This is a genomic window from Streptomyces sp. NPDC002536 (genome assembly GCF_053594995.1).
In genome coordinates this window covers 1-56215 of the sequence record NZ_JBSFWU010000026.1, presented here as the reverse complement: position 1 = coordinate 56215, position 56215 = coordinate 1, and the positions used below count along the sequence as shown (strand labels likewise).

The window sequence follows — 56215 nt, the reverse complement described above, 5'->3', positions numbered from 1 at the left end:
CAGCAGCGATCTTGCCTAGATAGTCATCGATCTCTTTCCCGAGAACTCCGGCCCCGAGCCGCTCCACGACCGTCCGGTGGTTCTCAAGCTTCAGGTGCACCACGTCGGAGATATCGACCCCGTCGATGAGGTTCATCGAATGCGTCGCCACCACCACGTTGACGTCGCGGATGTCGCTCTGCGCCCGAATCAACTGCATGATCTTGCGCTGATGCGTGTAGTCGAGGTGAGTGTCCGGCTCGTCGTACACCACGATCGTCTGCACGGACGGCGGCTCGAGCGGCTCTCCCTCACCTGGACCGACGGTAGGGGCGGTGTCTTCCTCCGCTGCCAGGAGCTCCTGGGTCCACTCCCAGATTGCCAGTGATATACGGCGGTTGCTGCCTAGTCCAGTGCGATCCAGCCCCACCGCTTCCCCAGCCCGGCGGGCGATGCGCAGCGGCGCACCCTTGAAGCCCTGCTGGAAAGACACGTCAGGATCGACGGAGACCTTCTGCAAATCCGGGCAGCGCGTCTGGATGTGATCACACAGAGACTTCGCATCGAGGCGGAGTCGATCCTGGACCTCGTTCTCGATGGCCGAGAGCCTGCCCTTGAGCTCGGGATCAGCCATGTGGCTGGCAAAGCGGTCGACTAGCGCAGTCCTGACAGCATCATCAGGCTTGGCGGCCTTGCCGTCGAAGGGGAGATACCGCGGCATGCGCTTGCCGAGACCAGATGGCGCCAAAACCCAGCCCTCCGAGCTAGCATGCTCCCGCCCGTGCGCGCGCAGAGCTCCGAGTAGGTCCAGCTTGCGTGTGGAGAGAGGGGAAAGCCCCAGCTCCCTCACGAGGGCTCTCGCGTCCGACACCTGATACTGCGACAGATCACGCAGCCGCTCGTCATCCGGAACGGCTTCCCAGATCTCCAGTCGAGACACGAGGTCCTCGCCAGCAGAACGGCGCAGCCGAATCTGTTCGGGAAGGTCGAACTCGTCCTGCTCCCAGGTGTCCAGGGTGAACCATCCGACGACACTTGTTTCCGCGCACCGTAACGGCGGAGTGGACTCGTCACCCCCGACGACATTCACATAGGTTCGATCGTCGAGTGTTAGTTCGTGCTTGCCGAGCAGGAAGGCGAGAGCGCCTAGTACAGCGCTCTTGCCCCCGTCGTTGTGGCCCGCGAGGATCGTAGGCTTCCCGACTGGGATGTCTGCAATCTCGGTCAACGAACGGAAGCCGCTCACGCCAAAGCTGTTCAGGTGCACTACGCGACCGCTCCAACTTCTGCGCCGGCACTCCCCTCGCGCGACCGCAGCCCACGCCGTCAGAGAGCTCTGGCGCCTCTTCCAACCCCAGACCGTTCATCCTAGAGCGTCCATCGCAGCGTCACCCTCAGTCCCCTCAATCTCCGACTACGCCCTACGAACAGACACGCCCTAAGGACCAGGGTTCTCAGGCATGCCTCGGCTCGCAGCGGAACATGACCATGCGCAGCCTGCCCCGGTGATCAGGTCGCAGTGGTCGCAGCGACTGGTGGTCATGGGCGGGTGTCCTCCGAAAGGGCAAGGATCGTCCGCGCATTCCGGTGGAGAGCGATCGCCTCTCGGCACCACGGGGGTACGCGGAGTCGTGGGAGCACCGAGACCGGGAACCAGTGGAGCATGATGCCCTCGGTGAGGGGGAGGGCGTGGGCGTCTCCGTCCCAGTGGCCGGTGTAGATGGCGATCGGGCCCTTGCCGAGGTGTTCGGCGTTCCTCTGCTGGACGGTGGTGAACTCCGCGAGTGGGATGGCGAGTCCGGTCTCCTCGGTTACCTCGCGTGCGACGGTGTCGGCCAGTGATTCGCCGGGTTCGGGACGTCCACCGACAGGTGTCCAGTAGCCGGGCCAGCAGATGCCTTCGATGTCGTCGCGGAGGTGGAGCAGGTATTCGCCCCGGCTATTCGTGATCAGCACGGATACCCCCGTACCGGACTTGGTCGCTTCCGCTTCGAGATCGGGGCGCCGGTGGTGGCCGAGGCACGGGCCGAGTCGGTGTCGGTCTCGGCAAGTTCGTCCAGAGTCTGGAACATCGTGGCCAGAGAAGACTGTCCGAAGCGCTCGCCGTCCGCGATGGAGTTGCTGATGTGCACGACCGGAACGAAGTCGATCCGCAGGTCCAGGCGGTTGAGGGTTGTGCCGTCGGCGCGCTCGCGGAAGTGGCCTTGTCGATGCTGAAGGCGCGCGAAAAGAACAGGCCCGGCGGGTAGTTGGCGTGCTCCAGCGCCGCCGCGTGGGTGGCGACCTGTGGGTGGACGTGCACGCGCAGGTGTGCGGTGGCCTGGCGGTCGATGCGTTCGAAGGCGTCGGCCTGATCGGTGAGCGCGCTGAGGACCGCGTCGACGTCCGCGCCGGTGGCGTCCTGGTGCTCGTCGCGGCGGCCGAGGCCGAGCCGGGCTTTGCGGTCGAGCAGGGTGCTGAGGAATCAGCGGGTTGGGCCCGAGCGGCGTGCAGGCTTCACCACGGGCCGTAGGTGCACCAAGGGCGCCCGAAGCACGCTCCCTGCGCACCCGCGAGGTACGCACGCACCCGAGTGGGAACGAGAGTAACCCGGTGCGATGTCTTTCGTGCACCGCACACCCAGCCCGGTACCACGATGATGGTTGTCATCCACTTCAAGATCCTCACTGGATTTCCAGGAGGGCCCGCGTGGCCGACGCATTCACTACCGCCAACGGAGACACACGCGCATGAGCACCACCACGGGCTGTCTGTTCGCGGACGAGACCATGGCCCATCCCCACCGCATTTACGCTCAACTCCGTGAGACGGGCCCGGTCCACCGCACGACCACACCGGGCGGCGCCCCGGTCTGGTTCGTCACCCGCTACCAGGATGTGCGTGCGGCGCTGGCGGACCCACGGCTGTCCCTCGACAAGGCCAACGCCACGACTGACAGCAGCTATCAGCCCTCGATGCCGTCCGAGCTGGATGCCCATCTGCTGAACATGGACCCGCCCGACCACACCCGCCTGCGCCGGCTGGTGTCGAAGGCGTTCACGCCACGCCGTATCGAGGGTCTGCGCGAGCGCATACAGGCCCACACCGACGAACTTCTGGATGCCGCCGCCGGCCCACCGGTCGATCTGATGGAGGCACTGACCTACCCGCTGCCCATGGCCGTCATCTGCGAACTGCTCGGCATCCCTGCCGATGCCCGGCGTGACTTCCGGGCCTGGACCAACACCCTGGTGGCACCGGAAGCGGACGCCGCGGTGGCTTCGAGAGCGGCTCTGAAGCAGATGCACCGGTTCCTCGCCGACATCATCGCGGCCAAACGGGCCGAGCCGAGCGACGACTTCCTCTCCGCAATGATCGAAGCCCGCGACGCACACGACCGGCTCACCGAGCCGGAACTGATCGCCATGGCCTTCCTCACTCTCTACGCGGGCTACGACAATGCGGTGAACCTCATTGGGACCGCCACCCTCGCCCTGCTCACCCACCCTGAACAGATGGCAGCAGTCCGCGACGGCCGGATCTCCATCCGCGCAGTGCTCGAAGAGACCATGCGCTGGAACTCGCCTTTCCCGCTGGCCGTACGCCGCTTCGCCCTGGAAGAACTCACCATCGCCGGAGTCCGTATCCCCGCCGGCGCACGCGTGTGGCTCTCCCTCCTCTCCGCAAACCGCGACAGCGAACAGTTCACGAACCCGGATGCCTTCGACAGCACCCGCACACCCGCACACCTCGGCTACGGCCACGGCATCCACTACTGCCTCGGCGCACCCCTCGCACGACTTGAAGCCGAAATCGCCCTTTCCAGCGTGCTGCGCCGCTTCCCGAAGCTCGCCCTGGCAGCAGCCGCAGACCAGTTGACATGGGTCCCGTCGTTCCAAAAACGTGGCCTGCAGGCATTGCCCGTCACCTGGTGAACGCCGGCCCGGCGCCGTCCCTGCCGACGGCAGGATCATGGAGGCGTGTCTGGAGAGTCGCGCAAGTCCGTAACGACCAGTGCAGCGGCCGGTCCTGAGGGGTACGCCTCGTGCTAGCTCAGAGAGTAGGTCTGCGACGGCCCGGAGCCCGCCGGGCGTTCGTGGAGGTAGACGACTGTCAGCCGGGAGAAATACGGCGCCTTTCCGGGCCGGTGCACCGGCCGGTACACCTCCACGCGCACCCGGAACGTATGGAAGCGGCCCCGGGCGCAGTCCGGTGTGCAGTCGTTGGCGACCTGCTTGCCCGCGCCGTGCGCGGTGCGGGCGGTCCAGTCTGCCCAACGCAGCCCGCGCAGGTCGTTGTTGCCGTCCCCGCATGCCAGCATGTATTCGCGTGGCGCGACCTGGTCGTGGCGCAGGCAGTCGACCAGGACCGGAGTCCTGTGCAATCCGGGATCGTCGGCGGTACGCGAGGGGGCGACGTCGGAAGCGGAGGCGGGTGTTGCCGCGGTGACGAGGAGAGCGGCAGCGGATACGGAGACGCTGAGCAAATGATGGCTGGAGGACATGAGCGGTGTCCCTTCGGGCTTCGAGCAGGGCTGGGTGGCTCTGTCAGCTAGACCGTCCACGCGCCCGGCCAGTTGCCTGATTCCAGGCCAAATCACCTGCACCAGGGGAGTGGTACGGCGGGATGCCGGGGAAGGCCGCGGCGTGTGTCGGCCCGAGCGTTTTTTCGGGTCGTACACGACCGTTTTTCAGCCGGATTGGGTCGATGCGCCGTTCGCGTGGTTGGGGTGCGTTGTCCTTGCCCGAGGTGTTCCTCAACCCCGGTGGTGACGCTGTGGCCGTTGGCACGGGCACGCTGCCGGACGACGCCGTGGTCTGCAGCTGCCACATCGGGTCGCACGCCTGGGGGAAACCACCCGCCACACCCCGTACCGGGGGTGTAGCCAGCTACACCCCCGGTACGGAACCTCGTGTCATTGAGCCGCTCTCATCCCGGCTGATGGGATGTGATCATGAACGCCACGGACTTTGCTGTTGAACTTCGATCGGTTCGCCGGACCTACCGGCGCGGACCCGAGCCGGTCGTCGGCCTGGACGAGGTGAGTGTCGGCTTCCCCTTCGGCACCTTCACCGCCGTCATGGGCCCCTCCGGGTCCGGCAAGTCGACCCTGCTGCGGTCGGCCGCCGGTCTGGAGGCGATCGACCAGGGCGAGGTGAGGGTCGACGGCACCGTCCTGGGTGGTCTGCGCGACAACGAGCTGACGGTGCTGCGCCGGGAGAAGATCGGCTTCGTCTTCCAGTCCTTCAACCTGCTCCCCGCCCTGACAGCAGCACAGAACGTGGCGCTCCCGGCGAAGCTGGCGGGCCGTCACCCCTCGCCGTCCGAGGTGACCGCCGCCCTGTCCGTGGTCGGCCTCGCCGACCGGGCCGGACACCGGCCGGGCGAGCTCTCCGGCGGTCAGCAGCAGCGCGTCGCCATCGCCCGTGCGCTGATCACCCGCCCGGCGGTGCTGCTGGCCGACGAACCGACCGGCGCGCTGGACACCAAGAGCGGCCGCGAGGTCCTCGCCCTGCTGCGCACCATGGCCGACGACGCCGGCCGGGCCGTGGTCATGGTCACCCACGACCCGGTCGCCGCCTCCTACGCCGACCGCGTGGTCTTCCTCCGGGACGGCCGGCTGGCCGGCTCGCTGGAGCGGCCCACCGCCGAGCAGGTTGCCGCCCGGATGACCGCGCTGGAGGCCGTCGCATGCTGAGCCTCGCCCTCGCCACCATCAAGCTGCGCTGGGCCTCGTTCGTCGGCAGCTTCGTCGCGCTGGCCTGCGGCGTCGCCCTGATGGCCACTTCCATCCTGGTCATGAGCGCCACCTCCGGCGTCCCCGATCAGGGCCGCCAGCGCTTCTCGCAGGCCCCGGTCCTGGTGACCGCCAACCGGACCCTCGACTTCACGCAGGACGACGGGGACGTCTCCCCGACCCCGGTCGCCCTTCAGCAGGGCCTGCCGGCCGAGCTGATCGCCGCCGTGGCCAGGACCGGCCGGACGGTCGAGGACCGCACCTTCTACGCCCAGCTCGCGGACGGCCCGCACGACCAGGTCGGACGCGCCTGGTCCAGCGCCGCCCTCGGCGGCTACCGGCTGGCCGCCGGCTCGTCGCCGACCGCCGACAACCAGGTCGTCATCGGCGGCGGCAGCCCCGACCAGGTCGGCCGGCGCGTCCAGTTCGTCACCGCCGACGGCCTCCACACCGCGACCGTCTCCGGTGTCACCGAGGCGGAGCCGTTCGAGCACGCCGTCTTCTTCACCGACGCGCAGGCCGCCCGGTTCAGCCCCGCCGTCGGTGTGCTGGCCGCCTTCGGCGACGCCGACTCGGTCCGCCAGGCCGTGGACGCCGTCGGCGGCGCGAGCGTCGCCCGGGTGCTCACCGGCACCGAGCGCAGCCAGCTGGATCCGCACCACATCGACGTCGCCGGCCAGTTGGAGAACGTGCAGACCCCGCTCGGCCTCTCCGCCGCGGTCTCCGGCGGCACGGCCGTGTTCGTGGTCGCGGGCACCTTCGCGCTGTCGATCGCCCAGCGCCGCCGCGAGCTCGCCCTGCTCCGCCTGATCGGTGCCACCCGCAAGCAGCTGCGCACCCTGGTCAATCGGGAGGCCCTGCTGGTCGGCCTGCTGGCCTCCGTCGCGGGCTGCGTGCTCGGTGCGGCCGGGGCGCCGCTGGCCGGCCGGTGGCTGATCGACCACGCCATGGTGCCGGCCGACTTCACCGTCCCGATCAGCTGGTGGGGGCTGCTCGTCGCGGCCCTGATCGGACTGCTGACCGCGATGGCCGGCGTGGTGCTCTCCTCGTTCAAGGCCGGCCTGGTCAGCCCCGGCGAGGCGCTGATGGAGGCCGACGTCGAGCGGCGCTCGCGGTTCGCGCTGGCGGTCCGCTGGATCAGCGGCTTGCTCGTGCTCGGCGGCGGCATCGGGGCGCTCATGCTGGTGGCCCGGACCTGGCCCGACGCCGCGGCCAGCGCCGCGGACTCGCTCGGTCTGCTGCTGGCCATCGTCGGCGGCTGCGTGCTGCTGGCGGGCGTGCTGGCCACCCCGGTGATCCGGCTGTTGACGGTGCTGCCCGGCCTCTCGGCCCGGTTGCGCGGTCGCCCCGCCGAGGACGGCGGCGGCATCGTCTGGGCCACCGCCCGGCAGAGCTCGCTGACGGCCTTCCGGCGCACCGCCGCCACCACCACCCCGGTGGTGCTGGTCATCGCCTTCGTCGGCTGCCTGCTCGGCAGCATCGACACCATCAACCGCTCGAAGGTCACCGAGGTCCGCAACCAGCTGGCCGCGGCCGACTTCGTCGTCGCACCGGCCGGCACGCCCGGGCTGAGCCAGGCCGTGGTGGACCGGGTCCGGGCTGTCCCCGGCGTGCAGAGCCTGGTGATCACCCCGACCCTGGTGATGGCCGATCAGGATGGCCAGGCCCTGGTGTCCTTCAGCGCCGCCGCGGTGGATGCCGCCGCGCTGGCCGGGGTCGACCGGCTCCCGGTCGTCTCGGGCTCGCTGGCCGGCCTCGGCCCGGACTCGATCGTGCTCAGCCGCACCTGGCCCGGCTCGCCCCGGGCCGGACAGCAGGTCTCGGTCCTGCTGGCCGACGGCACCCCCCGGACCCTGCGGGTCGCCGCCGTCCTCGGCACCGGCGCCGAGGCCACCCAGGCCTGGGTCACCGCACCCAACGCCGTCACCGGCGGTGTCGGCGGCCGGACCCTGGCGAGCCAGATCCACCTGCGGCTGCTGCCCGGCACCGACCGGCAGCAGGCCACCACCGCCCTCCAGACGGCCGTGCACGGGCTGGGCGCCCGGCTCGCCACCCCGCAGGAGACCTGGTCGGCGGCCACCGACAGCAATGAGAAGGCCTCCCGGAACGCCCTGTTGATGATCCTCGGCCTGGCCATCTGCTACGCGGCCATCGCTCTGGCCAACTCGCTCGTGATGACCGTCACCGACCGCAAACGGGAGCTGTCCCTGCTCCGCCTGGCCGGCGCCACCAAGGCCCAGGTGCTGCGCACCGTCGCCATCGAGACGCTGATGTGCGTGGCGGCCGGGACGGTCCTCGGCCTGCTCGGCACGGCGATCAGCATCGGCGGCTCCTGGACGGCCCTGACCCACCTGGTCGGCCCGACACCCGCCGTCGTGCCCTGGGGCGTGATGGGCGTGCTCGCCGCCTGCTGTGCGGCCATCGCGCTCACCGCGGCCGTGCTGCCGGCCGCACTCGCCCTGCGGGGCCGGGACGGCCAGAACATCCTGCGCGGGGCCGCCGGGGAGGCCTGACCCGCCATGCCTGCCGTCCGCTCTCGGGTGCCACGTGCATGGCCGTGGGGAATGATCTCCAGGACGGCGGGAACGATCACCCGCCAAGCGGACGTCACTGCAGGACAACGGGTGGTGTCGGTTGACCGACGCCACCAAGGATGCGGCACGGTCGGTCATCGCGGGCACCGCTTGACCGGCCTTGCCGGCATTCAGCACGTCCAAGGCTGGCACTTTAGGCGGCTACGAGATCTATCCGCCGACGAACGTGACGGTCTCGTCGAGCGGCGCCCGGCCCGTACGGACGTAGCCCACTGTGCGGTCCTCGAAACCGATCGACATGCCGCAGAAGAGAATGAGCCCGTCCGGGGGTGACAGGATCTCCGCAACGGTCCTGCGATACACCGACCACGCCATCTGCGGGCAACTGTCCAGCCCTTCGGCGCGCAGCAGCAGCATGACCGTCTGCAGATACATGCCGACGTCGGACCACTGAGGCCGGCCCAAGTCGCGGTCGATGTAGCAGAACAGGGCGGCGGGCGCACCGAAACAGTCCCAGTTCGCCGCAGCGGCCCGCTGGCGCGCCTCCCAGTCCTCGCGCTCGATACCGAGTGCGCTGTAGCGCTCGTGGCCGAAGGCGGATCGGCGCTCGTGGTACGGAGACTTCAGTGCGGGCGGGTACATCTCGTACTCCCGCTCGTCCCAGGGGTCGCATGCGGCCACCCGCTCGCCGGCGCGCTTCTTGAGCTCGGCCAGCGGCTCACCGGTCACCACGTAGGAGCGCCACGGCTGGAGGTTCGATCCGGACGGCGCCCAGGCCGCAGCCGACAGCACCCGCTCCAGCACCCGTCGCGGGACGGGCCGGTCGGTGAACCCGCGCACCGCCCGTCGGCTCGTGACCGCCTCATAGACATCCACGATCAGCTACCTCCCTCGGTCATCTACCGCTCACGACTGCTCCTGGACGCGCAGGAGGCGGGGATGTGGGGATGTCAGGAGAGCCAGTCGGCGTAGTGGGTGGGGGCGAGGCGGGCGTTCTTGTCGGTGAGGACGTCGCCCTTGACGACGGCGAACATGCCGGCGGTGGGGTCGGTGACGACGGTACGGCTGTCGCCCTTGCGGGACAGAGTGATCCGGCCCAGCTCGTCCAGGGGGAAGACCTCGGGTCCTGCGATGTTGCGGATGCCGTTCAGCGGAGCCCCGGCGGCGACCTCCGCCACCGCGTCGGCCACGTCCTGGGAAGCGATGGGCTGGATGGGCGTGGCGGGCAGCCGGACGGTGTCGGCATCGGCGGTCCAGGACAGGACCGCGTCCATGAAGTCCATGAACTGCGTGGCCCGCACGATCGAGTAGGGGATCGGCCCGGCCGCGAGGATCTTCTCCTGGAGCGCCTTGGCGCGGTAGTAGTCCAGCTCCGGCACCTGGTCCACGCCGACGATCGAGAGGATGACGAGGTGGCCGACGCCGCCCTTCCGGGCCGCGGCCAGGAGGTTGTCCATCGAGGTCCGGAAGAAGGCGAGCGAGGCCTCGTCGAAGGTCGGGGAGTTGGTCAGGTTGACGACGGTGTCGGTTCCCGCCACCGCCTCGTCCAGCCCCTGGCCGCCGATGATGTCGACTCCGGTGGACTTCGAGTGCGGTACGGCCTCGTGTCCGGCGGCGTTCAGGTTCTTGACGACCTGCGAACCGATCAGTCCGGTACCGCCGATGACTGCGATCTTCATGACGTGCCTTTCACCGGGATTACTACGCAATATGGCATATACAACGCCATGTGGGTGGGGCATGAACGGCTCGCTGATCGTCCTGGTACGCGGTCGCATGCGAGAGCAACCGACTCAAGCGCCATCGGGCGGTCGCCACCCGGTTCGACACCATCCGGTTGGCCGCCCGAGACTTCCCCGGACGGCCAACCAGGCAGGTCACCGAGTTCTCCAACATGCCCTGGCTATGGCGGGTGCACCGGCACTCGGCGCGCTGGTGTGCATAGCGGGTCAGATCGCGACGAGCTAACAGCACATGCAGGTCACGGCGTTGACCGTCGGACAGTGCGACACGCAGCACCTTCGGCATGGCGTCCCTCCCACAGGACGCCATGCCCCACGATCAGTGTCCGCGCACAGGGTGAACTCGTACGCCGACAATCAGCCTCACGGCTCCGTCAGCTGAGGAAGGTCCACAGTTGGTTGGTCTGGCCGTTGTCCAGGTAGACGCCGGCCCAGCGGCCGTCGCCGGTCAGGTTGCGCAGCACGTCCAGATCCCAGCGGGAGTAGACGTTCACCAGGTGCACGGAGCCGTTCGGCCCGGGTACAAGCTGCCAGTCCTGGGTGGGCTGTCCCGCGCAGTCGTACTGGTCGACCCAGTCACCCGCGGATGCGCTGGTGCCGTTGTGGACGTCCAGGCACTTGCCGGACTCCTCGTTGACGACGGTGAAGGTGCCAGGGCCGCTGGCATCGAGGTGCCAGTGCTGGTTGGCACCGCCGTTGGCGGTGTAGGTGACCACATGGGCGACATTGTCCCGGGAGGCGCCCTCGACATCGAGCAGCCGGTTGCCGTTGCTGACGCTGGCGATGGTGGACGACTGACGGTTCGCCAGTTCCCACTCCTGGTTGGTCAGACGGTTGCAGTCGTAGATGCCGACCGCCGCGCCGTCGCCGGTGGCTCCGCCCAGGACGTCGAGGCAGCTGCTGGAGTGGTAGCCGTTCACCAGCATCCCGGTGGCCGAGTCGTCCGGCGACGGCTTAAAGATCCACTGCTGGGTGGCCTGGCCCGCGCAGGTGTACTCGTCGACCGTGTCCCGGCTCTGCGCGGTGCCGTTGTGGACGTCGAGGCACTTGCCGGTCTGCTCGTTGACCACCGCGAAAGCCGGCAGGTTGAACAGGGGCACCAGGCGCCACGTCTGCTCAGGACCCGCGGCGGGCACCGCCGCCCGCCCACCGGTGCGGCTGGAGGCGCGGTAGGTGATCAGGTCCGTCTGGTCGGTGGGGGAGCCGCCCGGGACCGCGAGGCGGCGCTCGTCATTGCTGACGCTGCGCAGCTCGACCGCCCCGGCCGCGGCCCGCAGCGGAAGCGGCAGCAGGCCCACCGGGGCGTGGTCACTGCTCATCGCGTTCAGCCGCTGCCCCTCGTACAGCGCGCCCGCGGCCAGGGCCCGACCGGTGAAGAAGTAGTCCGCCTCCGACGGAGTGCCGTTGGCGGTGTAGAAGCCGACGGTGGGCTGGCCACTGCGGTACTGCACGGCCCCGGCCGGCGCCGCGACCGGCCGCACATCGGGATCCCGGTTCCAGTCCCCCATGGCCAGCCAGTCAGTGCCGGGCGCCGCGGCCTGGATGGCCTGGAGTGTGGACTCCGCGTTGTTCGGCTGCCCGCCCCGCGAGTCCGCGTGCGCGGTCCAGAACGTCGCGTTGCCGAACCGCACCCCGAACGTCGGCCGCGCCCCGGCGGTCGGGGCGTACACGATCTGCTGGGTCCGCCACCGGGTGACGATGCCCAGGTTGACCCGGTTGCCGCCGAAGTCCGTCCGCAGATAGTAGATGTAGACGATGTCAGGGGCGTGCTGGGTGCCCCGGTTCCATCGGTAGACCTCCACGTTCTGTGGGCCACCGGTGGCGATCGTCTGGATGTGCGTTCCCGGCACCACCTGCCCGGGGCCGGCCTCCTGGATCCCGATCATGTTGTAGCCCTGGCCCAGGAGCTGCGGCAGGTCCTCGGTCCACTTGTTGGTGTTGCCGCCGGTGCCCGCACCCTGCAGGTTGTAGGTGGCGGCCTGGACGTCCTCCAGGGTGTTCGGCGGCGGGGGCGCCGCACTCGCCGACGTGGCCGCCCCGAGCGTCAGCCCGGCGATAGCCAGGGCCATCGCCACCGCGCCCGCTACGAGCCGGACCAGCCCGGCCCATGACCAGGCCCGCCCGCCCCCCTTCCCTCTGCACTGCCTCCGGTCAATGGATAACCGCATCCCGTCCTCCGTTCGCCAGGGCCGCCACACCGCGGCCGACAGGGACACAGAATCTCCCGGACTGCTGCGCGTTACACCGGCGACGGGGGTGCCGGTAAGAGCCCCGTAATAGATCCCGCTGGCTCATGTCCACGCCTGACCGGACCCGGTGAATTGCGCCGCCGGTCCTTCCCGGCCCGACCTGGCCGAGGACTCGTGCACGAGAAGGATCAGCAAGCGACTTCGCCGTAATCGCCTAGACGATACTGAAAGGTCTTCAGTGACGCCGCGGCCGCAGCGTCACACGGGAGCCAGTTGCGGCACGTCGCCGGGCGCTGGGGGCCAATCTGCGGGTGGCGATCGAAGAAGTCGGCAGGCTCCGGATTGGGCCTAGTACTACAGCCGGTGGTTTCACGGTGAGTGAGCTCGGGCTGCTCGGGTGCGGTAGTGGCCGGCGCGGGCTCGGGTTTGGTGGTGGGTGCGCCAGCGATGCCAGTGCATGATCAGCCACGTGCCGGCAGCACGGACGGGAGCGAGGACGAGCCGGTCGTACAGGCGCCCGCAGGTTCTCCCGCGACGCCGGACGCGCGAGCACATCGCCCACCGAGGCGCACCGCACCTCCAACTCCCCGTCCAGCACACGGATATCGGCCTCGCTCAGCTCGCCCGCCCCAGCCGTCCCCGGCGGCATCCCCAGTCCCACGAACGGCTCAGCGAGCCCACCGCCATCACGTCACGTGAACAACCAGCTGTAATACTAGGGGTTTCCGTAAACGGAATGGGTTCTGCTGGAAGCGGGCGGGCAGGCGCACGGCGGCGCCCTGCCGCCACACCGGCGGCCGGTGCCCGCCGCCCCTCCGACGCCTCCAGCCCCCCGCGCGAATCCCTGGATCCTCTACGAAGGGCAGGTTCGTCATGCTGAGAAAAGTGCAGTCGATCGGCAAGGCCATCCAGGCCGTCACGACGTCCGATCCGGACACCCGCGTCAGACGGCTCTACGAACTAGCCGACCCCGAGAGGCAGTTCGCGCACCGCACCACCCGCTACATCAACATCGGCTACTGGGAGGACGGCACCAGGGACCCGGACCGGGCCGGCGAGGCCCTCGCCCTCAAGCTCGCCGACATCGCCGGCTTCAAGCCGGTCCACACCGTCCTCGATGTCGGATTCGGCTACGGGGAACAGGACTTCGCCTGGTTACGGGGAAACAGGATCCACAAAGTCCACGGACTGGAGGTGACACCTCGCCACGTCGACGGTGCCCGCGCACAGGCCGAGTCGGAAGGCTTTCAGGAACGGGCGGAGTTCCTCGTCGGCAGCGCCACCGAACTCCCCTTCGAGGACGGCATCTTCGACCGCGTCGTCGCCCTCGACTCCGCCCTGCACTTCCACCCCCGCAGCACCTTCCTCAAGGAGGCGCTGCGCGTCCTGAAACCCGGCGGCGTCCTGGCCGCCATCGACACCATTCCGCTGAGCGGCGACACCCCCCGCGACACCTTCAGGACCAAGCGCCTCAGCCTGTACAGGTTCAGCGTGCCCGACGCCAACTGGTACGACCAGCAGGCCTACGCCCGGCAGCTCCTCGAAGCCGGTTTCGCCGACCCGGACGTGACCTCGATCCGCGACCGGACGTGGGAGGGCTGGTACCGCTACTGGACGGGCCTGGTCGGCGACCCGGAAGCCCTGAAGGAACTGCACCCGGAGGCCGCCCGGGAATTCGTCAAGGAGTGGAGCGAACAGGAGCTGATCCGGCAAGAGGTCGACCTGCTCGACTCCGTCGCCGTCGTCGCCCGTAAACCGTAACGGCGCCGCCCGCGGACCGGCACAGACAACCGTCCCCCGGCCGCCGGGCCGGGGGACGGTCACCCTCTCCGATGGTCTGGTGGGCCGGGGGCATGGCGCGTGGCGATCTGACGGATGATGAGTGGGCCCTGGTCGAGCCGCACCTCCCGCCGCTGGGGGAGATCGCGGAAAGGGTGGCGGTGCTGGGGCGGGTGGCGCGGCGGTCGGGGTGGCCGAGTGATTCCGGAGTGGGGGGCGTTCGGGGGCCCGCCCGTGTGCGGGTGGGCCCCCGAACGGGTGGGCGGTGGTTATGGCCGCCAGATCACAGCGGTGCGCGTGGAGCTTCCCGGTGTCGGGAAGGTGATCCGGACGCCGACGGCCACGCCGGAGTTGTTGATGGACGTGGCGTAGGAGTTGCTGCCGTCCGGTGTCACGTTCAGTTCGGTCAGGCTCCCGTCGGCCTCGTAGCGGAGGGCGAAGCGGTGCAGAGTATCCATCGAGTTCTTGGCCCCGGTGTGCCCGACGGAGACACCGGCGTCGTTGACGGCGACGGCAGTGGTGTACTCGTAGGCGGAGCCGATCGCCGTGGCGGTGCCGTCGGGGCTCCAACTCGTGGCGGTGTAGTCGATGTTGTCCGCTCCGAGCTGTCGACCGACGACGGTGCCCGAAGCGTTGATGGCGTTCGCACTGGAGTGCGGGCCCAGGTCCGTGACGGTGCCGTTGGCGCCCCAGGTCACGGAGCGCGACTGGTAGATCGTGCCACCGGTCGGCACGGCCCCCTGCGCGAGCACGGTGCCGGCGTCGTTGATCTGGACGACCCATGCGGTGGAGTAGGCCGAGGTCGGGTCGAGCGGGACGGGAGTGCCGTCCGGGTTCCACTTCACGGGGTGGTAGGCGTTGTAGTCCGAGAAGGACACACCGGCGACTGTGCCCGAGCTGTTGACCGAGAGGGCGAAGGTGAGGGTGTCACCCTTGAGCGGAGCGAGCTGGACGGCCTGGCCGTCCGGGCGCCACTTCACTGCGTGGTAGGTCCCGCCGAGCGCGGACTCTCCCACCGCGATACCGGTGCGGCTCATCGCGCGGAAGTCGGCGCTGGTGTCGCCGGGCAGCGGCTGCAGTTGGGTGACCGTGCCGTCGGGCGCCCAGCGCACCGGGCGGGTCCCCGACCAGCCGGCGGCGGTGCCGTCGTCGCTGACGGCCTCGACGTAGCCCGTCGGGTCCCCGGGCAGCAGCGGGGGGAGCGTCGTGGGGGTGAGGTCCGCATTCCAACGGACCGGAGACATCCGGTTGTTGGGACCGTCGGTGTAGCCGACGATCACCCCGTTGTCGTTGATCGCGGCGGCATGGCTCGAGGTGGCGCCGGGCGGGAGGGGCAGGTCGGCGGCCACGTTGGCCGCCGCGCCGGTGCCGGCCGACGCGCTGCCGGCCGTGGCCAGCGTGAGGGTACAGACGGTGGCCAGGGCGATGGTGGCGGCGCCCGCGGACCGCAGGGCTCTTATGCCTATGCTCATGACGTGCGTTCCTCGTCTCGTGGACTTCATCGGAATGGCACTGTGGTGATGCTGTGTCATGTTTCGCGTGGAGAGATCCTGTGCGCCACACTGTTCGATGCACAGGAACTTCACTCAACCTTCACGAAGTTCTGCGCGGGCGCAGCGGAATCCGGGTGCCTGTGCGGGATCCGTCGGTGAAGTACGCATGACGCCCGATGACCCCTGGAGCGTCTTCGTACGTTCGGATCTTTAGGTTGATTGGAGGCTGCGGATCCACAGGATCGCCCCGCGCAGAGGGAGTCCGGCGAGGTAGCTCTCGGACGTCTTGTGGTAGCGGGTGGCCGGCCCGCGTCACTCTGGCGATGACGGCGTCCTGGTCCCGGCGCAGTGGATATTCGGACGGTGCACCCGCTCCGGCGCGTCGCCGCAGTCCAGGAACGCGATCACCTCGTCTGGGGTCCAGCCCGCGTCCGCCTCCGATGGCCCGCACGGCTGAGGCCCCCAGGCAATCGGGCCTGCCCAGCGGTGAGTTCGCGCCTCTCACTACCCGCCCCACTCCTCAGCCGTCAGTCGTACGACGCCAGGGTCGCGTCACCGCGATGGCCGTGAGCGCGGCGAGGCCGGTCAGGCAGAGCCAGGCGAAGGTGTCGCCGATCCGGTCGTAGATCGTGGTGGTGCCGTGCGTGGGCACGTAGGCCACCATCGTCTGCTGATCCGTCGTGAAGTAGTCGGTGGTGGCGAGGACATGGCCCTTGTTGTCGTAGGAGGTCGAAACTCCCCGCGCGTCCTGCCGCACCAGTGAATAGCCGCCCTCGATGGCTCGCAGACTCGCCTTCGAGGTGTGTGCGCCGCCGTACTCCTTCCAGTCGGCAGAGGGGACGAGCATGATGTCGGCCCGCGTCCGCATCATGGCGGGGAAGTCGGCGTCGTAGCAGATGACATTGGTGATGCGGCCGTACGGGGTGTCCGCGACGGGCACCCGGCCGTCACCGGGTGTGTACTTCTCCGAGCCGGGGATGGGGTGCGCCTTCTGGTAGGTCCACAGCACCTTCCCGTACGGATCGATGAGCAGCGCCTCGTCGCGGCCGTAGGCGGGGCCGGTCGTGCTGTAGACGCGGACGCCGATCTCCAGGTAGATCCCGGACCGGCGGGCCTGTTCCTTTGCGGCCGCGATGGCGGCAGGTGCGTGGGACTCCTGGGTCCTGACGGCCTCCTCGGGCCAGATCACGATCTTCGCTCCGGCGGTTGCCTCGCGCCGGGTGGCGGCCAGTAAGTCGTTCTCGACGGCGGTCATCGCGGGTTCCACCTCCGGGGCGGGCGAAGCGGCGATGTCTGCCGGCCCTCCGTCGATCTGCCTGAGCACCGTCTGGAGGGAGTCGGTCACGGTTCTGCTGGGGCTCACCCCGGCGATCCGCACGGTCGTGCCCGTCGACGGGTCGAAGACGAGGCGGGCACCGCCGGTGAGTACGACGGTCAGCAGTACCGTCCCGTAGACCAGGCCGCTGCGCCATGCGGGCCGCTCCCAGATCCGGTTGACCGTGCTCGCGAAGTAGCCGATCAGGAATGCGATCCCCCACGGCCCGGTGACCGAGACGACCTGCAGAAGCGGAAGGTCGCCGTACTGCGTGACGGCCAGGCAGCCGTACGCCGTTCCGAGCGGGGTCACGATCGTGATCAGGAACTCGGCAGCGGCGAAAGCCGCAGGGAAGGCGAGAGCCGCCACGGCCGGGCGTAACCGGTCGACCAGCAATCTGTCGGCCAGGAACGGCAGTGTCTGCAGGGCGGTGAGAGCGATCGCGATCACGACAGCGGCGGGGCTGAAGCCGAGCTCCGACTCCTGGATCCAGAAGACCGCCGCGGCGATGTGCGCCAGCCAGATCCACAGCGTTCCGGACCACACGCGGCTGAGGCGGGCGAAGCGCACCAGGAGTACGGGGAAGATCCAGGCCGCCGCCGCGATGTCCCAGCGGCTGCCCACCGCGAACAGCATCGTGCCCGTGCCGAGCATCAGCAGTCCATACCGGGACTTCGCTGACATCCCTTGCTTCTTCGGGGAGTTGGTCGTGGATGTTTCGCCCTGGGGAGGCCGCGCGATCGAGGTGGCGAGGGGATTCGCCGGCGGGAGGTTCGTCTCGAACAGTGCAGGAGTCTGGGCAGCGCGGAGGCAGCCGGTTACGGCCAAGGGCCCTGGGTGCCGAGGCACTTCACACCGTGGCGGTCGGCTGCCCAGGCACCGTCGTCGAGTACGAGCCCGCTGACTGTCCGTATGTACTCCTTCCGCTTTGTTCGGCCGGGCGGCTATCGGGATGGGTAGGGGCTTACTTGGATTCGACTCGTCCTACCGGGTCGGGGCCGGTCGTCAGCGCCTCGCACGCCGTCTGCCAGGTGGGGGCGCCGGGATGAAGCTGGGTGTGGAGGTAGGCCGCGGTGAGCCGGGCGAGGGCGGCGACTCGTTCGGGGTTCTCGTCCGTGGTCTCGGCGGCGTCGTATCCGGCGATCCCGCCGAGTCCGTGTTCCGCGTCGAACAGGGTGAGCAGGGTCTTGGGGCCGGGGGCGAGGGTGTAGGGGTCGGCGTGCCAGTTGGGCCCCATGTCGGTGAAGTGCCGGGAGTCGTCCTTGTCGCCGGCGACGACCAGTGCGGGGGCGGTCATGGTGGAGAAGCCGACGGCTCCGATGATCGGCCACTGCTCGGCCATGGGCCCGTTGAGGACTTCGCCGCCCCTGCCGGGCGCGGCGAGCAGAACGCCCGCCTTGATCCGTGGCTCGACGAGGTGGACCACGTCGCCGGTGTCGGGGTCGGTGAGCCCGGCGCCCAGCAGGAGGGCGGCGGTGAAGCCGCCGAGCGAGTGTCCGGCGAGGGCGACCTTGGTGTGGTCGATGCGTCCCGCGAGCTGGGGCACGGTGTGCTCGATCGCGTCGAGCCGGTCGAGGATGTGGGTCATGTCCTCGGCGCGGGAGCGCCAGAAGTCGGGTGCGCCGGGTGCGCCGGCGACCAGGTGGCTCAGGGTCCGGGAGGTGAGGTGGGTGGGCTGGACGACGACGAATCCGTGGGCGGCCCAGAAGTTGGCGAGCGGCGCGTAGCCGTTGAGCGAGGAGAGGTTGTTCGAGGGGCCGTGACCGTGGGAGAGGAGGATGACGGGAAGGCTGGTTCCGGTCGCGGGTGCAGAGACGCGCACCTGGAGGTCCACGGGACGTCCGGGCACGGGGAGGACCACGGGGCTGAAGGACAGGACCGGGACGGGCGTGCCCAAGGCGTCGGCGCTGGTGGCAGTGGATGTGCTCACGATGTGACTTCCCTTTCGGTGGCACCTGCCGTCCGCTGGTCTCCTGGGACCGGCGAAGGGCAAGGCGGTCAGGAGCGGCCGTTTCGGCTAACCTGAAACGGAGCATCGCTCCATTTAGTATCCGGAGCAGTGTTCCGTTTTGTCAATCGGTCGGGAAGGACTATGTGATGGCCACCGAGAGCCCCGCAGGGGGGACGTCGTCCCGAGGCAAGCGGGCCGACGCCCAGCGCAACCGGCAGACGGTGCTCGCTGCCGCCGCCGAGGTGTTCGTCTCCTCCGGCGTCGACGCGCCGATCCGCCAGATCGCGGCCCGGGCAGGCGTCGGGATGGCCACGATCTACCGTCACTTCCCGACCCGGGCGGATCTCGTCACCGCCGTCTACCAGCACCAGATCGAGGCATGTGCCGAGGCCGGCCCGACCCTGCTGGCCACGGCCGGCTCCCCGTTCGACGCGTTGTGCCAGTGGATCGACCTCTTCGTCGACTTCCTGGTCACCAAGCACGGACTCGCCGACGCCCTGCAGTCCGACAACGACCGCTTCGCCGCGCTGCACGCCTACTTCCTCGACCGCCTGCTGCCCGTCTGCGCCCAACTGCTCGACGCTGCGGCCGAGTCCGGCGACATCATGCCCGGCACGCAGCCGTACGAGCTGATGCGCGGCATCGGCAACCTCTGTATCGGACGTGACAACGACCCCCGCTACGACCCCCGACGCCTGATCGCCCTCCTCCTCCAGGGACTCCAGCGACCTCACGCGTCCTGATGCCGACGAGCGACATCGCGACCGGGCCCCTTCGCGACTTCCACGCGATCCGAGCGACCGCCTCTCGACAATCGGAGATGCTGGCAGGCAGCAGAGGTCCTGAGCTGGTGCTGCCGCTTCTCGGGTTCTGGCACAGCTTCCGTGCTCGATGACGCTACGTGGCCGGTAATCGTCGGCGGAGCGACCACCCTGCTGTAGGCGCGGCATGATGCGATCATGCGGAATCAGCCTGTGCTCGTTTTGATGGAGATTGTGGCTTTTGCTCCACCTCGGTGAGGTTTGCTGAGCGGCGCCTACAGCCTCGTTGCGAGACCATTCCTTGGCAGTTCGCGGACTTGGAAGCCCTTGGCGTCACCTCAACACGAGCCGAGCACGAAGTGCTGTGGGTGACTCCCAGGGGCGTTGTGTATGGAGGCGCCCAGGCTGTTGCGAAGGCACTGTTGAGCGCAGGCGGAGGGTGGGCGCTGGCGGGTGCGTTGCTCATGTTGCCTCCCATGCGGTGGGCTGCCCACGGTGTGTATCGACTCGTCGCAAACAATCGTCACCGCATGCCAGGAGGCACCGCGGCATGCGCTTTGCCCGACCGGCGAGCGGTTGGCCTGTAGCCGAACCTCCCAGCACCGTCAGGACAGCAGGACACGTTTGCGGAGCAGGGCGAAACTTGCACGGCCGAACATCTGGCGCTTGAGCATCTTAAAAGTTACGTGGAATCTGCTGGGGTGATCATGTCTCCCCGGTGCAACCACGGACTTGGGAGATGGCTTGAGCGGCACGACGGTGTTGACGGAGAAGTGGCCGGTGCTCGGCCGGCACGAGCAGGCGGCGGCCTGGCTGACGGTTTGGACGGTTCTCGGACGTGCACCTCGCACGATCGACGCCTACGGCCGGGGACTGGCCGAGTACCTGCTGATGTGCGAACGGGAGGATGTCGACCCGGTCACCGCCAACCGTGCACATATCGCCGTCTACGTACGGGAGTTGACCTCGCGGCCGCATCGCCGGGGTGCGAATGTGATCTCGATCGACTCAGGGGCGGGGCTGGCGAATGCGACGATCCAGCAGCGGCTGGTGCCGGTTCGCCTGTTCTACGACTTCCTCATGGAAGAGGGGATGCGGGAATCCAACCCCGTCGGCCGGGGGCGCTACACCCCCGGCCGACGGAATGGCGGTCAGCAGCGCGGTCTGGTGCCCCGGCTGACGAAGCTGCCGTGGATTCCCGGGGAACAGCAGTGGCTGCGCGTCCTGGAGGTCGCCAAGCACGAGCCGGTACGCAACCGCGTGATGCTTGCCCTGGCCTACGACGCTGCCCTGCGCCGTGAGGAACTGTGCTCGCTGCGGACGGACGACGTCGATCCGGCCCACCGCACGCTGCGGATACGGGCGGAAACGACGAAGAACCGGCTGGAGCGGGTGGTGCCCTACTCAGCATCAACCGGGGTGCTGCTGTCGGACTACCTGACTCACCGCGCGCGGATCAGCCGGGCCCGAGGGCCGCTGTTCCTGTCGGAGTCGCGGCGCAATCACGCCCAGCCGCTGAGCCTGTGGACCTGGTCGAAGGTAGTCCGCAAGCTCGCGCTGGCCTCCGGCGTCGAGCGGTTCTCCACGCATACCACCCGGCACCTGTGTCTGACCGATCTGGCTCGCATGGGCTGGGAGTTGCACGCGATCGCGTCCTTCGCCGGACACCGGCACACCGACTCCACCCTTCAGTACATCCACCTCTCCGGCCGGGACCTGGCCAACAAGCTGGCCCGCGGCATGGACCACATTCATGCCTGGCGAATACAGATGCTCACCGCCCCGGCCGGCGCGACGGTGGAGGTGTCGCGGTGACCGCACCCTCGCTGGCCGTCATACCCGAAGACACCGACGGCCGCTGGTCCTGGCCGGTCGTCCCGGACCGTTACGACACGACCGTCACGGTCCGCCCTGCTGAGGCACGTGCCATCCTCGAACTCGGCGTGCGCAATCTGCGCCGGCTGCAGCACCACGACCCGGCCGCACCTGGCTGGCGCGTGATCGCACGGCTGCTGGGACCGCTCGAGGCGGTCAACGCGACACTCGACTCGCCGCCCACTCCGCACCGCCGACGGGCCATGCTCGACGTGATGGCCCTTCTGCTGACCCACAGCGCGGAGGCAGGCCGGACCTACTGGGGCTGGACCACGCAGGAATGGACCCGTCTGCTCGGCCGCACCCAGGCCGAGTTCCGGCAGCACGCGCCCGCCTGGGCCGGGGACGAAGTCCGCCCCTACCTCGCGGCGCACGCCTACCTGCTCGGTTCCTTCAACGAGTTCCACCAGCTCGGCAGCTTCCAACGCCTCACGCTGTCCTGGCGGATCTTCGGACGCGACCGCGTCACCAGCGAGATCGCCCAGGCCCGCACGGTCCTTGGTGCCTGGGGCTATCAGCTGGGCCAGGACGACGACACCCTGCTGCCGTCGGTCGCCTGCCAGCTGTTTCTGCTCAACCGCAGCCCGCGCCTGGAGGACATGGACACCGCGCTGTTCGACAGGGTCCGACGCGAACGGCTGTTGGAGGGCGCCCGGCTGAATACCTTGCACGCTCTGCAGCGGGCAGTTGCCGAGCTCGGATTCTGCGATCCACCACTGCAGAGCACCGGCCGTCACTCGGCGAGGGCCACCGGCGGCGCCAAGATCTGGGAACGGTGGGCCGACCGCTGGCACGACACCTCCACCCTCACCCCGCGCGTCCGCGGCAGCATCCGCTCCACCCTCCTGCGGGTCGGCCGGTGGATCGCCGCCGAACAGCCCGAGGCCGCCGATCCCACCAACTGGACACGGCAGACCTGCGCGACCTGGATCGCCGCACTGGACCGGATGAAGGTCGGCGACTACGTCCAGCGCACGGTCGGCCTCAAGGACCGGCTCGGCAAGCCGCTGGAGGCGCCCACCAAGGCCGGACAGATCACTGCTCTGCGGACATTCTTCCGGGACTGCCAGGAATGGGAGTGGCTGCCCCGCCGCTTCGACCCACTACGCGCTCTGGCCATCCCTCGCAGCATCACCGCCCTCCTCGGCCCCGACCCACGGGTGATCGCCGACGAGGTCTGGGCGAAGCTGCTGTGGGCCGGACTCAACCTCGACCCCGCGGATCTTCCGCAGACCCGGTCCGGGCACTTCTACCCCTTCGAACTGGTCCGCGCGGTCACGCTGACCTGGCTGTTCTCCGGTCAACGCAGCAACGAGATCGCCCGGCTGAGACTGGGCTGCATCCGCTGGCAGCACGACGGTTCCCCCATCGCCGGCGACTCGCAGCAGGTGCTGGCCCGCGACGCGGTCTGCCTGCTCGACGTCCCGACCCACAAGACCGGCACCGCCTTCACCAAACCGGTCGACCCGATCCTCGGCCAGGCCATCGACGCCTGGCAGGCCGTCCGCCCGGACCAGCCGAAGTTCACCGACCGCCGCACCGGCGAGCACGTCGAGCTCCTGTTCGCCGTCCGCGCCCGCCGCGTCTCCACCAGCTACATCAACAACACGATCATCCCGATGCTCTGCCGCAAGGCCGGAGTCCCGGACGCCGACGTCCGCGGGAACATCACCAGCCACCGAGCCCGGTCCACCATCGCCAGCCAGCTCTACAACGCCAAGGAACCGATGACACTGTTCGAGCTGCAAGCCTGGCTCGGACACCGATCACCGCAATCCACCCAGTACTACGCGAAGATCACCCCGAACACTCTGTCCAAGGCATACTCCGAGGCGGGCTACTTCGAGCGGAACGTCCGCACGATCGAGGTCTTGGTCGACCGGGACGCGGTCGCCTCCGGCGCCGCCGCGGCCGGCGAACCGTGGCAGCACTACGACCTCGGGCACGGCTACTGCGCCTACACCTTCTTCGAGCAGTGCCAGCACCGCATGGCCTGCGCACGCTGCGACTTCTACACCCCAAAGGACTCCACAAAAGCCCAACTGCTGGAGGCCAAGGGCAACTTGCAGAAGATGGCCGTCTCGATCCCACTCACCGAGGATGAGCAGGCAGCCGTCACCGACGGCCAGAGCGCGCTCGACCGCCTCCTCGAGAGACTCGCCGACACCCCCACCCCGGCCCGGACCAACACCCCGACAGCTCGACGTCCCGGCCGGCGCCACCCTCCTGCCGATCCTCGGCGTCCGCCAGGGCAAAGCACAGCAAGCTTGACAATTCTGATTCCACAGAATGACGCGGCAGACGTTGCCTTCGACCGGTCCGGAGTTCCAGTCGGTGGTCAGTCCTGCAGTCACGGCGTCGAAGTCGTTGCGCAGGCTGGCGGCGAAGGTGCTGATGCCGGGCACGTGGGCTTCGATGGCCTCGTTGATCCAGTCCGGCAGGCGGGTGCCGCTGAGAGTGGTGAGCATCTCCTGACCAGGCCGCTAGTACGCCCTACTCCGGTGCCTGGAAGCCGCCGATCTTCTGCTCGAGCAGTTCGGCTAGCCGCAGCGGAGTGCGGTCCTCGAACATCGGGCCGATGAGCTGCACTCCCACCGGCAGACCCTCGGGGGACCGGCCCGCTGGTATGGCGGTGGCGGGTAGGCCGGGCATGGTGGCTAGACCGGCCCAGACGAGCTGGTCGAAGTACGGGTACTCGACGCCGTCGATGTCGATCCGGCGCTCCCTCGGATCGGGGTTGTGGTCGTGCGGGAACGCGGGAGTCGGCGTGATCGGACACACCACGGCACCGAACTCGGCGAAGAGCTGCCGCCAGCCGTGACGGTGGAGCTCGCGATGGCTGTTCGCCTCGATCCAGTCGCGGTGGCTCAACACCATCCCGCGCAGCAGCGCCGCATCCAGACTCTGGTCGTCTGCGCTCAATCCGGCGGCGCGGGCCCGCAGCTGCTCGTAGGAGTCGACGGGAAAACGTGCGACAGAGCCCGAAAACAGCAACTGCCTATAAAGCATGGCGGCTTCGGTCAGATCGGGCAGCAGCGGACTGTGCCGTTCGACGCGGGCGCCGCCGTCGGCAAGCGCGTCGGCCACCCGGTTCACGCCCGCCCGCACAGCGGACCCGGTCGGAATGAGCGGATGCTCGTCAAGGACCAAGACCCGGAAGTCGCCGAGCCGCTCGTGGCGCGCGGGCGGCAGCGTCACGTCGTACGCTACACCGTGCGTCAGCGGGTCCGGTCCGGCCATGACGTCGAGCAGGAGCGTGAGGTCGCGGGCAGTGCGCGCCATCGGACCGACGACGGCGAGGTCGAGGTCGACCGGCAATGGCGGTGCCGGCGGCGCGACCATGCCGCGGGTTGCCGCCAGTCCGAGTGTCGGCTTGTGCGCATAGATGCCGCAGAAATGCGCGGGGGTGCGCAGCGAACCGGCGAGGTCGGAGCCGATGGACAGTGCGCCGAACCCGGACGCCAGGGCCGCCGCTGATCCGCCCGAGGACCCACCCGACGTGCGACCGTGATTCCACGGATTGTTAGTGGTGCCGTAGATCTCGTTGAAGCTCTGGATATCTTGCAGCCCCAAGGGCACATTGGTCTTACCCAGCACCACCGCGCCCGCGGCCTTGAGCCGCGATACCTGTACCGCGTCCTCGGCCGGCACATAGTCCCGGTGTTGCGGCATGCCCCAGGTCGTGGGCAGCCCAGCCATGTTGTAGGACTCTTTGACCGTCACCGGAATACCGAGCAGCGGCCGGTCCTCGCCTCGGGCGCGCGCCTGGTCGGCACGGCGCGCGGCGGCCCGCGCACGGTCGAAGTCCGGCACACAGATCGCGTTGATCGCCGTGTCGTCGCGCTCGATACGGGCAATCGCCTCGTCGGTCAGTTCCGCCGAGGTCACTTCACCGGTACGCAAGGCGGCCGCGAGTCCTTCGGCCGTCTGAAAGTTCCACTCCATGAATCCGACCGTACCGACCTCTGGAACAGGCCATGAAATGCCGCTTCGTGCAAGGGGATGGACGTCTCAATACTCGCCATGTCCCTCTCCGGCCACAGAAAATTCGCCCGACCGCTGGCCATCGCGACGCGCGGCGGGATTGGTGCCGGCCTGGGAGTTCAGGAGACCTTCATCGGACACCCGCGCGTACTTCGCGAGGCTGCGAACCGACGTACGCCCGGACAGCTTCATCAGCACCGGCGTGGACGCGCCCTTCTCCGCAGGAGCGTCGTCGCGGGCACCTTCGCGACGCAGATCGCCAGGTGTGTTGGATTGGACACCGTTGCCCGTGACCCGGATCACGCCCGTTGGGGTAGCTCAACTACAGCTCCCGATCACGGTTGTTCGCGGTGCTGGGTGGCTCACCCGGGCTGTCCCGGCGGCGGCTTCGCGAAGCCGGATGATCTCTTCATGCTGGGCGGCGAGCCGGGCCAGGGCCTGGCCGTTGACGGCCCAGGTCCAGCGGTCGTGAGAGCCTTGGCTACCGTCGACCCTGTAGGGGCCGCACTGGTGCCAGTTGTGTTTTCCGTCGTCGGACCAGTCGAGCCATACATGGCTGTTCTTCGGCGCATGCCATATGTGGGCCCAGTAGACCTTCCCGTACCCGCTGCGGCTTCCGTACTCGAGGCTGGTCCAGGCGTTGCTGCCGATGGCGCTGGAGTCCTTGCTGTGCCGGTTCGTGGTCTGGTTGACGTTGATGGCGGGCCCGCAGCTGTGGTTGATCACCCTGTCGGGCCTCGCCGGTGCCGCCTGTGCGGGGCCGGCAGCCACCATCAGGCCCGCAGCACACGCCAGCGTTGCCACCACGGCGGCGCTCTTACGTTTACCGATGCGTGCCGTTCTCATAGCGCATCCCCTTCCGGAGACGGTGGTTGAGGTGCAGGCCAACGACATTAGGAGTTCTGTGCCGGAGCGACGACCACCACCGGGTTGAACATGCGGTCAACCCGGTGCACTACATCGCCGCCCCCGTCAATCCGGTGCAGCAGCCCGCCGCCGCAGTCGAAGAGGGGTGCAGTTCCTGTCGAGGGAAAGTCGTGATCAAGCGGTGAGACTGTAGTCTGCTGCGGCCTCCAACTCCTCGAACAGCGAGCTCATCCGCCGCCCCCCTGCACCGTCACGGCAGAGATGAGCAGCTTCGCCGACAGCCCCGGTCAGCGTTCTCCCAGCTCAGCTTTCCCTCCAGAAGAGCCACACCGCTCTCGCTTCGACTTGCGCCCGGCTCCCTTCGCCCGGTGCTGCTTGCCACCCCGCTGCCGGTCAAGCGCCGGCTCGCGCCGGGCCCCCAACGCGGCGACAACTCTTCGAGCAACTCGCCGGGGTGCGCGCGAGAGACCCCGGACAAGGCGGGATGGGAGCTGGCCGCACGGGCCAGGCAAGCGTTACAGCCCACCCACCCTGTGCAGGCCTTCTCGCGTCACGGCCCCATCAGCACCTGGACCGTTCATCCCAAGGTCGCTAATCCGCTTCTTGGTCCCAGGGCGGCAGTTCGGTGGTTGCAGGCAGCCCGATGTGGTCGCGCAGTTCGTGTCTGCCCAGATCCGTGAGGGCGAGGGCACGGGTGGTGCCGATCCGGGTCAGCCACCCCGCGGCCAGGGCGTGCCCGCAGACAGCGGCGCCGACGGCCCCGCCCAGGTGCGGGCGCCGTTCGGTCCAGTCCAGGCAGGCGCGTACCAGCGGTCTGCGGAAGGCGTCGGGCAGTGCGATGCCCAGGTCGTTGAGCCAGGTTGCCCCCTTGACGGTGAGCGACGGATCGCTTCCCCACTCCAGCAGGCCGCGGTCGGCCATCGAGTTGGTGACAGCCAGGCCCAGTTCCCCGGCCAGGTGGTCGTAGCACAGGCGCGCGCGGGCCAGGGCCCGCTGTCGCCCCGAGCCCGACAGCGAACGCGGTCTGGGGGAGTGGTGTGGCGCGAGCGCGGCGAGGCTCTCGATCAGGGCCATCACGCGCGGATCGGCCATCCGCAGGTAACGGTGGCGTCCGTGCCGTTCCTCGACGAGGAGTCCGCCGCGTACGAGCACGTTCAGATGCTCGGTCGCGGACGAGGCTGCGACACCGGCGTGGCGGGCCAGTTCTGTGGCCGTCCAGGCCCGGCCGTCCAGCAGGGCCAGGCAGAAGTCCGCCCTGGTGCCGTCTGCCAGCAGCCTGGCCACGACGGCCAGGTCCACACCGACGTCCCGGCTCTCGCGCTGATGGTCCATGTCTCCGATTGTCGTCGATCTCGATTCGGGCTCGGCCGAATCGTCCGCGCCCTACTGTCCCGTACCAGCCGAGGCCACCGCGCTCTCCGCCCGCATCCCTTCCGTCAATCGCCCTGGGAACCTCATGCCTGCCACCGACAGCACGCCACCGAACCCCTGGCCCGGCATCGGCCTCACGGCCACCGACGCCCCGAAGCCCACCGACGTATCGCTCATCTCCGACGCCCTGGACCGGTTCAACATCGACACGACAGCCATCGACGACCGCCGCCCGCTGGCCGTCCTGGTGCGTGACTCCCCGACCCGCCAGGTGATCGGCGGTCTGACCGGTCGCACCTCACTCGGGCTGTTCTTCCTCGATCTGTTCTTCCTGCCACGCGAGCTGCGCGGTGGCGGTCTGGGCAGCGAGATCCTGCGCCGTGCCGAGAACGAAGCCCGCGCACGTGGCTGCCGCATGGCTGTGCTGTACACGATCAGCTTCCAGGCTCCCGGGTTCTACGCGAAACACGGCTGGCGACGCCTGGGCGAAGTCCCGTGCGACCCGCCGGGCACCAGCAGGGTCTTCATGACAAAGGACCTCGACCCGCCGACAGCCCCCTGAATCCGCCGCGCCGCACCGGGGCAGTTATGCCGGACCAAGACCCTCCGGCCGTCGCCTCGGTCAGTCGCGCCGGGAACAGCCAGGCCATCGCAGCCAACCCCCACCGAGACAGTCACCGGCCCATCTTCGTGATCCTTGAAAGAAACTCTTCATGGTTTCCACTCTCCGGTCGGACCCGCCGCATCAGCGCACCAGCGCCGGTGCCAAGGGCTGGGTGCACCAGGCAGCAGGCGGACTCCCCGCTTCCTTCTGGTATCTGTGGACCGCAACGCTGATCAAGCGGCGTACTGCGCAGGCTGCGCGAGGGCGGAGCAATACCCACCGCCCGGGGCCGCGCGGCGAGCGCGGCACAAGCACTGGAGAGCCTTGCCGTACGCGACCGGGTCCAGGCGTACGAGGAGTTGGTCGACCACACGGCCTCGTCCCCGGCGAGGTCGCCCTGGCCTGGCTGCTCACCCGGCCCGGCATCACCGGCCCCGCCATAGGGCCCGGCAGCCTCGGCCGGTTGGAGTCCGCCGTACGTGCCGTGCAGTTGCGGCTGCCGGAAGGGTTGCTGACGTCGTTGGAGGAGATCTTCCCCGGTCCTGGCCCGTCCCCGGAAGCATTTCGCTTGGTGAGCAGAAACAGAGGCGGGCGCGGGCGAAACTCCAACGGGGGCGCCGCCCGCCCCCCGCTGATCATTGACGGCTCAGTGGCCGCTGCAGCCAGCCTGAATGACGAGGGTGCGGTACGGACTGCCGCCGGGGCTCTCGATGGGCAACGTGCCGCACGATGCTCATGGCCCCGGGTGGCGGTACGCCCTATACGCCCCGTCCGAGGGTGGACCGCTTGCCGCCTTCACGCACGAAGGCATCGGGCAGGAATGAAGTGGGCCTGGTGTGCGAGGTGAGTCATGATCGGTGGCTGTGACCTTCGTTTTCCCACCTCGTCTGACCGGCTCGGCCCAATCGGTGCGTGCAGCGGTCCGCCGGCGCGGCCTACCCACTGCCCATCTCACCTCGTTCACCGTGCCTGCCGGGTTGCGCGCCGAGCACCTGCATGCGGGACCGAGCTTCGCGGACGTCGTCGCGCCGGTGTGCGGCATTGCACTGCTGGAGGCCCCGACGGACTGGCTGGCCCGGCTTCCCCGTCAGTACACCCGGCGTGATGTGCTGTTCATGCCGATCGGGGAAGCGTACGGCCTGCGGCGTCCGGCGTTCATCAAGTCCCCCAGCGACAAGGGGATCCGGGCGATGGTCTACGCAGACGGCTCCCGCCTGCCAGGGCCGGATGCCGTGGATCCGGCCACACCGGTGCTGGTCAGCGACGTGGTGGTGTTCACGGTCGAGTACCGGTTGTACGTCCTGGACGGCATCGTCTGCACGGGGAGCCGGTACGCGCGGGGAGGCGAGCTGGCCCTCGGCCCGTTGTCGGACGAGGCAGTCGCATTCGGTCGGGAGGTGCTGGCCGGTCTCGGCTCGACGTTCCCGAGCGCGATCGTTGTGGACGTGGGCATGGTTGACGGGCACTGGGCGGTGATCGAGGCGAACGCCGCGTGGGCAAGCGGCCTGTACACCTCCGACCCGGACCGGGCTCTCGATGTCATCCTCCGCGCTGCCGGCCCCACCGGCGCCCTCGTCTCGCGCGACCTACCGTTTGTACGCCCCTGCGGTCAGACCGAGGCGGAGGGCAGCCGGTGACCGGGCCGGGAGAACTGCCGCACCAGCAGTACGCCCAGGCCGTCGCCGGGCGATGCGCTCAGGTCGGACGTCTTTGGCGTGGATCTGGGCAAATTCCGGGTGGCGACCTACCAGGATGTCAGCGGCCTGAGTTTCGGGCAGGGCGGTGACGTGGCGAAGTCACTCACCCCGACAGGGGAACTCGTTGAGAGGAAGGTGCCTGGCGCACAGCCGAACCTCTCGATCTCGCTCCTTGACGGCAAGAAGGCTGCGGTTGCGCGTGTCAACCTGGTGAATGCCTGGGCCTCATTGCGGGAAGCACCGGACCTTGATGAGGATCGCTTTCAAAGAGCGCCATCAACCTGACCGCAGGCAATGCCGACGCGGCGATCGAGAAGGTCTACGAAGACATGACCATCGATAACTGATCACCGGCCTCCGGTCCGATCTCCCCGCCCAGGTCAGCCGATGTGTGTGATCAATCCTCAGCGGCAACCGATCAAGGTCCGCCGTCACGGGGCACCGGTCGTGTGGTCTGCCTCACCTGTGACCAGGTGGATCACCCGGCAGAGAGTTGTTCAGTAGTGACGCCTGCGGGCGCTGACGTCGCTGGCCAACTCGAAGTTGGCACGCGATGTTTCGACCGGCCAGTCTCCGGCTCTGCTCCCGACCGAGCGGCAAGACCTCGACCAATGCCGCTGTCTATTGGCACTCTCCGGGACGATTCAAGACGATGCAGCCGAGATAGCCGACGACCCGAATCGGCTCACCAACGAGGAAGTCGAGCACTCCATAGGTCCTGGCGTCGGCTGTCGGAGAGGCGCCTGCCTGCGCCTCGGCAGGGGCGGCGAGTGCGAGGCTGCCGAAGGCAAGGAGGGTGCCTGCTCCAGCAGTGGCGACGACGCGCTTGACGCTCTTCATGGCTACCTCTCCGAAGGGGACAGGGCTGCGCGGTCGCTCAGGAAGACCGTCCCGGCGGCCGTTCATCAGCCGGGAGGCTTCCCGGCCCATCGGGCCGATAAGCTGTCTTCCCCCCAGAGTGAAGGCGCATGGCAGTGCCATACGTTGCCAACGGCTTCATGGGCGCCAGGTGGTGCTGACCACGGCCTGCGCGCGTCGACCACGGCGCCTGGAAGAAGCTGGTCGAGGACCCGAGCAGCACCTTTGAACCGAAGGCTACAACCGGCTGGCCAGACTGGATTACTCACAGCGAGGATGCGGGACAGCTTCTGAACTTGACTTTTATCTACGACTGTTACTCAGAGCGACGAGGGTGGTTTCGCGTCTTACGGTCCTGCCCACGTCGTAGCGGGGTGCCCGGTGTCTGTTCTTGACGCCGGGTGACTGGGCGCATCACCCGGCGGGGTTGGGTACCTGACGGTGACGCCACACGTCATGGAGATCCCAGTAGTAGGGCGAGTCCTGGTCGGTGTTGTCGACACCGCGCAGTACCTCGTCGCCTCGTGGGTCGTCGCGCAGGGCCAGCCGGACCGCTGCCGCGACCCGTACGGCTTCGTCCTCATCGTGAAGGCACACGGCAAGAGCGTCCGAAGCGACCAATGCGTCCGTGGGGGCGTCGCCGAGTGCTTTGCAGGACCTCACGCGCACCGCGGCGTCCGCGTCCCGGGTGCATGCGACGGCGGCGGTCAGTGCCTGGGGGTTCCCTGTTCTGATCGGCCACTGCAGGCCGGAGACCGCCCATCGGCGGACCTCGGCGTCGTGGTGCCGGGTGAGCGCGGGCAGCGTCCGCGTGGCCCGGGGATCGAGGGCGTCGGACAGTCCGGCGGTGAGCTCCCGCATCACCCGTGGGTCCTCCTCCCGTGCCGCCCAGGGAAGGAGGTGGTCGACGATCGGCCGGACGAAGGATTCGTCGTCGCTCATGTCGAAGAGGACGCCCAGGCGAAGTACCAGCGCGCCAAAGTACCGCTCCAGTGGGTCCGGACGGTCCCGCAGGGCACCCGCCGCGTCCCAGACGGAGGGGTCCTCTCGCTGTCGGAGCGTATGCGTGGTGGCCCACCACACCTCGTGGTTGACGTCCGGCTCTGCCAGGGCGCGCTTCATCAGCTCGGCGAAGGACGGCGTGACCCCGTATTTGGACTCCAGGTCGGTGAGGATCGCGGCGTGACCGGTGCGGACCGTCAGACCCCCGAGCGACAGTTCCTCGCAGACCGTCCCGGAATCCTTCCGCACTGTTCTGCGCCCGGCCGGCGCCGACGATCCGCTGCGGCGGCGGAGTTCGGTCTCGGCACCCGTGGTGTGCCAGTACCGGGCCAGTTCCAGGGCATCGCGTCCCTCGGCGTCCTTGGGCCACAGGTGTGCCCCGCGGTTGGTGAGCGCGGCCGCGATGGAGTGGTCGCCGAGGTCGATCGCACGCAGCAGGGGAGTACGGCCGTCGGAGGCGGTGCAGTTCAGCCAGGCCGACGGCATCAGCACTTCGGTGACCGGCAGGTCGAAGGCATCCACCGCCAGGCACAGTGCGGGCGTGCCGTGCTCGTCGACAGTGTTGGGGTCGGTCCCCGCTTCCAGCAAGGTCTCGACGGTCTTCGCGTCACCCCTGCGTACGGCCGCGATGAGTGGCTTCTCGCCCATGGAATCCCTCCCCATGCCATGCCGCACCGCTGCCCCGGCGGGCAGCGTTCGCAGCCCTTCGGACCGCTCCGTGCTGGCCCTCAACCTGATTTTCGAACAGGCGATCCTAACGCGAGGGGAGGCGGTGGCCGGGCAGCATAGGGCCTGTTGTGAAAGTGCCGACGGGCCGGACGAGGTGCTATCCAGGTCCGGCCCGTCCGCTCGTCTCTACAGGTCGAGCTGGTACCGCAGTGTCGTGTGCGTGGGCAGGTAGCCGAGGCTGTCGCTGATGTGTCTCATGTGCGTGTTGCTGTCGGCGGTGTCGGTCAGGAGGCCGCCGAGGTCCGGGTAGTGCCCGTGGGCCTGCCGGATCGACTCGGCCTTCATCCAGCGGCCGAGGCCGTGTCCACGGTGCTCGGGCAGTACGCCGGTGCCGTAGTGCTCTGCGTCACCGGTGCCGCTGCCGGGGACGACGAGTTCGGTGAACCCGGCGATCGAGTCGTCGGAGGTGTCGATGGCGACGACGGTGTGCAGCAGGTCGCCGCGCTGTTCGACGGCCTTGGCCGCGGCCCGGACCCGGTCCACGTCCCAGATCGTGATGCCGTGGTCGGTGTCGTCCATGGGCATGTCGTCCATGGCGCGACGTGAGTCGGCGAACGTCTGGGCGAGATCGTCGGGGACGGTTCCCTGCCAGGACGCCAGCCGGTAGCCGGGATGCGGACGTTCGATGATCTCGGCGAGGGCGGTGGTGTCCACGTCGGCCAGTGGCAAGCGGGCGAACCTCAGGGTGAGGACCTTGCGGAAGCCGTGGGCCGGCAGGAAGTGGTCGCCGGGCGATCCGGCCCCGGCCTGCGCGACGACGCAGCGCCGGTTGTTCTCCCGAGCGGCGGCCACGGCGGCGTCGAGGAGCCGGGTGCCGACGCCCTTGCGGTGCTCCACGGGATGGACGTGGAGGGTCAGTTCCGCCAGGTGCGCTTGTCCGCCATCGAACAGGCGGAGAAAGGCCGTCCCGACAGGGTTGGCATCGGCGTCGGACGCCAGCCATGCGAGACGCCGGCTGTGTGCTCCGTGAGCGGGGTCGGTCAGTGGGGTGATGCGAAGCGACAAGGTGTTGTCTCCGTCGTGAGGAAGTGCCAAAGGTCAGTACGCGGGCTCAACTGCTGGGCACTCCTGCGCATGTGCTCCACACCTCCTCGTCGACGTGCCGGTCCGGAACGAGATGGACGGCTGGGAGAACTTAACTGGCCCATCAGCTCCGTGGCAAAGGATTAACTGCAGGCTGCTGCGACCGTGGTCACAGCCACTCGTTGATGGCTGCGACCAGCACGGTTGCCTCATAGCGAACGGCGGCTTGTCGTACCTTGTGGCCACGGCCCGGTGGCGTTTTAGACGATTGATGCCGCACTCCACAGCGTGCCGCTCGCAGTAATCGGTCTTGTCGAACGACGGAGGCCGGCCACCGCGGGCGCCAAGCCTCTTACGGTTTCGGATCTGATCCTTCTTCTCCGGGATCGTGCACAGGATCCCGCGTCGGCGCAGGTAGGGGGGGCAGCAGAAACGACGCAGCCTGCCTGGCCCCGCTCACCGTGGCTGAGGTCAGGCGCCTGCTGGCAGCTGATGGCCCCTGGCCCACACATCGCCGCACCGACGCACTGATCTGGTCCCACTGGCGCAGACGCCACCAGGCCGTCGCCCGCGCCTGCCGCTACCGCCGACGCACCCGCGCCTGAGGCGACTTCACTGAACCGGCCCCTGACCCACCGGCAGCCCGCTAGGCTCGAAACTATGACTCTGACCAGCGGGAATGGTGAAGTCCCACTGGAGTATTAGGCTCTGCCCGTGTCTGACTGCCGAGATCCTTTCAGTGTCTGCTATCCCGCCCTTCTGCCGTGGGCGCAGCCTTCCCGGCAGGACGACCTTCACCGTGCTGTGCGGACCGCTGTGGAACGCTCGCTTGTGGTGCTGTGGGGCCATATAGACCTGGAGAAACCGGCGACTGACACTGACGTACACGCGATCGTCGCCGCCTCCGACGCGTATGTCCAGGGCTGGTTCGACGCCGTGATCCGCCCTGTTGCCCAGTACCCCATGAACAACTGGGGATGGCCGTCCTCGCTGGGGATGTGGCTGGATGCCTCCAAGAGCCACGGTCGGGGCAGAGCCTTCCGTCGCACCATCGCCGAGAATCTCGACCTCTTCGCCAGGTTCCCCCTCTGGGGGACGCTGCAACTGGTCGAATACGCCGGGCACGCTGCACGAATGACGACGGGAACTCCTCGGCAGCGGGCTGCCGATGCCACTGCTGAGACCCTCCGGTGGGCGTGGGCCCGTCACGTCGGCAGACGCGGCTGGGACGATGCCGAGTGGTACGAGTACGTGGAAGTGAACGAGCTGATCGGCTGGACGACGGCGGCGCTGCAACTTCCTGGGGTGAGGCCGTCCCAGGCTGCCAACCGGGTGGAAGAGATCGCCGGACAGACGTGGGACGGCTGGTCACCGTGGACGTCGGATGAGCTGCCGGCACCGTTCATTGCCCAGGCGGCGCAAGCTGTGGCGGACTGTGTGGCAACAAGCGCGGCTCCGTCTTTTCCGCTCGATTAACAGTGGCACCCCCGGCAGCGCCCTTCACAGGACGGAGCCAAACCCGTCCCGCGCGCGAACGGCGGTCCCGGCCCTCGTACGCAACCGGCAGGGATGCCTACTCCTCTGACTCACCGGAACCGGAGGATGCGGGTCCGGCTTGATGGGACACCGACTTCCGGGAGAGGCGATGACGTACATGCTGCTCCCGCGGGAGACGGCGTGATCCGCCGTGTGCAGCGCTCCTCGAATCCTCGTAGACAGCCGGCCCCGCCCCTCGCCGACGGCAGCCACTGTCAGCGGCCTACAGCGCCAGGAACCCCTCGACCTCGCGTTTCAGGGGAGGCGGCACGTCGGCCAACTCCGAGACAATCGAGCGGATTTCCCGCCTGAGTTCGGGGGACTCGCTCCAGGCCTCCCCATCCCTGGTGAGCACGGCCGCCAGCAGGTCTCCCTCGTACATGTCGCCTTCCGCCAGTGGGTCAACCCGAAGGACTTCCACGGCCAGCGGCAGGAGATGGGCAAGGCCCACGTTCTGCTTGATCAGCAACCGCATGTTCTCGACCGCCAGGCCGCCGATCGGCTTGCGCCGCAGCTCGCGCACGGTTGCCATCAGCCGGGTTTCGCCGCCTGACCCGGCCGGCCAGCGGTCGCGCTCAAGTTCCTCAAGGGAGCGGTCACGGTTCACGAGTCGAGTCACTGACCGATCGTCCCATGCCAGGTCTCCAACGCGATTCTGAGGGATTCGAGTTCAGCTCGGGGGAAGTGGTCACACCACTTGCCCCGGTAGCCGCTCTCGCCGTAGGTCTGGGCCACTTCATCGAAGCAGCGGATCACAGCACGGGCCAGCGGATCGGCGTGGAGCTGGCCCGACCAGATCCCGGTTCCCTTGTTGTCGTGGTCACTGCCGTGGCCTAGCTCCAGCAGGCGGATCCAGACCTCGTCGGCTTGGCGGTAGAAGATCCACCGGTAGGCGGTCGGCTCGGCCTCGAACTGCACCCGGGTTTCCGTCTCGCCCGAGACGAGCCGGGTCACTGCAGTGAGGAGATCCTCCGGCGCACTGGTGATATATGACGCCGTGAGGTCGACTTTCCCCCGGTGGTCCTCAACAGTGCAGTCGGCCCAGCCACGCCCACGCAGCGTCCAGCCCACCCGCATGTCTGCCGTCACGGCTGCTCCCCGTCAAGGATGTGCCGGTCGGGCTCGGGTGCGGGCTGCGGCTCTTGCATGGCGGTGAGCTTGCGGACGAAGAGGATGGCGAAGATGGCGGCCGCCAGGTTGAGCAGGTCCGAGACGGCCACCGCGACGATCGACTGCTGAAGCGCGTCGACGGTGTCGGCCCGCTTGTCGAGCGTGGAAGCGATCCGGTCGGCCAGCAACGACACGACGACCAGGCCCCACCACACGTTCACGGGCCGGCGCGACACCTCACGCCAGGCCCCGTCGGTGGACGCCGCCTGCGCGCTCGCTCTCCACACCTCGCTGGCCACCCGGTACGGCATCCACAAGTTGGCGAACGGCACGAACCACCCGCCGATAGCCCACCCCTTGCCCAGGGTGCACACGTCCTGGGCGAAGTAATCCGCGTTCGCACGGACGCGCTCGAACCAGACGATGAAGGCGACGGCGGTAGCGAGCGTGCCCAGGATCTGCAGCAGGCCGGCCACGCTGTAGAAGACGTCCGCGTGCTTGAGATCCAAGTCGCTGGCCGACAACAGGTCGTCCAGCACCGCGTACTGGTTGATGTCGGCGCCAACCGCGAGGAGGTCGGCGCCGGCGACCAGGGCGAGCAGCACGGTGACGGCCGTTGCGGGACGGCGGGGTGAACGGAGCACAGGGCCGCCGGGCAGCGGCCCGGCAGGGCTGTACGACATAGGCAAAAAGACTCCCGAGAACAACAAAAAGCCCGCCTCAAAGCGGGTGCATATGGAACCTACGTCACGGTCTGTGGCATGTCCAACGAGATATCTGCTTCGCGCAGGCGCCGCGCAGGAGGCCACTGCCGGCACAGGGCTGATCGCTACTGTGGGCAGCGTGGAGTGAAATGCCAGTGAAAATGGGTGGAGACGGCGAATATCAAGCGTCTACTCAACGGGAGAGTTCCTGCCCGGCTTTGGAGACATTTCACGCCCGCCCGTGAGTATGCGCCACCTGAGCCGCTGGCACCGGAACTTCGCGTTCCAACCCCGGCTACATCGACACCGCGGACCACCCCCGCCCCAAGGGTATGCACGCATCAGCACCGTCCCACAGCCAAGACGATCACCGCGGCAGCCCAGGTGAATTGGCCAGCAGAGTCACGAAGGCAGTCACCTCAACTGTCGCGTACGGATCTGCGGGAGCCCGGGGGTGAGATTCCCCGGACACATCCGGCCGTTTTTCGGACGTGCTTGGTCGGCACGCGGGCGAGCAGTGCCATGCCGGGTTCCCGCTCCAGACCGCGGATCTGCTGGGTGGTTCGTGGTCCAGGGGCCGCGGGCGGGCTGGTGGTCAGGACCGCCGTGTGCGCCCCCTGCGTGGCACGAGCTGCCGTTCCTCGACGGAATCCAACGCGGTTGGACACGGAGGTGTCCCTGTGATCGGGACAATTCTGGTTCCGGGAACGGCTGGTGCGAGCAGGGAGGGTGTGTCATGCGCTGGGTGGGATCGTGGGCAAAAGCGTTCGGGAGCGCGGCCTTGACTGTGGGGATGGTGACGGCAGGGCCGTGCGCGGCGCCGGCGGAGGCGCACGGGCCGGGGGCTGCCGTGAGCTGCGTGGGGACCAACACCATCGAGTTCTCCCCGGGACTGAGGCTGCAGGCGAGAAGGACCCGGATCACCGGGACGGGTGCCTACACCTGTACCTCCGCCGAGCCCGGTTTCACCTCCGCCACGTCCGAGATCAGCGGGGGAGGGGTGAACGGGTGCTTCGCCTCCGACGCCACCACAGTGGAGAAGATCACCTGGAGCAACGGCGAGAAGAGCGTGGTGGTCTACCCCATGGGGGACGTCCGGCAGGTGGCCGGACAGGCCGTCGTGCTGGTGGCCGGCACCGTGGTGTCGGGCGCCTTCCAGGGGCGGACCGTCGCTTCGCCCGGTCTCCAGCTCACGCTCGACGTGCCGTCGTGCGCCACGGACCGGGGAGTTCCGCTGATCACCGGTCCTTCGACGCTGTTGATCCTCTGACCGCGCTCAGCGACCGGCGGCCGTGACGGGCCACCTGGTCGAGGACGTATGCGACATCGTCCCGGGTGCTGGTGGGGTTGATGGTGCACATCCGCAGCACCGTGGCGCCGTGCACCCGGGTGGTCAGGAGGAGCGCCCCACCTTCCGTGCACACTGCTCGGCTGATGTACTCCTGTGCGGAGTCGGCGTCCCAGCCGGACGGCGCGTCGGCCGGCTGATAGCGGAAGGTGAGGACGGCAAGGCTGGCCGGGGTGACCAGCCTCAGCTCGGGCCGGGCCGTGACCAGGGTTGCCGCGTGCTCGGCCAGGTCCATGCCGTGCTCGATCGCCTGCCGGAAGGCCCGTGCGCCGAAGGCCTTGAGCGACAGCCACAGTTTCAAGGCCCGCAGTCCGCGGCTCTGCTGGGGGCCGTGGTCGGAGAGATTGACCTCGCCTCCCCGGGGGTTGGTGGGGGTGAGGTAGCCGGTGTCCAGGGCGTGGCGCGCCAGGTCGAAGGTGCTGCGCAGCAGTTCCGGGCGGCGCAGCAGGACGCATCCGATCTCGTAGGGCTGGAAGAGCCATTTGTGCGGGTCGACGGTGAGGGAGTCGGCGCGGCGCAGTGCCGCGCGCAGTTCCTGACCGCGGGTGGTAGCGGCCGCCGCCGCGCCATGGGCGCCGTCGACGTGGAGCCAGAGTCCTTCCCGTTCGCAGAGATCGGCGAGGTCGTCGAGGGGGTCGACGGCGCCGGTCCCGGTGGTGCCGAGTGTGGCGACGACGACGAAAGGGCGCAGGCCGGCGCCGCGGTCGTCGCTGATGCGCCGGGCGGTCTCCGCCGGGTCGAGACGCAGTGAGTGGTCGGCCGGTACGGCGGAAAGACGACTGCGGCCGAGGCCCAGAAGGTGGGCGGCACGCGAGATGGACGGGTGGGCCTGGGTGGAGCAGTAGAGCCGGGCGCGGGAGCAGTCGTCGCCGAGGTAGTGGTCGCGTGCGACGGCCAGGGCGGTGAGGTTGGCAAGGGAGCCGCCGCTGACGAACAGGCCGCCGGTCTCCTCGGGAAGGCCGAGGAGGGTCTTGAGCCAGCCGAGAGTGGTGAGTTCGAGCTGGGTGGGGCCTGCGCCGACCATCCATGCCCCCGGTACGGAGAGGTAGGCGGAGGCGAGGGCGTCGGCGAGCACGGCCGGGAAGTTGCCGGTGGAGGGGGTGAAGGCGAAGCTCCGGGGGTGGTCGAGACGGGTCGCCTCACCGAGGGCGTCGCGGGTGACACGGTCGAGTACGGGGCGCAGGTCGTCGGTGCCGTCTTCGGGCAGGGGCTCGTCCAGGACGGCCCGCAGGCCGTCGGGGGAGGGGACGCGCAGGGGCGGGCGTGCACGGGAGGTGGTGAACCGTTCGATGATGAGCTCGAGCGTATGCAGGCCCGCCGTGCGCATCGGTCCATCGGGAAGCCGGAGCAGGGGTGTTGCGGCTTCGTCGGCGGCCGCTGTGCCACCCTCCCCCGTCCGGGACCGGTCGTGGTAGGCGGCGATCCAGGCCCGTGCCTGCGGATGGAGGCGGGGCCGGGGTTCGAGGGGGCCTGCGGTGTGCCCGAGCTGGAGCAGGGCCAGTTCCTGGCCCGCGGTGACCGGGCCCGGAGGAGCGATGGCCCAGCACAAGGCCTCGTCGTCGGGGATCTCGGCGAGGTCCCAAGGCGCGGGGAGCGGTCCTGATGTCGTCCGGCCGTCGAGCCGGTAGCGCCCGGTGGGGACGAGGCCGTGCACCGCGGTGTCCTCGGCGGCGTGGACGACGAGCTGGCTCGGGCGGCGCGGTCCCGGCGGCAGCGTGCCGGGCACGGACGGCGGCAGCGCGGGCAGGAGGAAGGAGAGGATGTGCAGCCCCAGACAGGGCAACAGTCCCGCCGCGCGCTCGGCGGTCTGGACGAGGGAGACCACCGTCTGGAAACGGGGGTTGACCTCGACGGCGAGGAGCCGGCCGGCCTCCTCGACGAGGTCGAGGCCGAAGACGCCCCGGAAGCCGCGGCCGCGCAGTACCTCGCCCACGTGCCGCGCCGCCTCGCGGGCCTGTCCGTACAGCCCGTCCGGCAGATCACCGGGGTGCACGAGCTGGTTGCCGCAGTGCGCGCCCCAGGAGGCGGCGAGCTCGGGCAGCCCCACCAACTGGTGGGAGACGGCGGAGACCACGGTCCTGTCCGGCCCGGCACACGCCGTCACGGTCAGGGAGATCCCGGGAGCCCGACGGCTCAGCCGGACCGGCTCGCCCGGCCATGCGGCGAGGCAGTGGTCCAGTTCGGCCGGGGAGTCGAGCGGGACGGTGCCCCGTCCGATCAGGTTGTTGTGCCTGCGCTGGACCACTGCTCCGGGCCAGCCGTCGTTCCAGTACGCCTGTGCCGGTGCCCGCCCGATCGCGGGGACGACCACGCACGGCGGGGTGGCCACTCCTGCTTCCTCGAAGAGCTCCAGCGCGCAGATCTTGTCCGCCGCCCAGGCGGTCACCCCGGGGTCCGGTGCGAGCAGCCGGTAGCCGTGAGTACGGGCCCAGGTACGGGCGTTGGGGCCGTGTTCGGGCGCGAACGAGACGCACACACGACGCGGTCCCGGCGTGCCCCGGAGGTCTGCCGGTGCCGGCAGCGGCCGGAACGCGGAGACCGGCTCATGGCGGAGCCAGGCCGGTGCCGGGCGGAAGGACGCGCTGACGAACGGGCAGTGGTCCAGCCACACGGCCTCGTCGAGCAGATCGTCCAGCAGATTCCGGCCGGTGGCGGCGTCGATGCCCTCGATGTCCCCGGGCACCCCCGCGGCGGGGCCGGTGCCGCTCGGGCCCGGGTGGCCGTTCAGCCGGTGTCGCACGATGATCCCTCCCGGACCGGGTGCTGGGCGAGGTGGGCGCGCAGGAGCGAGGCGCCGCCGGGCACGCACCGCTCGCAGATCCTGCCGTGGTGCCGCCGATTGCGGCGCTGAGCCGCGCGGAGTGCGGCCGCTCCCCGGAGCACCGTCCCGGGAACCGAGGTGTCCCGGAGGAGCTCTTGCACCGCGCGCTCGAGGTCGCGCAAGCGGCGCACCATGGCACGGTGGTCCCGGTTGAACACCCCCGAGAACCCCGGGGGCATGTGGGGAGGCTCCATGGTCGGGCGGATCTCGTCCCGGTAGGCGGCGGCAGGGAAGTCCGCGGCGTACTCCATGGCAGCAGTGGCGGCGTCGTACAGCAGCCGCACCTCCGCCATGCTGTCGGCCAGCTGATGCCAGACGGAGCCCTGCACGGCGGACAGACAACGGTCCAGATCGATGTTCATGGCCGTGAGCAGCAAGTGGAGCAACTGGTGCCCGAGTTTCCACCGGCGCAGCGCGCACGGCAGGCTTCCCAGGGAGACCGTGTCGAACAACACCAGGGGCTGCGTCTCGACGATGCGGGAGGCGAGCCGCAGCCCCGTGACGAGCGTGGTGCGCAGCTCCTCGTCGATGCGGGTGCGGGGCAGGTCGCCGAGGAGGCACGCCTGCAGGTGCACGGTGCGGGTCCGTGCTGGCTCCCTGAGGATGCCGAAGTACCGGTCGTAGTCGTTCGCGCAGGCGGTCACTCCGCCGGCCTCGCGAGTTCTGCGACGCGGTGGTGCAGACGGTCCAGGTACGACTCGCTCTCCGGTTTCATCAGGACGCTGCGCAGAATGTGCGTGTCTTCGCGGTCACGCACGACGTGTGCGTGGCGGTGGGTGAAGGCCTCCGCGCCGACACGCGCGACGCTGAGGAAAACAGGTTTCTCCTTGGCTGCCATGCCGCGCCGCATCACCTCCTGCGAGGCGGCGCCGATCCGGGACAACGCAGCGGGCTCCGTGCAGGGGTAGTACGTCATGATGTCCAGCTCGGGCCGCTGGTAGAGCTCCAGGTGGGGCGAGTCGTCGATCAGGGCGGCCCACCGGAGTGCGGCACGGCGTCCTGCGGCGAGCACGCCGCCCAGCCCCTGCCGCGTGAGGGGCATCAGCCGCAAGGTGAGCCACAGGGCGGCCGCAGCCGCCCCCGAGCGCGAGCACTCCAGACTGATCTCCCCCAGGTGCGGCCGGACGGAGGTGAAGTACGTGTAGGGGGAGTCGTGCCGGTAGAAGCGTTCCACCGTGGGATCGGCGAAGAGCACCGCGCCGCAGCCGTAGGGCTGCAGGCCGTGCTTGTGCGGGTCGATCACCACCGAGTCGCTCCGCGCCACGGCCCGCAGGGCCTCGGCGGTGGCCGCGTCCGTGAGCGGGTCGTCGGTGAGCAGCGCGAAGAACCCGCCGTAGGCGGCGTCCACGTGGACGCGGGCACCGTACCGCCGCGCCAGCGGCACGATACGGTGCACCGGATCGACCGCGCCCAGCGCCGTGGTCCCGGCGGTGGCGACGACCGTGCCCACGTCTCCCGAGGCCAGCAGCCGCTCCAGCGCGGCCACGCTCATCCGCCCCCGGCCGTCGACCGGCACGGTGTGCACGGTCATGCCCAGCAGATGACACATCCGCGCGTGCGTGTAGTGGCCTTCGGCGCTGACCGCGACGGAGCGCGCGGGACAGCTCTCCCGGGCGACGAAAAGGGCCTCCAGATTCGCCATGGTGCCACTGCTGGTGAGATGCCCGAGATGCGTCCCGAGCCCCACCATGGAGGCCAGCCGACCGACCGCTTCCTCCTCCATGACCGACGTGGCGGGACCGCCGTCCAGAGCGTGGTTGTTGGAGTTGACCAGCATCGCGGCCAGGTACCCGGCGACAGCGGCCGGGTGCGGCGGCTTGAGCATCTGCCCCGCGTAGCAGGGATGGAAGAACGGGTAGCTGCCGTGCAGTCGGCCGACCAATTCGTCGAACGCCTCGGCGCAGGATTCTTCACCGACCTCCATGGCCGGGTGGGCCGCGTACTCCTCGTACGACCGGGTCCACGCCTCGAACGCCTCGACCCCGTGCTCCAACCACCGCTTCAGCTCCATGACCGCCCCCCAGCGCCACAGCCCGCCCGACCGGGCAACCGTAGCCACGGCCTCCCGGCGCGCGCGGGCTCGGGCTGCCCGTCTCACCCGAACGAGGAGGCCCTGCGCGGGTGACCGCACCCCGAGGCCGTGCACCGTGGTGCTGGACAACGCCTCGGCACACACGGCCAAGGTGTTCAAGGGCCGCCGCGGCCAGCTGTCGAAGATCGGGGTGGACCTGTTCCACCTGCCGCCGCGCAGCCCGGAGTTGAACGACATCGAGCTGGTCTGGCGCCAGGCGAAGTACCAGGACTACCCGCAACGCGCCCAGACCAGCACCGACGCCATCGGCAAGGCCGTCGACCAGGCCATGAACCGACAACGCGACCGGATCCGACAGTCAGCAACGAACGTCATCGAAGCCACTTAGTCACGCTGGGGCCAGGTCGGGCCCTGGTCGGTCCAGATCACGCCCTTGTTGCGGCACAGACAGAAGGGGTGGCCGATCGGATCGGTGTAGACCTGCCAGCCGTAGCCGTTGGGGCCGATGAAGTCCTGCCTCAGCGTCGCGCCGAGGTCGAGGACGCGGCGCTGCTCGGACTCGATCTCGTCCACTTCGAAGTCGAGGTGGAACTGCTTGGGGTGCTCGCTGTCGGGCCACTGCGGAGCGCGGTAGTCGTCCACCCGGATGAACGCCAGCTCGATCTCGCCGAACTGGATGCCAGCCCAGTCCTCAGAGCTTCTTTCCTTAATCGGACGGCCCGTCACCTCGGAGTAGAAGGCCGCCAGCTTCATCGTGTCCGGGCAGTCGATAATGAAATCGGTGAGTCGCAGCATCCCGGGATCTTGTCACAAGCTCACACCCGACTTCGAGACAGGCCCCAGGTCGGCTCAGCTGAGGTGCGGGAACAAGGTCTGTACCGCAGCTACGGATCAGCAGCGGACTTCGACGGAGCCGCTTAGGACGGAACAGGCATCAGCCGTGGCAAGGTCTGGCGTCTGCGATCGCCGCTGCTTGTTTCCGACTCAACTCCGTCGGCGGGCCGCCGCGTCGCGTGAGGCGATCGCGTCGACGCCCCGCGTCAGCCACCAGAACCATGCGAATCCCAGCGCGAAGGCGCCGTCGATCGCCGCGGGCACGAGCGCCAGCGGCCGCGCTACCCCCCACGCGTACAGGGTGGACACATTGACCACATCGAACAGCTTGGCGAGGATCCCCAGCAGCACGATGCCCCGGTTCTGCGTCACGTCGCGGGAGACGAGGTGATAGCCGATGCCGATGAGCACCACAGAGAACCCGAAGTCCATCCACAGCCGCAGTGCCATCACGTCGCGCGTGACGTCCGGTGCGTAGGTGAGGTCGTACGTCCAGCGGCGCGCGAACAGGATGGGCAGCCCGATCACGTAGTTGAACAGCGCAGCCACCAGGAAGAACCGCGACCAGAACGTCGGATTCGGTACCCGTGGCGCACCTGATGTCGCGGCCATGACATAGCTCCTCTCCAGGCCCATCGCAAGCAGCCTAAGAGGCGGCACGGGAAAGCGCCTGCGGAGCGAACGGGCCATGGGCGCCCGTGCGGCTTGCCCCGGCTGCTGGCTGGCCCGGCCCCATCCTCGTTCGCCCATTGGGCAAGGCCCCCACACCATCCAGTCGCCCGAGCACGTGCCGGTAGAGCAGCGCCCAGCCCGCGGCCCCGAGGGCGGGGCGCCGGGCTAGTTCGAGGGACCCATCGACGTTGTCGGCGTTTTCGTGCGCCGGTGCAGGCCGGCTGGGTACAGGTCAGCCTGGAGCGCTGCTTCGAGGCGAGCGAGCGTCGCGAGATCGGGGTAGACCTCGCCACGGACGATGCGGCCCACGGTCGGGGCGCTCAGGCCTGCGTCCATGGAGGCCCTGCGCTGCGACAAGCCGCGCTCCTTCACGAGCGCGGAAAGGGCGCGGGCAAGGGCGAGGCTGTAGTGGACGGCCACGGGCGCGCCGTCGTTCGGCACCGCGTCATGTGGCCACTCGCCGGTGGTGTAGGCGCGAGGGATTTGGTCGCCGCGCACAACGTCCCCTGTCTGAAGCTGCCCCCATCGTGTTCCTCCCTATGATCGCGCACCTCGACTGCCCTCGAGGACGCATACGCCAGCATGATGCATATATGTTCCACGCGGATTCAGGAGGGGCCATGACGACATCCCACTTCGGGCTGCCTGTCGACCTCTCCGACCTGCCGGGCTTCAAGCAGGCGGAAGTGCGTCCCCGTCGCCCGGTGTTCGTTGGCCGCGTCTCCACCAAGGACAACCAGAACCCTGCCTCCTCCCTCCCGCGGCAGGTGGCCCTCGCCTCCGAAACGCCTGGAGGCGGGCGAGGAGTTCATCGCGCATTTCTGGGACGTCGAGTCCGGGATGCTCCCCCCGAATTACGGGGCCTCGGCCGCAGGAGATGTACGACGCCCTCGCTGTCCCGATCCCTCGGGACGGCGCGCTCCAGGACCTGGTGGACCGGGCCGAGGCCCTGGGCGTCACCCACGTCCAGGCCGAGCCGAGGGCATCCGCCATCGGGGGTCAGAGGCCTGTTGTCTGCTTCGCCCCTTGGAGGATGCTGGTGATGAGCTCCTCGGTCTGCGGCAGCATGTCGACGTCGAGGCGTCGGTTGACCGCCTGGAGCGCTTCGACGGCGTGCAACACGCCTGCACGGTTGCCAGCTTGGTGTTCCACGGTGATCCAGTCCTGGTAGAGGAGTTCGGCTGTGTCGTCGGCGTCGAGTCCGGTGGCGATGGCGCGACGTGCGGCGTCGAGGTCGGCGATGCCGGCTTGCGGGAGTTTGCGGAGGCCGGATTCGGCGAGTTCTTTGAACTGGTCCCAGTCGCAGCGTACGGACGTGCTGAGCCGGTAGCCGGTGTTGCGCTCGCGGGGGAGATAGGGGTTTCCGTCGGCGTCGGTGCCGAGGCGTTTGCGCAGTTCGGAGATGCGGACTTGGAGGGTGTTCTTCGACCAGGGGGCTGCGGGGTCCATGGCTTCGCAGAGTTCGTCGGCGCTGCGGCCCGGTTTGAAGTACAGCAGGGCGGCGAGCGAGGCGAGTTTGGGGCCGTGGCCGGAGGACTCGATCCCCGTGACGGACACGGGACCCAGCACCCGGATTTCCGGCGCAGCGCTGTTCGCGGGGTCCGTCAGGAAGGAGGGGAGAAGCTGCTCGTTGGACTCCGGCTCCTCGGGGTGTTCTCCCTCCGTTGCGTGCTCGGCTTCGGCGGTGCCGTCGCCGTCGGGCGCGTTGGGAGGGGGAACGACCTGGATGCTGTGGGTTGCTCCCGCTGCAGCAGTCAGGGCGAGGAATGGTGAAGTCTGCTGGGGAAGGGACGTGGCAGGGTCGTCCGCGTCAGTTGGTGGCCGGGACAGCGCGGGTGTCGGGGTGGCGCTGACGGCGGATGGGACGGGCGCTTCGGGAACGTGGGTCCAGGCTCCTTCGGCTGGTGCAGATGGCTGTTCGGCTGTGCGCAACGCGGTGAGGAACTGCTCGAAGATGTCGTCCGTCAGGCGCTGGAGGGACACCGGTGTGCCCAGAGCCGTGCAGGACTGCGGGTCTTCGTCGGCGGTGGCTTTGGCCATGGCGTCGGCGAGTTGCCAGGCGTCGTCGGGGGTGGTCTCGGCGGCGCAGATCAGCATCCAGGGCAGGGGCTCTGCCGCGTCCGGACGGTTCGTGTTCTGGTAGGCCTCAAGGAGGAACTCGCCCAGGTCGCGCAGCGCCGTGCGCGCGCCGGGGACAGCGCGGAGTCGGCCTTGGGGGAGGAGCCGGTCGATCTCGTCGTCGACGCTCACGGTGAGGATGTCGGCGTGGTCGCTCCATGCGGACGTGGCTGCTTCGGCGGCGATGGCGCGGGCGCTTCACGGATCCTTTCCACCGGGCCGTCCAGCAGGAGGGTGCGGACGTGCGGGAGGTTCAGCAGGAAGTGGCTGTCGTCCGTGCCGGTGCCTATGGTCACGAGGCCGGGGTAGGGGGCCGGGACGCGCTGTGCGTCGTCGGCGCCCAGCAGGCTGTCGCGGTCGGCCAGGGTCCACCAGCCGTCGTCCCCTTCGGTGAACGGCGCGCAGGGGGAGAGAGTCGAGTCCTCGGCAAGTACCTCGACGGTGTGGGTGCGTACACGGGCGCCGCGCAGCGCGGGGAGCGGTTGACCTGAGCTGGTTGCGCGGTGGGCCATGGTGCGCAGGGCGGTGTCCAGGAGTTCCACGCTGGCCGGCTCGCCTGTGGCGGTGAGGACTTGTTCGAGGCGGGACGGTTCGTCGGGGACGGCGATGCTTTCGCCGGGCTTGCGGCGGCGTTGTTGCAGGATGCGTTTGACGCCCAGGGTGCCGATCAAGCCGGCGGACAGCAGCGCCCCGGCTCCTGTGATCTGCCAGATGCTGTTGTCGGTTTGGGTCCTCTTCGCGGTGCCGAAGGCGGGCTTCGGTGATGGCGGTAGGGGACTGGTGCGGTGTGGGGCTGGGGAGGTCTGGCGGTGCGGGGAAGTCGGATTGGTCGGTTTGTCCGTGGGGTGGGTGGGCCGGGACGGGGGTTGGGGCGTCGCTGGGGGCGGCGTGCCGGGGTGGTGGCGTTCGTCTCGATGCTGCTGAGGTGCATCGCCGGATGAGGCGGGATTGGGCGGTGAGGGGAGGGTGAGTTCCTGGCCTGTGTAGATCAGGTCCGGGTCGGTGAAGTGGCGGCCGTCCGGCTGGGGTTGGTCGTGGTTGAGGTCGTAGATCTCGGGCCAGGCGCTGGCGTTGCCGAGTTCGCGGTGCGCGATGGTGGAGAGGCTGTCGCCGGGGTGGACGGTGACGGATCGATGCGGTGATCCCGTACTCGGAGATGCGGTGGCAGCGTGGGGAGTTGCTGTGGTGGGTGCAGGCGGCAGGCGGAGTTTCCATCCGGGTTGGAGGATGCCGTCGGCGCGGAAGACGGTGCCGTCGACTGACCCCTCATGCCTGTCTGGCCTGGTACAGCCATGCCCAACGGCGGACGCCTCGTTCCCGTGCCGAGCCTTCGCCGTAACGAGGATCAGCAGATCGAGCGCGTCACCGCCTTGATCCTCGACGCGACGGTGTCGCCGCCGGCCGGGGTCGTGAACGCCTCGACGCTCAAGCTCCGCCGCTTCATCGACACGATGGCCCCGCGGGTCAAGGGCACCGCGCACGAGCTCCTGCGGGAAGACGACCCTCGTCGCATCGCCGCCGCAAGGGTCGCTGACGAGGCCACGTACAGGGCGAAGTGCTTGGGCCCCGGAGACGGGCTGGAGAGCGCGTTCACGTACTGCCGGAGCCTGGCCACCATCGTGACGGAGCTACGCAGCCACTGGAAGAAGCTCGACCAGTCCGTTGGCACCGAACCGGGGCCGGGTCCGTGTCAGGCGGACGGCGCTCGAAGGCATCCCTGATCCGACAACGGCGTCCGTGTAGAAGCCCCGGACTGTGCTGGAGCGCGACCGGCATCAAGCGCGCTTGCCAGTCGAGTGCGGCCCACTGCGGGGTAGCTTGTGGCTCGCCATGACGGGGGCGGCACCCGCTGGTGCAGGGTCGCCGGAGTGGCGCTGTCGTCCCCACATTTTCGCGCGGCGCAGGCGACCGCACCGTAGACCGGCTGCCCCGGGAGCAGGCCTCCTTCGTCCACAGAGAAGCCGCGGCTTCCGCGACGCGGGGACCCGGGGCAGCCTTGGCCGGCCGCGTCCCTGAAGCGCTTCCCCTTCCATGGGGCGCGGCGCTGCAACCGGCCACCGGCCCGCACGTCTCCCCTTCGGTTCCCCCAGAAAGATGTGCGGGCCCACCCTCACACCACCTGAGTGACCGTCAATGCCAACAAGGGAGAAGCCGTGACGATAAACCTTGCCGCCCCGCCGCCCTGCCGGATCGGCTGCCTGGCCTGGATCCCCCCGGTTTCGGGGAGCAGACCGGGAGGACGCCGTGCTGATGGTGCAGGCGAACTACGGGCCGAAGAAGGGCTTCTACCAGCTGCCCGGCGGCCACGCCGACCACCTGGAACCCGACTGGGAGGCCATGCTGCGCCACGTCAAGCGCGAGCTGGGCATCGTGCCCGTCGTCGAGCGGCTGCTGGGCAAAGACTGGGTGCCCGCCAAAACCGAGACCGGTGCCGCGATGGGTCACAACTTCGTCTACCTGTGCAGGCCCGTGCCCGCCTCGGCGCAGCTCCGGCTGCCGACGGCCGAGCCCGGCATGGAGGCAGAGCTCACCGCCCACCGCTGGATGACGCCCGACGAACTGGCCGAGCACACCCAGCCCTACCAGGCCCGCCGCTTCCGGGCGATGTGGGAGGCCTGGAAGACGGACACCTTCGCCAACCTCAAGCACGGCAGGCCCCTCCCGCCGGCGGTATGAGGACGTCCGTCCTGGACGCCGGAGGATCCCACCCGGCCCCCAGGACGGAGCACCAGGCGTCCCGGCGCGGCCAGGGCAGCTCGCGCAGCCTTCCACCGCGTACGCGAGTGTCACGAGCCCCAAACGACGATGTTCCCGCGAACGCTCGTGGGAACACCCCACTCAGTAGTTCTGGGCCAGGTCTGTGGCAGCGGATGCGGTTTCTGGGTGGTCGGGGCCGAGGACGCGGGTGCGGGCCTCCAGGACGAATGTCAGGAGTCGACTGGCCTCGGTGGACCGGCCTTGGGATCGGAGTGCCAAGGCAAGGTGGTGACGGGTGCGCAGCGCGTCGGGGTGGTCGGACCCCAGGGTGTGTTCGCGGATCTCCAGGACCGTACGGTGCTCGGATTCGGCTTCAGCGTGTCGTCCCATCTCGCGCAGGGCGATGGCACGGTTATCGCGGCTGAACAAGGTAAAGGGGTGGTCGGGCCCCAGGGTTTCGGTGAGCGGTGTGAGGACAGCGCGGTGTTCGGCTTCTGCTTCCTCGACACGTCCCATGTCACGCAAGACGTTGGCGAGATTGTCGCGGCTGATCAGGGTGTCAGGGTGAGTGGGGCCGAGGTAGATGGTGCGGGCGGCGACGACCGCACGATGCTCGGCCAGGGCCTCGGGCAGGCGGCCGAGGCGCCGGAGGGCGCGGGCGGCGTTGTTACGGCTTCTCAGTGCATCTGGTCCAGGCGTCTCAGCAGCCCGGCGCCAGCCTACGACAGCCAGGTCGTAGCGGCCTTGGGCGTAGGCGGTGGCGGCAACGCGTTCTGCGTCAGCGTGATCAGCGCCGGCCAGTATCAGACGGACAACAGGCTCGGGGATAAGGTCACCAGGTCCGCTGCCGCGCTGGGTGACATCCAGCAGGTAGTCAAATACACCCACTCGCTCCCCGGATTGCTGAAGCAGCGCGGTAGTCGCCCGGCGTGGCCTCGTCGCCCACGCCCACGCCTCGTCCAGCGATTCGGGCCGCAGCCGCTCGCCACCGTGTTTCTCTAGGTAGTGCTCGTGAACGGCCTCAACGAGCGTGCGGGACAGCGACGCTGCGTGCCCTGCACGCCTGATCTCCACAGCAGCCGTTACCAGGGCCGCTGCCCGAGGATGTCCGGGAGCGTGCGCGCTGGTGTTTGGGCTCCACGCGTTCTGCCAGAGCTTGAGCAGCTCAGGGCCTGCCGCGAGGTACTCAGCGAGACCGTATTCGCTTCCCACGGTGAGCGCGCTCTCGATTCGCGGGTCCCACGCACGGAGCCTGGCCCGGTCGGTCTCGGCGGCGCTGAGCAGCCGGGGAAGGTAGACACGGTGAGCTTGGTGGAGCAGCTCCGCTGCCTGTTTCGGGGCGCCGCGCTCGTCGTCCTCGCCGGTCAGCAGGGCTTCCTCAGCCGTCCGGAGGGTGGCCAGGATGACACGGTGATGACCGCCGTTGTTCAGGAGTCGCCCGACGTCCTCGCGCTGTAGCCCGCCGGCCCCCAGATACCCCTCAAGATCGTTCAGCCAGAGTACGCAGCGACGCTCTCTTGCGGCCAACGCCAGTATGGCGGGCAGAACTTCACGGTCTTTCGGCGCAAGCAACAGGTGATCACCGAGCGTGGCCCGCATCGCCTCCCACGCCGACCGGGACTTCCCCGCAGTCGAGTCACCCACCAGCAGTATGAACCCGCCGCGTGCCAGCAACTCGCACAACTCGGTGTCAGCATCGCGCGGCACGTATGCAGGGATCCGCTCGGCAGCTCCCTCCTCGGACTGCGTGGCAAGAGCCGGATGAACGCCCAACAGGACCGGATCGGCCACCTCCTTAACGTGGATGAGCGACCCGTCCGCTCGCGTCAGAACGCCGTGCAGAACCCGATTTCGATCATCGTCAGCCTGCTTAACTGCCTGTTTGTACCTCTCCTGCCACAGCCCCATCACGGCCACGACCCCAGCGGCCCCCGCGCTCACTGCCGACACGAGCCATGGACTGGAGATCTTGAACGCAACGATCATCCCTGGTGCCGCCGTCAGTACACCCAGGCACGCCACGATCAACATGAGCCGCCCGTGCCGCCACTCCCGCATGACCCATACCTCCGCAAAGTGAGACGCGCCAAACAACTTGCAGGGTGGTTCGCGTTCCGCGTGGGAAATCGTCAGACGGCGCCCCCTCGCGTACCCGGTCGGCATTCTGCTCCGCGTGTGCGACGTTGGCCGCCAGCCGGCCCGTCAGCTTCTCCGCGTCCTGCACCGCTGGCGGAGACGGCAGGCTGCGCGCATGCCATCCTGGACCAAAGCCCAGCGGCACCAAAAGGACATGAATCCGAACGAACTTGAGGACTCCATCCAGCACACGCGCAACGCCGAAGGCAGAGAACACCGCTACGTGTACGCAGTCCTCAGCACCAGTGGAAAGGCCAAAGAGGTAGGCGTGGACATCGGCGACGACGCCGACTACTAAATGATGTTCCGTAAGCCCTGGTCAGGCGTGTGATGATCTTGGTGTGGGTGCTGTGGTGACGGCCTCGGAGCCGGGCTGGATAGGACTGTTCTCGGGGCTGAGCGAGCGGAAGTTCCGCAAGCTCGTGGGGCTTGTCCGGCGTCGGGTCGGCGGTGTCCCGTCCGGCGGCCGGCCGTGGGGGCTGCCGCTGGAGGACCGGGTGCTTGCTGGTGTCCGCGTACTGGCGGACGAACCTCACGATGCGGCAGCTGGGCCCGCTGTTCGGGATCTCGAAGTCGGCCGCGGACCGGGTCATCGATCACATCGCGACGTTCCTCGCGCTGGCACCGGTCCGCCGCCGGCACCCGGCGGGCACGGTTCTGATCGTGGACGGCACCCTGGGCCCAACCCGCGACCGGAACATCGCCTCGTCTTCAAAGAACTACCGCAACGGGACGAACCTCCAGGTCGTCATCTAGGCTCCACTGACACCAAGGCCCCGACTGCCGTACTCGGCAGCCGGGGCCTTCGCCATGGTTGGTGCATGGGTAGTCTTCCCCGTCCGGCACCCGGATGCTGGCGTACTGGCCGGGATCTACGCGGAGGGCGAAGACGAACAGCTCGTACGGGTCGGCGATGTACTTGTTGCCCCAGTGGCGGTCCGCGGTGAGGTGCTGGACGGCCAGCAGCCGCCCGGGCTGGCTGTCGAGCCCGGTCTCCTCGCGGGCCTCGCGCATCGCGCACTGCCGGGGCGTCTCGCCGCACTCGGCCTTGCCGCCGGGGATCACCCAGTGCCCGGTCTTGGCATGGTGGACAAGCAGGACGCGTCCGTCCCCGTGGTGGATGAACACGCCGGCGCCCACCAGAAAGTGGTCACCAGTAGCCATCGGATCGCATCTCCAGATACGCCGTCGCACCGGCTTGCTGCGCGCGGTGGACGGCTGCGAGCCGTTCCCACCACCGCGTGTCCATCACCTTCGCCCACTCGTCCACCGACCGGACTGCGAACGCGTCGTGCTCGTCCGGATCAAGAGCGATCCGGTCAAGCTCGTCGGCTGTGAGCTGACCGCCGTCGAACGCGAACCCGAGCTTCGCCACCGGCCACTGCCCCACCGACTGCCAGAACACCGCGAGGAGCTTCGGCTGGCCGGTGAAGATGATGCCGGTCTCTTCCCTGCATTCCCGCACGGCGGTATCGAACGGCGACTCGTTCTCGTTGTCGGTGTTGCCGCCCGGCCACTGCCAGACCTGCGCGTGCTGCGTGACGCACGAGCGCAGCTGCAACACCCGGCCCGCGGTGTCGGTGAAGAACATGCAGCCGAAGCTCGCGTGCATCGGCAGCCTCTTCACGTACTGCTCCGGTGGAATCCATGGATTCGCCAACGTGATCCCTCCCTACTGGAGAACGGAGTGCAGCAGGCCGGCGGCCTCAGTGACAGTGTCGACGGAGTGCTGGGGACGGGGGCCGGAGCGCGGGCGGCCGTCACAGCTGTGCCGCTGAGAGCACGGTAGAGCTGGTGCGGGACGACCCACCGCACGTCGCGGGTGTGGGCGCAGGCGGCGGTCAGCGGCAGCTCGATGACGGTGTTCGGCCGCAGCAGCCGGGCACCTCGACCTCACGGTCTCGGCCCACGCCGACGACGGCACCATCGACGCCGTCGAGTACCGCGACCACCCTTCGCGATCGGCGTCCAATGACACCCGGAGCCCGTGACGACCTGCGCCTGATGGAGGCGCTTATGCAGGGGTGAACTTATACAGCACGTGACGCGATGCCGCTCGGTAAGCCCGGAATTACGGTAGGACAAGCCTAGTTCTTGCCGCACTGTACGCGTGTGGACGACATCACTTCCGCCATTCATCGGCGTCGTGCTCGGCACCGTCGCATCGCTCGTGGGCCAACTCCTGCAAGGACGCGCATCGGAGCGGACGGAGGCGCGCCACAGCGAACGCGAACGTGCCGAGGCGCGCCGCAGCGAACACCTCACCCACATCGTTGCCTTCCTGTGCGCGTTGCAGGAAGCCGAACGGGTCGCCGTGGACCGCTACCACCACAATGAGACCGATGCAGAGTGGCAGATGCGGGCCAGGCGGGCCCTCGACAGGGTGTGGGTGACCCAGAAGACGATCCACTTGGTGTGCACCTCCAAGGTCAACGATGCGGCACGAGAAGCTGCGTTCGCTGTCCAGGACGTGATCCGCAAGGGCCCGGGTGGCCCCGGAGAACCACGGGACGAGAGGGTTTGGCAGGCCATCAGCCCTAGTCGGCGAGCGTACCTCGACGCCGCGGCCGAGTACTTGAGCGAGGAGGAGGGACACGGGGGCGCGGGCCGTGACGATGTCTCCGGAGCTCCAACAGGACGGGACCGGGCATAGATCCGTTGACCATCCGACGGGCGGGGGCGTTCCATTACTGGACCCGCTGGGATGCCAGGACCGACCAGGCAGCGCCGTACCCGCCGGCGCCCCTACTGGAGGCGTACGGCGCTCATGGGGTCCGTGACGTTGTCGCGGTCCTAGACGTCGTCCGGCATCGTCGAGTCCGGGGCCCAGCGGCCGTGCGCACGGCGGGATTCACCGGATGCGCCAGCGCGCTTGGCCGTGGAGTTCCCGGAAGCGCGCCATCCGTGGGAGGTGACCTTGCGGCCCTTGGCGTCGCAGGCGCAGCCGGCGGCTTCGGTGAGGCACTGGGTGATGTCGTTGACGGCCTCGCCGGACAGGCCGTCACCGACGTTGCTCAACCAGTCAACTCTCCTGAGTACACGGCCTGTTGTGATGTCGTAGGCGGCGAGGGTGTCGCGATATTCGCACCATGCAGTGACGGGGTCGAGGACGTCGTCGCGGCGGCGCAGGCGGACGGTGGCACCCTTGCTTTCCTGGTCGGTCTTCGAGGAGCGGATCAGGAACTCGAGGCCTGCCGCGATCAAGGGGAGGCCACACGTTCCACCAGCACCGTCACCAGGTGCGGGAACGCCAACTCCAACAAGGCTTCACCACAACCGAAGGATGACGTCCAAGATGACGGAGCGTCACCGGCGCACAGTAGTACGATCCACTTCACGAAATTCGTGCCTGAACCCCATTCAGGCGTCGCCGACACGAGCCCGCTGCTGCTGAGCAGGGAGCGGAGGTGCCAGCAGGCAGGCACTGGTGTGGCTGCGTTGTTTCGGACATGCTGCGACGCATGGACTGGATGCCCCTGCTCTCCACGCTCACAGGTGCCGCCATCGGTGTCGCGGCCACCCTGATCGCTGATCGCAACCGGTGGCAACGCGAGGAGGTCCGTCACGCGCTGGAATTGCGGCGCGAGGCATACACGGAGTTCGTTTCCGCGCTCAAAGCCGCAGGTGAGGAGATGCGAGCCATCGCGTTGGGCGACCACAAGTCCGAGTCGGCGCGCGACGCAGCGGTGCGGGAGGCCTTCCGGGGTGTCGGCCTGTATACGGCTAGCGAACACGTCTGGCTCGTAGCCCCGCCGCGCGTCGTGGCGGCCTCGAATGAGGCGTTTCGCAGCCTGCAGAAGATACGCGACGCCTACGCACGGGGCGTGACAGTCGCCTCCGCCGAGGAGACGTCCCTCATCACACAGCGCCGCACGGCCATGGCTGAGATGCGCCGCCTCATGCGTGACGACCTGGGCATCAAGACCCCCGGGATGGAATGACAGTTGGGCACCTGGGGCGGAACGACAACCCCTCGGAGTCGCCCGTCAGTCGGACGCAATTGGGGACGGAGCAGGCTGCCGAGGGTAGGCGGAGCCCATCGTGCAGCGATGCCGCAGGCGCCCTTGACTGCCCGGGCCGACTCACCCGCACCTGCTGCACCCGGCAGCCCCGACCGGCGGGAGCTGCGCGCCTGCTGCGTACGTGCCGCGGCCCGGTGCACCAGCCGGCCCCATCTTCTTCCTGCCCGAACTGCCGCTCACGGAAGCGGGAAGGGTAGTTGATCGAGGGGGAGTCGGCTCGAACAGCTGGCACGAAACGCGCCGAGCCCGGCAGAATCCTCCACTGTGCCGAGCATGTTGGCCGGGGAGTCTGCGGAGGGCACATGTCGGGCGACTCGTCAGCAACCAGCATCATCGTGGCGGCGATCAGCACCGCTGCCACGATTGGTGCGGCACTGATCGGAGTTGTGGGGAACCGTGTGAAGCAGCCTGGTCAGCCCTCCCAGAGGCCAGCGGCCTTCCCTTGTCGGGCCAGCCAGATGTGGCTACGCCCTCGTCCAGACCGGCCGCATCGACTCAGGCGGGCTCAGTTGCCGCGCCGACGGGCGCAGGGATGCGACATGGCCGCGCCGTGATCGTTTTGGCCTGTGTGGCGTCCATCTGTTTCCTCCTGTTCCCGTTGAGGTTGCTGTCGGGGGGTCTGTAAAGCTTTTGGTGTAACTGGTGTGGTTTCTGGTTCAGTTGTGGACTGCTGAGAGGCGTCCGTCGAAGGCGATGTCGAATGCCTGGAGGGCTCG

52 protein-coding genes and 4 pseudogenes (1 of these 56 cut by a window edge) are annotated in these 56215 nt (G+C 68.8%); 23 read left to right on the top strand and 33 right to left on the bottom strand.

All coding sequences use genetic code 11. The features are described from left to right. The 3 genes from ACWD4B_RS12540 to ACWD4B_RS12530 all read right to left on the bottom strand — a co-directional run. On the bottom strand, positions 1-1246 hold the 5' portion of the coding sequence (locus ACWD4B_RS12540) for an ATP-dependent nuclease (RefSeq protein WP_451420737.1). Its footprint begins 635 nt before the window's first position; 1246 of the gene's 1881 nt are visible here — the first part of the coding sequence; the start codon lies at positions 1244-1246; its stop codon lies beyond the left edge, outside the window. 272 nt (positions 1247-1518) lie between these two features. Then, on the bottom strand, positions 1519-1935 hold the full coding sequence (locus ACWD4B_RS12535) for an NUDIX domain-containing protein (protein WP_451420736.1): 417 nt from the start codon (positions 1933-1935) through the stop codon (positions 1519-1521). Beyond that, positions 1929-2111, bottom strand: coding sequence for a hypothetical protein (locus ACWD4B_RS12530; RefSeq protein WP_451420735.1), 183 nt, complete (start codon positions 2109-2111; stop codon positions 1929-1931). The genes ACWD4B_RS12535 and ACWD4B_RS12530 overlap by 7 nt, the downstream gene beginning before the upstream one ends. Between ACWD4B_RS12530 and ACWD4B_RS12525 the strand changes: the two genes are divergently transcribed. The 3 genes from ACWD4B_RS12525 (at position 2106) to ACWD4B_RS12515 (ending at position 3893) form a co-directional block, all read left to right on the top strand. Next, positions 2106-2228 carry a hypothetical protein gene (locus ACWD4B_RS12525; RefSeq protein ID WP_451420734.1) on the top strand — a complete coding sequence of 41 codons (123 nt, stop codon included), beginning with the start codon at positions 2106-2108 and terminating at the stop codon, positions 2226-2228. The two genes, ACWD4B_RS12530 and ACWD4B_RS12525, sit on opposite strands and share 6 nt — an antisense overlap. Before the next feature lie 5 nt (positions 2229-2233). Beyond that, entirely contained in the window at positions 2234-2491 is a 258-nt protein-coding gene (locus ACWD4B_RS12520) for a hypothetical protein (RefSeq protein WP_451420733.1), read from the top strand. 217 nt (positions 2492-2708) lie between these two features. Further along, positions 2709-3893, top strand: a complete 1185-nt coding sequence (locus ACWD4B_RS12515) for a cytochrome P450 family protein (protein ID WP_451420732.1) — start codon at positions 2709-2711, stop codon at positions 3891-3893. Positions 3894-4006: 113 nt separating this feature from the next. Here the strand turns inward: ACWD4B_RS12515 and ACWD4B_RS12510 are convergent, their stop codons facing one another. Next, complete coding sequence (locus ACWD4B_RS12510; RefSeq protein ID WP_451420731.1) at positions 4007-4462, bottom strand: hypothetical protein; 456 nt, start codon at positions 4460-4462, stop codon at positions 4007-4009. 450 nt (positions 4463-4912) lie between these two features. On the opposite strand from ACWD4B_RS12510, the gene ACWD4B_RS12505 reads away from it, so the two are divergent. Together ACWD4B_RS12505 and ACWD4B_RS12500 are read left to right on the top strand one after the other, a co-directional pair. Continuing rightward, on the top strand, positions 4913-5656 hold the full coding sequence (locus ACWD4B_RS12505) for an ABC transporter ATP-binding protein (protein ID WP_451420730.1): 744 nt from the start codon (positions 4913-4915) through the stop codon (positions 5654-5656). Further along, positions 5650-8208: an FtsX-like permease family protein gene (locus tag ACWD4B_RS12500; RefSeq protein ID WP_451420729.1), complete on the top strand. Its 2559-nt coding sequence runs from the start codon at positions 5650-5652 to the stop codon at positions 8206-8208. Before ACWD4B_RS12505 ends, ACWD4B_RS12500 begins: the two co-directional genes overlap by 7 nt. Before the next feature lie 231 nt (positions 8209-8439). Here the strand turns inward: ACWD4B_RS12500 and ACWD4B_RS12495 are convergent, their stop codons facing one another. The 3 genes from ACWD4B_RS12495 to ACWD4B_RS12485 all read right to left on the bottom strand — a co-directional run bounded on the left by ACWD4B_RS12495 (position 8440) and on the right by ACWD4B_RS12485 (position 12139). After that, on the bottom strand, positions 8440-9105 hold the full coding sequence (locus ACWD4B_RS12495) for a nitroreductase (RefSeq protein ID WP_451420728.1): 666 nt from the start codon (positions 9103-9105) through the stop codon (positions 8440-8442). Between the two features lie 74 nt (positions 9106-9179). Continuing rightward, positions 9180-9908 carry an SDR family oxidoreductase gene (locus tag ACWD4B_RS12490; protein ID WP_451420727.1) on the bottom strand — a complete coding sequence of 243 codons (729 nt, stop codon included), beginning with the start codon at positions 9906-9908 and terminating at the stop codon, positions 9180-9182. Positions 9909-10345: 437 nt separating this feature from the next. Next, positions 10346-12139, bottom strand: coding sequence for an RICIN domain-containing protein (locus ACWD4B_RS12485; RefSeq protein WP_451420726.1), 1794 nt, complete (start codon positions 12137-12139; stop codon positions 10346-10348). An 894-nt stretch (positions 12140-13033) separates the two neighbouring features. Here ACWD4B_RS12485 and ACWD4B_RS12480 point away from each other — a divergent pair. After that, entirely contained in the window at positions 13034-13921 is an 888-nt protein-coding gene (locus ACWD4B_RS12480; protein ID WP_451420725.1) for a class I SAM-dependent methyltransferase, read from the top strand. A 287-nt stretch (positions 13922-14208) separates the two neighbouring features. Here the strand turns inward: ACWD4B_RS12480 and ACWD4B_RS12475 are convergent, their stop codons facing one another. From ACWD4B_RS12475 to ACWD4B_RS12465, 3 genes are all read right to left on the bottom strand, one after another. After that, complete coding sequence (locus tag ACWD4B_RS12475) at positions 14209-15411, bottom strand: hypothetical protein (protein WP_451420724.1); 1203 nt, start codon at positions 15409-15411, stop codon at positions 14209-14211. A gap of 541 nt (positions 15412-15952) precedes the next feature. Further along, positions 15953-17431, bottom strand: coding sequence for a nitrilase-related carbon-nitrogen hydrolase (locus tag ACWD4B_RS12470; protein ID WP_451420723.1), 1479 nt, complete (start codon positions 17429-17431; stop codon positions 15953-15955). A gap of 280 nt (positions 17432-17711) precedes the next feature. Then, positions 17712-18677: an alpha/beta hydrolase family protein gene (locus tag ACWD4B_RS12465; protein WP_451420722.1), complete on the bottom strand. Its 966-nt coding sequence runs from the start codon at positions 18675-18677 to the stop codon at positions 17712-17714. A gap of 167 nt (positions 18678-18844) precedes the next feature. Here ACWD4B_RS12465 and ACWD4B_RS12460 point away from each other — a divergent pair, with 167 nt between their 5' ends. The 4 genes and pseudogenes from ACWD4B_RS12460 to ACWD4B_RS12445 all read left to right on the top strand — a co-directional run bounded on the left by ACWD4B_RS12460 (position 18845) and on the right by ACWD4B_RS12445 (position 23916). Then, a complete protein-coding gene (locus ACWD4B_RS12460; RefSeq protein WP_451420721.1) occupies positions 18845-19441 on the top strand; it encodes a TetR/AcrR family transcriptional regulator in 597 nt (198 codons plus the stop codon). 216 nt (positions 19442-19657) lie between these two features. Next, positions 19658-20046, top strand: a pseudogene (locus ACWD4B_RS12455) (thiol-disulfide oxidoreductase DCC family protein). 157 nt (positions 20047-20203) lie between these two features. Continuing rightward, a complete protein-coding gene (locus tag ACWD4B_RS12450) occupies positions 20204-21274 on the top strand; it encodes a tyrosine-type recombinase/integrase (protein WP_451420720.1) in 1071 nt (356 codons plus the stop codon). Continuing rightward, complete coding sequence (locus ACWD4B_RS12445) at positions 21271-23916, top strand: tyrosine-type recombinase/integrase (RefSeq protein ID WP_451420719.1); 2646 nt, start codon at positions 21271-21273, stop codon at positions 23914-23916. The genes ACWD4B_RS12450 and ACWD4B_RS12445 overlap by 4 nt, the downstream gene beginning before the upstream one ends. Here the strand turns inward: ACWD4B_RS12445 and ACWD4B_RS12440 are convergent. The 4 genes from ACWD4B_RS12440 to ACWD4B_RS12425 all read right to left on the bottom strand — a co-directional run bounded on the left by ACWD4B_RS12440 (position 23828) and on the right by ACWD4B_RS12425 (position 27517). After that, on the bottom strand, positions 23828-25279 hold the full coding sequence (locus ACWD4B_RS12440; protein WP_451420718.1) for an amidase: 1452 nt from the start codon (positions 25277-25279) through the stop codon (positions 23828-23830). The two genes, ACWD4B_RS12445 and ACWD4B_RS12440, sit on opposite strands and share 89 nt — an antisense overlap. Positions 25280-25345: 66 nt before the next feature. Then, positions 25346-25621 (bottom strand): hypothetical protein, encoded by a 276-nt coding sequence (locus ACWD4B_RS12435; protein WP_451420717.1) that lies wholly within the window; start codon positions 25619-25621, stop codon positions 25346-25348. A 15-nt stretch (positions 25622-25636) separates the two neighbouring features. Further along, a complete protein-coding gene (locus ACWD4B_RS12430; protein WP_451420716.1) occupies positions 25637-26164 on the bottom strand; it encodes a hypothetical protein in 528 nt (175 codons plus the stop codon). A 612-nt stretch (positions 26165-26776) separates the two neighbouring features. After that, positions 26777-27517 carry an ArsR/SmtB family transcription factor gene (locus ACWD4B_RS12425; RefSeq protein WP_451420715.1) on the bottom strand — a complete coding sequence of 247 codons (741 nt, stop codon included), beginning with the start codon at positions 27515-27517 and terminating at the stop codon, positions 26777-26779. 124 nt (positions 27518-27641) lie between these two features. Here ACWD4B_RS12425 and ACWD4B_RS12420 point away from each other — a divergent pair, with 124 nt between their 5' ends. The 4 genes and pseudogenes from ACWD4B_RS12420 to ACWD4B_RS12405 all read left to right on the top strand — a co-directional run bounded on the left by ACWD4B_RS12420 (position 27642) and on the right by ACWD4B_RS12405 (position 30142). After that, entirely contained in the window at positions 27642-28118 is a 477-nt protein-coding gene (locus ACWD4B_RS12420) for a GNAT family N-acetyltransferase (protein ID WP_451420714.1), read from the top strand. 281 nt (positions 28119-28399) lie between these two features. Then, positions 28400-28725: pseudogene (locus tag ACWD4B_RS12415) on the top strand (aldo/keto reductase); the annotation flags it as partial. Between the two features lie 298 nt (positions 28726-29023). Then, positions 29024-29797, top strand: coding sequence for an ATP-grasp domain-containing protein (locus tag ACWD4B_RS12410; RefSeq protein WP_451420760.1), 774 nt, complete (start codon positions 29024-29026; stop codon positions 29795-29797). A gap of 78 nt (positions 29798-29875) precedes the next feature. Then, positions 29876-30142, top strand: coding sequence for a hypothetical protein (locus ACWD4B_RS12405; protein WP_451420713.1), 267 nt, complete (start codon positions 29876-29878; stop codon positions 30140-30142). A 336-nt stretch (positions 30143-30478) separates the two neighbouring features. On the opposite strand, the gene ACWD4B_RS12400 is transcribed toward ACWD4B_RS12405, so the two are convergent. The 4 genes and pseudogenes from ACWD4B_RS12400 to ACWD4B_RS12385 all read right to left on the bottom strand — a co-directional run. Next, positions 30479-30697: a hypothetical protein gene (locus ACWD4B_RS12400; RefSeq protein WP_451420712.1), complete on the bottom strand. Its 219-nt coding sequence runs from the start codon at positions 30695-30697 to the stop codon at positions 30479-30481. Between the two features lie 432 nt (positions 30698-31129). Then, the gene (locus ACWD4B_RS12395) at positions 31130-32365 is read right to left on the bottom strand and encodes an ankyrin repeat domain-containing protein (RefSeq protein ID WP_451420711.1); all 1236 of its coding nucleotides are present in this window, start codon (positions 32363-32365) and stop codon (positions 31130-31132) included. 207 nt (positions 32366-32572) lie between these two features. Further along, positions 32573-33451, bottom strand: a complete 879-nt coding sequence (locus ACWD4B_RS12390) for a GNAT family N-acetyltransferase (RefSeq protein WP_451420710.1) — start codon at positions 33449-33451, stop codon at positions 32573-32575. 237 nt (positions 33452-33688) lie between these two features. Beyond that, positions 33689-33886: pseudogene (locus tag ACWD4B_RS12385) on the bottom strand (IS5 family transposase); the annotation flags it as partial. A gap of 297 nt (positions 33887-34183) precedes the next feature. On the opposite strand from ACWD4B_RS12385, the gene ACWD4B_RS12380 reads away from it, so the two are divergent. Beyond that, complete coding sequence (locus ACWD4B_RS12380) at positions 34184-34945, top strand: hypothetical protein (RefSeq protein ID WP_451420709.1); 762 nt, start codon at positions 34184-34186, stop codon at positions 34943-34945. A gap of 283 nt (positions 34946-35228) precedes the next feature. Here the strand turns inward: ACWD4B_RS12380 and ACWD4B_RS12375 are convergent, their stop codons facing one another. The 3 genes from ACWD4B_RS12375 to ACWD4B_RS12365 are packed head-to-tail and all read right to left on the bottom strand — an operon-like array spanning position 35229 to position 36798. Further along, complete coding sequence (locus ACWD4B_RS12375; RefSeq protein WP_451420708.1) at positions 35229-35624, bottom strand: contact-dependent growth inhibition system immunity protein; 396 nt, start codon at positions 35622-35624, stop codon at positions 35229-35231. Continuing rightward, positions 35621-36094 (bottom strand): hypothetical protein, encoded by a 474-nt coding sequence (locus ACWD4B_RS12370; RefSeq protein ID WP_451420707.1) that lies wholly within the window; start codon positions 36092-36094, stop codon positions 35621-35623. The genes ACWD4B_RS12375 and ACWD4B_RS12370 overlap by 4 nt, the downstream gene beginning before the upstream one ends. Then, positions 36091-36798, bottom strand: a complete 708-nt coding sequence (locus ACWD4B_RS12365; protein ID WP_451420706.1) for a DUF4328 domain-containing protein — start codon at positions 36796-36798, stop codon at positions 36091-36093. The genes ACWD4B_RS12370 and ACWD4B_RS12365 overlap by 4 nt, the downstream gene beginning before the upstream one ends. Positions 36799-37678: 880 nt before the next feature. On the opposite strand from ACWD4B_RS12365, the gene ACWD4B_RS12360 reads away from it, so the two are divergent. Beyond that, on the top strand, positions 37679-38089 hold the full coding sequence (locus ACWD4B_RS12360; RefSeq protein WP_451420705.1) for a hypothetical protein: 411 nt from the start codon (positions 37679-37681) through the stop codon (positions 38087-38089). Here ACWD4B_RS12360 and ACWD4B_RS12355 read toward each other — a convergent pair. From ACWD4B_RS12355 to ACWD4B_RS12345, 3 genes are read right to left on the bottom strand one after another with little or no spacing between them, the layout of a single operon-like run. Further along, on the bottom strand, positions 38058-40907 hold the full coding sequence (locus ACWD4B_RS12355) for a pyridoxal-dependent decarboxylase (protein WP_451420704.1): 2850 nt from the start codon (positions 40905-40907) through the stop codon (positions 38058-38060). The genes ACWD4B_RS12360 and ACWD4B_RS12355 overlap by 32 nt on opposite strands. Further along, on the bottom strand, positions 40892-41632 hold the full coding sequence (locus ACWD4B_RS12350) for a hypothetical protein (protein WP_451420703.1): 741 nt from the start codon (positions 41630-41632) through the stop codon (positions 40892-40894). Before ACWD4B_RS12350 ends, ACWD4B_RS12355 begins: the two co-directional genes overlap by 16 nt. Continuing rightward, positions 41629-42999, bottom strand: a complete 1371-nt coding sequence (locus ACWD4B_RS12345) for a pyridoxal phosphate-dependent decarboxylase family protein (RefSeq protein WP_451420702.1) — start codon at positions 42997-42999, stop codon at positions 41629-41631. Before ACWD4B_RS12345 ends, ACWD4B_RS12350 begins: the two co-directional genes overlap by 4 nt. Here ACWD4B_RS12345 and ACWD4B_RS12340 point away from each other — a divergent pair. Next, positions 42911-43408 carry a transposase gene (locus ACWD4B_RS12340; protein WP_451420701.1) on the top strand — a complete coding sequence of 166 codons (498 nt, stop codon included), beginning with the start codon at positions 42911-42913 and terminating at the stop codon, positions 43406-43408. The genes ACWD4B_RS12345 and ACWD4B_RS12340 overlap by 89 nt on opposite strands. Here the strand turns inward: ACWD4B_RS12340 and ACWD4B_RS12335 are convergent. The 5 genes from ACWD4B_RS12335 to ACWD4B_RS12315 form a co-directional block, all read right to left on the bottom strand. Then, on the bottom strand, positions 43405-43815 hold the full coding sequence (locus tag ACWD4B_RS12335; RefSeq protein ID WP_451420700.1) for a VOC family protein: 411 nt from the start codon (positions 43813-43815) through the stop codon (positions 43405-43407). The genes ACWD4B_RS12340 and ACWD4B_RS12335 overlap by 4 nt on opposite strands. A 189-nt stretch (positions 43816-44004) precedes the next feature. Continuing rightward, complete coding sequence (locus ACWD4B_RS12330) at positions 44005-44466, bottom strand: hypothetical protein (protein WP_451420699.1); 462 nt, start codon at positions 44464-44466, stop codon at positions 44005-44007. A gap of 225 nt (positions 44467-44691) precedes the next feature. Beyond that, positions 44692-45024 carry a helix-turn-helix domain-containing protein gene (locus tag ACWD4B_RS12325; RefSeq protein ID WP_451420698.1) on the bottom strand — a complete coding sequence of 111 codons (333 nt, stop codon included), beginning with the start codon at positions 45022-45024 and terminating at the stop codon, positions 44692-44694. A 501-nt stretch (positions 45025-45525) separates the two neighbouring features. Beyond that, positions 45526-46776, bottom strand: coding sequence for a hypothetical protein (locus ACWD4B_RS12320; protein ID WP_451420697.1), 1251 nt, complete (start codon positions 46774-46776; stop codon positions 45526-45528). After that, complete coding sequence (locus ACWD4B_RS12315) at positions 46773-47315, bottom strand: hypothetical protein (RefSeq protein ID WP_451420696.1); 543 nt, start codon at positions 47313-47315, stop codon at positions 46773-46775. Before ACWD4B_RS12315 ends, ACWD4B_RS12320 begins: the two co-directional genes overlap by 4 nt. Before the next feature lie 621 nt (positions 47316-47936). Here ACWD4B_RS12315 and ACWD4B_RS12310 point away from each other — a divergent pair. Next, positions 47937-48365 (top strand): DUF6415 family natural product biosynthesis protein, encoded by a 429-nt coding sequence (locus tag ACWD4B_RS12310; protein ID WP_451420695.1) that lies wholly within the window; start codon positions 47937-47939, stop codon positions 48363-48365. Between the two features lie 523 nt (positions 48366-48888). Then, positions 48889-49320 carry an NUDIX domain-containing protein gene (locus ACWD4B_RS12305; protein ID WP_451420694.1) on the top strand — a complete coding sequence of 144 codons (432 nt, stop codon included), beginning with the start codon at positions 48889-48891 and terminating at the stop codon, positions 49318-49320. A 162-nt stretch (positions 49321-49482) separates the two neighbouring features. Here the strand turns inward: ACWD4B_RS12305 and ACWD4B_RS12300 are convergent, their stop codons facing one another. Then, positions 49483-51372 (bottom strand): tetratricopeptide repeat protein, encoded by a 1890-nt coding sequence (locus tag ACWD4B_RS12300; protein WP_451420693.1) that lies wholly within the window; start codon positions 51370-51372, stop codon positions 49483-49485. A 259-nt stretch (positions 51373-51631) separates the two neighbouring features. On the opposite strand from ACWD4B_RS12300, the gene ACWD4B_RS12295 reads away from it, so the two are divergent. After that, positions 51632-51775 carry a hypothetical protein gene (locus tag ACWD4B_RS12295; protein WP_451420692.1) on the top strand — a complete coding sequence of 48 codons (144 nt, stop codon included), beginning with the start codon at positions 51632-51634 and terminating at the stop codon, positions 51773-51775. Between the two features lie 43 nt (positions 51776-51818). Then, positions 51819-52230, top strand: a pseudogene (locus tag ACWD4B_RS12290) (helix-turn-helix domain-containing protein); the annotation flags it as partial. Here ACWD4B_RS12290 and ACWD4B_RS12285 read toward each other — a convergent pair. Continuing rightward, positions 52189-52641 carry an NUDIX domain-containing protein gene (locus ACWD4B_RS12285; RefSeq protein WP_451420691.1) on the bottom strand — a complete coding sequence of 151 codons (453 nt, stop codon included), beginning with the start codon at positions 52639-52641 and terminating at the stop codon, positions 52189-52191. The pseudogene ACWD4B_RS12290 and the gene ACWD4B_RS12285 sit on opposite strands and share 42 nt — an antisense overlap. Continuing rightward, the gene (locus ACWD4B_RS12280) at positions 52628-53104 is read right to left on the bottom strand and encodes an NUDIX domain-containing protein (RefSeq protein WP_451420690.1); all 477 of its coding nucleotides are present in this window, start codon (positions 53102-53104) and stop codon (positions 52628-52630) included. The genes ACWD4B_RS12285 and ACWD4B_RS12280 overlap by 14 nt, the downstream gene beginning before the upstream one ends. Before the next feature lie 519 nt (positions 53105-53623). Between ACWD4B_RS12280 and ACWD4B_RS12275 the strand changes: the two genes are divergently transcribed. Next, positions 53624-54130, top strand: coding sequence for a hypothetical protein (locus ACWD4B_RS12275; RefSeq protein ID WP_451420689.1), 507 nt, complete (start codon positions 53624-53626; stop codon positions 54128-54130). Positions 54131-54270: 140 nt separating this feature from the next. On the opposite strand, the gene ACWD4B_RS12270 is transcribed toward ACWD4B_RS12275, so the two are convergent. Further along, entirely contained in the window at positions 54271-54681 is a 411-nt protein-coding gene (locus ACWD4B_RS12270; RefSeq protein WP_451420688.1) for a hypothetical protein, read from the bottom strand. A 257-nt stretch (positions 54682-54938) separates the two neighbouring features. On the opposite strand from ACWD4B_RS12270, the gene ACWD4B_RS12265 reads away from it, so the two are divergent. Next, positions 54939-55418 (top strand): hypothetical protein, encoded by a 480-nt coding sequence (locus ACWD4B_RS12265; RefSeq protein WP_451420687.1) that lies wholly within the window; start codon positions 54939-54941, stop codon positions 55416-55418. The last annotated feature ends 797 nt before the right edge of the window (positions 55419-56215 follow it).

Excerpts from the sequence above, each read along its gene's own strand:
- ACWD4B_RS12515 (WP_451420732.1), top strand. The coding sequence starts at position 2,709 with ATGAGCACCACCACGGGCTGTCTGTTCGCGGACGAGACCATGGCCCAT.
- ACWD4B_RS12510 (WP_451420731.1), bottom strand. The coding sequence starts at position 4,462 with ATGTCCTCCAGCCATCATTTGCTCAGCGTCTCCGTATCCGCTGCCGCT.
- ACWD4B_RS12505 (WP_451420730.1), top strand. The coding sequence starts at position 4,913 with ATGAACGCCACGGACTTTGCTGTTGAACTTCGATCGGTTCGCCGGACC.
- ACWD4B_RS12500 (WP_451420729.1), top strand. The coding sequence starts at position 5,650 with ATGCTGAGCCTCGCCCTCGCCACCATCAAGCTGCGCTGGGCCTCGTTC.
- ACWD4B_RS12490 (WP_451420727.1), bottom strand. The coding sequence starts at position 9,908 with ATGAAGATCGCAGTCATCGGCGGTACCGGACTGATCGGTTCGCAGGTC.
- ACWD4B_RS12485 (WP_451420726.1), bottom strand. The coding sequence starts at position 12,139 with ATGCGGTTATCCATTGACCGGAGGCAGTGCAGAGGGAAGGGGGGCGGG.
- ACWD4B_RS12480 (WP_451420725.1), top strand. The coding sequence starts at position 13,034 with ATGCTGAGAAAAGTGCAGTCGATCGGCAAGGCCATCCAGGCCGTCACG.
- ACWD4B_RS12475 (WP_451420724.1), bottom strand. The coding sequence starts at position 15,411 with ATGAGCATAGGCATAAGAGCCCTGCGGTCCGCGGGCGCCGCCACCATC.
- ACWD4B_RS12470 (WP_451420723.1), bottom strand. The coding sequence starts at position 17,431 with ATGTCAGCGAAGTCCCGGTATGGACTGCTGATGCTCGGCACGGGCACG.
- ACWD4B_RS12460 (WP_451420721.1), top strand. The coding sequence starts at position 18,845 with ATGGCCACCGAGAGCCCCGCAGGGGGGACGTCGTCCCGAGGCAAGCGG.
- ACWD4B_RS12440 (WP_451420718.1), bottom strand. The coding sequence starts at position 25,279 with ATGGAGTGGAACTTTCAGACGGCCGAAGGACTCGCGGCCGCCTTGCGT.
- ACWD4B_RS12430 (WP_451420716.1), bottom strand. The coding sequence starts at position 26,164 with ATGAGAACGGCACGCATCGGTAAACGTAAGAGCGCCGCCGTGGTGGCA.
- ACWD4B_RS12425 (WP_451420715.1), bottom strand. The coding sequence starts at position 27,517 with ATGGACCATCAGCGCGAGAGCCGGGACGTCGGTGTGGACCTGGCCGTC.
- ACWD4B_RS12420 (WP_451420714.1), top strand. The coding sequence starts at position 27,642 with ATGCCTGCCACCGACAGCACGCCACCGAACCCCTGGCCCGGCATCGGC.
- ACWD4B_RS12400 (WP_451420712.1), bottom strand. The coding sequence starts at position 30,697 with ATGAAGAGCGTCAAGCGCGTCGTCGCCACTGCTGGAGCAGGCACCCTC.
- ACWD4B_RS12395 (WP_451420711.1), bottom strand. The coding sequence starts at position 32,365 with ATGGGCGAGAAGCCACTCATCGCGGCCGTACGCAGGGGTGACGCGAAG.
- ACWD4B_RS12365 (WP_451420706.1), bottom strand. The coding sequence starts at position 36,798 with ATGTCGTACAGCCCTGCCGGGCCGCTGCCCGGCGGCCCTGTGCTCCGT.
- ACWD4B_RS12340 (WP_451420701.1), top strand. The coding sequence starts at position 42,911 with ATGGCCGGGTGGGCCGCGTACTCCTCGTACGACCGGGTCCACGCCTCG.
- ACWD4B_RS12345 (WP_451420702.1), bottom strand. The coding sequence starts at position 42,999 with ATGGAGCTGAAGCGGTGGTTGGAGCACGGGGTCGAGGCGTTCGAGGCG.
- ACWD4B_RS12335 (WP_451420700.1), bottom strand. The coding sequence starts at position 43,815 with ATGCTGCGACTCACCGATTTCATTATCGACTGCCCGGACACGATGAAG.
- ACWD4B_RS12330 (WP_451420699.1), bottom strand. The coding sequence starts at position 44,466 with ATGGCCGCGACATCAGGTGCGCCACGGGTACCGAATCCGACGTTCTGG.
- ACWD4B_RS12310 (WP_451420695.1), top strand. The coding sequence starts at position 47,937 with ATGCCCAACGGCGGACGCCTCGTTCCCGTGCCGAGCCTTCGCCGTAAC.
- ACWD4B_RS12300 (WP_451420693.1), bottom strand. The coding sequence starts at position 51,372 with ATGTTGATCGTGGCGTGCCTGGGTGTACTGACGGCGGCACCAGGGATG.
- ACWD4B_RS12295 (WP_451420692.1), top strand. The coding sequence starts at position 51,632 with ATGAATCCGAACGAACTTGAGGACTCCATCCAGCACACGCGCAACGCC.
- ACWD4B_RS12285 (WP_451420691.1), bottom strand. The coding sequence starts at position 52,641 with ATGGCTACTGGTGACCACTTTCTGGTGGGCGCCGGCGTGTTCATCCAC.
- ACWD4B_RS12265 (WP_451420687.1), top strand. The coding sequence starts at position 54,939 with ATGGACTGGATGCCCCTGCTCTCCACGCTCACAGGTGCCGCCATCGGT.